The following is a 57,671-nucleotide window of genomic DNA, read 5'->3' on the forward strand; positions in this document are numbered from 1 at the left end:
TCGTATGGGTCGTATGGGTCGTATGGGTCGTATGGGTCGTATGGGTCGTATGGGTTGGGCAAACTTCCAGTTTGCCAAATCAACCTTCTTTTTTGCGTTGCTCCAAGCGGGCTCGCTTCATGCGTTCACGGATACCGCCTTCATTTATGAAGTCGCGCTCCAGTGCCCGCTTCTGTTGATCCAGCAGATAGTTCGCCTGATGAAGCAGGCAGATGGCAATGTTTACGACAACCTCGGGCGGTCGACTCTCGACAAACACTCGAAACAATTCAAAGTTGAAGGGTACTTTCTTTCCGAGCTGGCGAACATATCGGGCCTCCCTGGAATCCTTGGCCCACAGGGGCAGGTCGCGTACGCGCAGAAAGTCTCTGTAGTCGACAAGCAACTCTTCCAGACTGGATCGTGCTACATTGATGAGCCGTATCTCTGTCTCCTTTGAAGTGCCTGACGCCTTCACGCCCTCCGCGATGTTCTGCTTTCCCTACCGAGCGGCCTGCACCATCTGGTCGACCGTACGATCTCCCCTGCCGAGGAAGCGTTGACAGAATCGGAACGTGATGTCAAAGATCACCTCGGTCTTCTGATAGAAGATTAGCGCCTCATAATTTCCGTGAGGTGGGATAAAGCCGCCTTGCGTCATCATGTGCCCTCCGATTTACAGGTCTATCGAGATTCCGATAGACACTATACCACTTTCGCTGCCCAACCCATAAGACCCATAAGCCCCCCCACGGATGCCCCAATTCAAAAAAAACCGGCGTCTCTCAGGGAGACGCCGGTCGTGGAAATGATTCAGCCAACTCAATCTCAGGCCGAAGTTCGCCTTTTCTCGTCGCGCTTGCGCTCTTCGGAATTCAGCACCGCCTTGCGAACCCGCACGAATCGCGGCGTGATTTCCGCCAGCTCGTCGGGGGCGATCCATTCGAGGGCGACGTCGAGGGTCAAAATACGGGGCACGTCGAGGCCGCTGCTGTGGTCTTTGCCGGCGGCGCGGTGATTGGTGAGGGCTTTGCGCTTGGTGGGCTTGCAGGGCATGTCGCCGGGGCGGGAGTATTCGCCGATGATCATACCCTCGTAGACCGGCTCCATCGCGCCGAGGAAGAGGGTCCCACGCTCCTGGAGGTTTTCCAGGCTGTAGGACGTGCTCTGGCCGGTTTCCATGCTGACCATGGAGCCGCGCTTTCGGGTGACGACATCGCCGCACCAGGGGCCGTAGCCCACGAAGCGCGAGGCCATGATGCCGAGGCCGCGGGTGTCGGTGAGGAATTCGCCGCGATAGCCGATCAGGCCGCGGGTGGGGATGTTGAATTCGAGGCGGACCATGCCCGTGGGCTCGACGTGCATGGCGGCCAGTTCGCCTTTGCGGCCCGCGATCTTTTCGATAACCGTGCCCTGGTATTCGCCGGGCACGTCGATGGTCAGCACTTCCATGGGCTCCAGGCGCTTGCCGTCTTCATCGCGGTGGATGATGACTTCGGGCGGGGAAACGCAGAGCTCCATGCCTTCACGGCGCATTTCTTCGAGCAGGATGGCCAGGTGGAGTTCGCCGCGGCCGGAAACCTTGAGGGCGTCGCCGCGCTCGGTCTCTTCGACGCGCAGGGCCACGTTGGTGCGAAGCTCCTTCTCCAGCCGCGCGGAAATCTGGCGCAGCGTAACGGCGTCGCCGTCCTGCCCGGCGAAGGGGCCGCTGTTCATCATGAAATTCATGGAGACCGTCGGCTCTTCGATTTCCAGGGGGTGAAGCACCTTGTCGTAGTCGAGATCCGAGAACGTGTCCCCGATGCTGATGTCGTCGGGTCCGGCGAGGGTCACGATGTCGCCCGCGCTGACTGTGTCGACGAGTTCACTCTCGAGGCCGCGCGTGACCCAGAGGTAGGTGCATTTTTCCTGCCGGTCGCCGGTGATGTCCCACTCCCGCTGGTGGTGGAAATCGTCGTGATGGGCGAGCTTCTCGCCCAGCCACCGGGTGGACACACGGCGAAACTTCTGGCCTTTCTTGAGGCTGCCCTGGAGCACGCGGCCCAGAGCGGTTCGGCCGATGTGGTCTTTCCAGCCGATGGAGCTGACCTGCATGAGGAAGGGTGCCTCCGGATCGCCCTTGGGCGCGGGCACCTCGCTGATGATGGTCTCGAAGAGGGCTTCCATACCTTCGTGGGCGTCGTCTTCCAGATCACGCACGAGCCAGCCGGCCAGGCCGGAGCCATAGAGCACGGGGAAGTCGCACTGTTCATCCGTCGCGCCGAGTTCGACGAAGAGGTCGAAGGTCTTGTCGAGCGCCTTGTCGGGCTGGGCCTGGGGCCGGTCCACCTTGTTCACGACAACGACGGGGCGATAGCCCATGCGAAGGGCGCGGGTAAGCACGTAGCGCGTCTGGGGCATGGGGCCTTCGTTGGCGTCCACCAGCAGCAGCACGGAGTCCACCATGGAGAGGGTACGCTCCACCTCGCCGGAAAAGTCGGCGTGGCCGGGGGTATCGATGATGTTGATCAGGTAATCTTTCCAGGTGACCGTGCAGTGCTTGGCCCGGATGGTGATACCCCGCTCCCGTTCGAGCTCGTTGTTGTCCATGACCCGCGTCGCCACCGCTTCGTTGCTGCGAAAGAGGTGCGTGGCTGCAAAAATACTGTCGATCAGCGTGGTTTTTCCGTGATCGATGTGGGCGATGATGGCCACGTTGCGGATTTTATCAATCGAATGCATGAACGAGAATTCTCCTTGGCTTTAACGATTTGGCTGCCCGGTCAGTTGAGGGATCTAGCGAAAACCGGGTGAACGGAACAGGGCCGGAACCAAAACATCCTGGCGCCCCCCTGACCGAAACGAGGCAGGGATCGGGAGTCGGCGGTTTTCGGGTAGACAATCGACGAGACCCCCGATTATACAAGGCCGGGACGCCGAAAGGCAAGTTTTCGCGGCGCGTTTCATGCGTAAGGGCAAGGAAATGCGCGTGTTAGGGCGGGGTTAGGCTCTCCCGATGCCCGTCAATCCGCCTGGGGCAGTTCATCGAGGTTAAGCAGGATTTCGTCCTCCAACGCGTGGGGGTCGTCCGCAATGCTTAAGAGAAGCCCTTTCAAGTACATATAGGAAACCGTGTCATAACCGGTCAGGCGTACGCCGAAGCTCTCATGGTCTCGGGAGCACACGATGCCGCGCACTTCGATGAGCGTGTGGGTCTCTCCGACGAAACTGCAGACTACGGGAGTCCCCCGCTCCATGGGCTCGCGGTGTTCGACGCGCAGGCCGCCAACGGAGATGTCAACCACCGAAGCTTCGAAAGAAGCGCCGCCCTCGGGAACCACAGTCACAGGAAGATTTACGTCAATACGGGTGTAGGTGCGCTGGTTGTAACTGGACAATCGGGGAACTTTCCTCTCAAAGGGTAGATTCAACACCTCAGAGGCCGATGAGGCAAAAAATATGATCAAAATCCACGGCGTTGGTGGAATTATACCCGATGCCAGCGAATTCTGCGGCAGGCGGCGGGAGTGCGAAGAGCCGTGACCTGCGAAGCCGAAGGTCGATACACTACCGAAGCCCTAATCACGAGGATTCCAACGCCATGCGCTACCCACGAGCCTGTCTGAGCTTTTTCGCTGTCCTTACCGCCGCGCTGCCCGCTTTCGCCCCCGCTGCGCCACCGGATCGAGACACGCGCAATGCTCAGTGCCTGAAGCCCGCCGCGGCGAACCCCTTCTACTGGGAGTACAAGGGCGCGCCCGTGGTGCTGCTGGGCGGCTCGGTGGAGGACAACCTGTTCCAGATTCCCGATCTGGAGGCACATCTCGATTTGTTAAAGGCCTCGGGCGGGAACTACATCCGCAACACCCTCTCCTCTCGGGACGAAGGCAATGTGTGGATGTTTCACCAGAACGCAGACGGTAAATACGACTTGGAGCACCTGAACGAGGAGTACTACGCGCGTCTGCGGCACCTGCTGGATTTTTGCCTGGCGCGGGACATCGTCATCCAGTATGAACTGTGGGATCGATTCGACTATGCGATGCAGTATTGGGAGAAGAATCCCTTCCGGCCAGTAAACAACATCAACTACACCGAAGAGACATCGGGGCTGCTGAACGACTATCCCGACCACCCCGGCGCCAACAAGAATCGCTTTTTTCGCACGGAGCCTGCGGAGGAAAACAATATGCTGCTTCTGAAGTACCAACAGAAGCACATCGACAAAGTGCTGGAGATCTCCCTCCCCTATCCCAACGTGCTCTATTGCATGGACAACGAGACGGGGGCGAATCCCGAGTGGGGCGCCTACTGGTCGGGCTATGTGAAGGCGAAGGCGGCGGAGATGGGGGTGGTGGCGCAGACGACGGAGATGTGGGATGACTGGAACCTTCAGGCCGAGCAGCACCGGAGCACGCTGGACCACCCGGAGATCTACAGCTTCGTAGACATGTCGCAGAACAATCACAATAACGGCGAGAAGCACTGGGGCAATCTCCTCTGGGTACGAGACTACCTGAAAGACGCGCCCCGGCCCATCAACCACGTAAAGTGCTACGGCGCGGACGGCGGGCGCTTCGGGAGCAGCCGGGACGGCGAAGCGCGCTTCTGGCGCAGTTTGCTGGGCGGTGCGGCGTCCATCCGCTTCCACCGACCCGATTCGGGGCTGGGCCTCAGCGAGCGGGCCCAGGCAAACCTGAAGAGTGCGCGGATGTTTGCGGAGGCCTTCGATCTGGTGGGGGCGGAGCCGAAGCCCTTCGGCTACAACCTGGTCGGCACCGACGCCACGCCGGTCTACCTGACTCTCAATCGCGCGGAGCAGCAGGCCTATTACTTTCCCGAAGGTGGGGAGGCCACCTCCATGCTCGCGAACTGCGCTGGCGGCACGGTACTGCGCTGGCTGGATATTGAAAAAAGCCGGTGGCTCGATCCAATTCCGGCAGGGGGACTCTCACAGGCATTGAAGGCTCCGGACACACGCCCGTGGATTGTGATCAAGGAGCCGGAAGGCCTGCACAAGGCTGTAAAATCCGACTGATCGGGCGGATCCGACCGATCGGGGTGTCCTATCTAGTCGCGACGCTGCTGACCCAGACCCCTTCGGGCGAATAATCGTGCCCGCAGCTTGTATGGGACCCAGGGCGCTTTGTATGCTTGCCGTGCGGCGGCAGGATCGGCCCCGCTTCAATGAGTTTACTTCACCCCGAGGGTAGGTGCATGGTTTTAGAAGTCTTTCAGAACAAGTGGGTGCGGGCCGTGGGCCTGCTGGGGGCGATCATTGTCGTTTCCGCCGTGCTCTATCTCCTGAGCGCCGTGCTGGTGCCCCTTTTCTTCGCCTTTATCGTGGCCTATGTTTTTGATCCGGTCATCGACAAGATCGAGACCTACAAGATCAAGGGCCGCCATATCTCGCGGGTGGGCGCGATTGTCACGCTGGTGGGGGGAATTGTTCTGGCTTCCATGCTCCTGCCGTTGTTCGTTTTTTCGAGCGTGATGGAGCAGGCCACTGAAATGATGGAGCCGGCCCGCAGGCAGGCGGCGGACGCGGACAACATGGAGCAGCCCGGCGAGCCATTGGAAGGCGCGGCGAAGGTGGTTGCGCCCGCGCCGACTCCGGAGCTCCCCGCCCCCACTGCCGGTGACGGAGCGACGGGAGTAACGGAGGTCAACGGTACGGAGGTGGGCGAGCGAATCACCGATCTCTTCGACGGGCCAACTCGGTCGGAGGAGGACAAAGTAGCCGCTTCCCAGTTTCAAAAAGTGGTCGCGGCGAAGTTGGAGAAATGGCTGGCTCTGGACAGCCTGGTCCGGGTGATGAAGCTGGCGGGTCCAGAGGTGGAGGATCCCGACGCCATGGCCCTGCTGCGCCAGAAGATCGGCGAGACGGTAACGGAAGACGCGGGCGCCATCTTCAAGTCCCTCTTCCCCCAGTTCAAGGATGCGGGCAGCTCCCTGATTCGACTTCTGGGGCTGATAGGCGATACTTTCCTGCGGTCTTTTCTGTTCATAGGCAACTTTGTGCTGTTTGCCTTCGTGGCCATCTATCTGCTGAAGGACTACGACCACATTGTGGCCGCCTGCGACGACCTGGTGCCCCACCGCTACCGGAAAAAGACGCGCCGGATCATGTCCAGCATTGACCGCCAGTTGCGTTCTTTTCTTCGGGGCCAGGTGACGGTGTGCTTTTGCCTGGGCGCGATGTACGCGATTGGCTTCCTCATCGCGGGAGCGCCTTTCGCCCTGCTGCTGGCGTTCCTTGGGGCGCTGGGGAGCTTCGTCCCTTATCTGGGCCTGATCCTGACCATCGGCCCCGCGGTCATTCTGACCATGCTCCACTACGGCCCGGTGAACTGGCACGTGGGTGCGGTGCTCGCCACGTTTGTCATCTCCCAGTTTCTGGAGGGCAACTTCCTCACGCCGCGCATCGTGGGATCGCAGGTGGGTCTGGGGCCGGTGTGGGTCATCCTGGCGATTATGGTCTTCGGCAGTACGCTGGGGTTCGCCGGGCTGCTGCTGGCGGTGCCGATCGCGGCGACACTCAAAGTTATCCTTGGCGAACTGCTGGAGAACTACCGGGCGTCCGACTTCTTCTCGGGAATCGACGACGACGGGGACGGGCCGGACTCCGAGACCGAAGGTGAAAAAGGCTCCAAAGGCCGCAAGACCGGCCCGACCGCCTCTTCGGCGGGCAAGGGCCGCCGCTTGAAAAAGGTGTAGAAGACGGTATCGGCGAGGCCGTAGAGCACATAGGTCGCCCCCAGGGGGAATAGCACGATTTTGGGGGATTTGCTCACGGCGTAGTGGATCACGACGATAATGACCGCATAGACGGCGAGGGCGATGAGGGCATGGCGCGGTGCGAGCAGGAAGGACTTCATCTTGTTCTTGGGGTAGCGCACGGTGCTGACCATGAGCAGGCCGCAAATCACCGCCATCGGCCCCAGCAGGTAATAGGCGAAGGGCCCCATCTGGTAGTTGTCGAGGCGCGACTCGAAGTAAGCCAGGAAGAGCACAAAAGACGCCAGGGTACCCCCCGCCGCGGGCGACGGTAGCCCCGTGAAGTAATCGGTGCGCTCGGCCTGGAACGTATTGAAGCGGGCGAGGCGCCACGCCGCGCAGATGACGTAGAGAATGGCCATGTAGGAACCGGTGCGCCCGATGATGGATTCGGTATGTTTCGTCATCTCCAGGTGCAACGTGGGCGCGTCGGGCAGATAGGATGTAAATACGAGCACCGCAGGGGCCACGCCAAAGGTCACGATGTCGCAGAGGCTGTCGAGTTCCTTGCCGAAATCGGAGGTGCTCTTGGTGAGGCGGGCTACGGTCCCATCCAGCGCGTCGAAAATGATTCCAACGAGAATGAAGATGGCCGCCTGCTCGAATTCATTGCCGATACTGGCGAAAATACTTGCGATTCCGCAGTAGAGATTCAGGACGGTCATGAAGCTCGCCAGCGCGTTGATGGGCTTGCGCCGGACGAGATGGCGTCGCTTGTGGGTGCGGAATCGGGCAATTTTCATCAGAATCGAGCCATCACGGTTAAGCCGGCGTAGACGGTCTGGTTCAGCGTCACGGTGACTTCCGTACCGGCCGGCAGATAGAGTTCAGTGCGGGAACCAAAGCGTATCATACCAAATTTCTCGCCCTTTGTGAGGGTTGTTCCCACGCCGACGGGGCAGACGATGCGGCGGGCCACTGCGCCGGAGATCTGCCGGATGGTCATGGGGCCCTTTTCCGTTTCCATCCAGACGGCGTTGGACTCGTTCACCTGGGAGGTCTCGGGCAGCCGGGCGTCCTTGAAGGCGCCGGGGGCGTACTTGACCGCCGTCACGGTGCCGGGATAGGGTGCGCGGTTCAGGTGGGCGTTGAAGACGGAGAGGAATATGGAAACGCGACGGGTGGGGCCGTCGTAGTGGGGGGATTCGTCCAGATCCTCAATCGCGACCACGGTGCCGTCCGCCGGGGAGACGACTTCGTGGCCCGCCGCGCTGACGGTTCGCGGGAAATCGCGGAAGAAGAGCGCCATACACACACCGAGAAGGGCGACGAGCGGGGCGAACCAGCCGATGACGGGGAAGAAGCCCAGAAGCACGGCGGCCGCGAGCACGGGGCCATAGAAGGGTAAACCCTCTTTCCAACCATTGAACGGTTTATTCACATCAATTGCCTTTCTTTCAAACTTACAAATTTCATATCGCCGAAGACCACATGGTCCAGGAGGGATACCCCGAGTATCTTGCCCGCCTCGACCAGTTGCTGCGTCAGCCGAAGATCGGCCTGGCTCGGTTCGGGGTTCCCACTGGGGTGGTTATGGCATATAATAATTCCGGCGGCCGCATCGCGCACGGCCTCGCGAAACACATCGCCGGGGGCGGCCAGTGTTTCCGCGATGGAACCGCTGGACACCGTCACGACCCGGAGCACTTCGTTTTTCGTGTTCAGGAGCACGCTCTTGAAGCGCTCCGTCTCGTACTCTTTGAAATCGTACTTCAGCAGGTCGAAAACGTCCCGCGCACTGGAGATCTTGGGCCGCCCCAGGGACTGGTGCCGCGCGAGGCGCATTCCCAGTTCCAGGGCCGCTTTCAACTCGATCGCCTTCACGCGCCCGACGCCGGGCACCTGCTGCAATTCCTGAAGACTTGCGCGCCCCAGACGACGCAAATCGCCGAAGCGCCGAATCAGCTCTTCGGCCAGTCCGACCGCGCCCTGCTTGCGGGTGCCGGTACGAAACAACACGGCGATCAACTCGGCATCGCGCAGGGCCTCCGCACCCACCTGCTCCAGGCGTTCCCGAGGGCGATCCGTCTCCGGCATCTCCCGCACGGCCATGCTGCGAAACTGAGGTAACTCGCTCATCCCGACCCCTCCGCGTTCAAGAAAATATCTCAAGACTGCCGATCCGACTGCGAAGGGGGAATTCTAGCACCTGGACGCCCCGCGAGTCGATGAAAAGAGACCAGACGCTTGACTGCCTATCGAGAAGAGCGCAGATGAGGTCAAATGTGGTTTGAACCGCGAATGGAAGCGAATTCTGGTGCAAATAAGAGAGGCGAGCCAGGCTCAAACTCTTGTGAGCGCGACCGTTGGACAAATTCGCGTCCATTCGCGTTCATTCGCGGTTCAGAATACTCCCCCTTCGCCCGCTGGCGATTCTATTGTGCCCCGCGAGGTCTTCCGCAATCTTTATCTCCTCGTAGCACGCACCGGCGAGGAGTGTGCGGAGTGCGGGGCCCTGGGCCTCCCCCATCTCCAGCGCGAGAAGTCCGCCGGGCACGAGCCAGTCTTGCGCCTGTGCGACGATGCGGCGGATGCAGTCCAGCCCGTCACTTCCGGAGAGGAGCGCGCGGGGATCTTCGTAGTTCCGGATATCCGGTGCGAGTCCCTCCCACTCGTCATCCTGCACGTAGGGTGGATTCGATACGATCACATCGAAGGGGCCAGCATCCGCTGGCAGGGGCGCGAAGAGATCGCCTTCGACAACGTTGAGCGTGACCCCATGGCGGGCGGCGTTGGCGCGGGCGGCGTCCACCGCGATTGGATTGAGATCGCCGGCCCACCATTCCCCGCCTCGGGCGTTCTTTGCAATGCTTAGGATCACGCAGCCGGTGCCGGTGCAGAGATCCAGCACGCGCCCTTCCGAGTCGCCCAGATGGTCAAGGGCAACCTCGACGAGATGCTCGGTCTCGGGCCGTGGCACGAGCAGGGGCGGCGGCGTGTCGAATTCGAGAGAGAAGAATTCCCAGTTGCCCAGGATATGGGCCACGGGCTCGTGGGCGAGCCTCCGAAGCACCAGTGGCTCCAGGAGGTCAGCGTCCGCCGCGGAAGCGGCATTCATAATCAGTCGGGCACGGTCCCAACCCCAGGCGTGGCCGGCGAGAAGGTTGGCTTCGAACTCGGGGGTTTCCGTGACGCCCGCGAGGCGTTTTGCCGTCTCCGCCAGAACCTCGCGGACCGTGGCCATTACTCTTCCGTGAGTTTCGCGGCGCGGTCGGCGGCGATGAGGGAGTTCACCACTTCATCCAGCTCGCCGCCGCTCATGACGCGGTCGAGGGAATTGATCGATAGCTTGATGCGGTGATCGGTAAGGCGATTCTGGGGGAAGTTGTAGGTGCGGATGCGCTCGCTGCGATCGCCGCTCCCCACCTGAGACTTGCGGTCTTTCGAACGGCTGTCGGCCTCTTCCTGCATCTTAATATCGAGGAGGCGCGCGCGAAGCACCTTCAGGGCCTTGGCCTTGTTCTTGTGCTGAGACTTTTCGTCCTGGCAGGTGACGATCATACCCGTGGGCTTATAGGTGACGCGGACGGCGGAGTCGGTGGTGTTCACGCTCTGGCCACCGGGCCCGGAACTGCGGTATACGTCGAACTGGAGATCGTTCATGTCGAGCTCCAGTTCCACTTCTTCCGCTTCGGGCATTACGGCCACGGTAACGGCCGAGGTGTGTACGCGGCCCTGGGTCTCGGTATCGGGCACACGCTGGACGCGGTGCACTCCGCCTTCGAACTTCATTTGACTGAAGACCTGATCGCCCGTGATCTGGAAAGAGATTTCCTTGTAGCCGCCCAGCTCCGTGACGTGTGAATTCATGACGTCGATCTTCCAGCCCTTGCGCTCCACAAATCGGGAGTACATGCGGAAGAGATCGGCCACGAAGAGCGCGGCTTCGTCGCCGCCCGTGCCCGCCCGGATTTCGACGATGGTGTTCTTGTCGTCGTTGGGATCCTTGGGCACGAGGAGCATGCGCAACTCCTGCTCAAGGGACTCGAGCGAGACACGCAACGTGTCCCGCTCTTCCTCGGCGAGGGCGAGCATTTCGGGGTCGTTTTCCTCGCGGATAACGGCCTCGGCTTCCCGGAGGCCGTTTTCCTGTTCCTCGTAGCGGCGAAAACAGCGCACGAGATCGTTCATCTCGGCGTGGGCCTTGGCATGCTTGCGATAGGCTTCGGGATCGGCCGCCACTTCCTGCGTGGACATGGCCGCGCTCAACCGGTCGGACTCAGCCGCGACGGCGAGGAGCTTTTCGCGCATGTTTCTATCCATGTTGAAAGGCGCTTAGTCCTTTTTCAACGTGCGGGCGTACTTCTTCTGGAAGCGTTCTACGCGACCTTCGGTGTCGATGAACTTCTGCTTGCCCGTGTAGAAGGGATGGGAACGGCTTGAGATTTCCAGCGTGAAGAGGGGATATTCCTTGCCGTCTTCCCAGGTGATGGTGCGATCGGTCTTCACGGTGGAGCGGGTAATCCAGGCTTCGTCCGCGCCTACATCCTTAAATACCACATCCCGGTAGTTCTTCGGGTGAATGCCTTCTTTCATGATGATTCTCCTTGATCGGGCTTTGGAGCCGCGCCATGTATTGCCGCCCGCCTTGAAATCCGCAAGGGCCTGGGGGCTCACTTAACCTGTAATAACCTAACGACAGCCAAGGTTGGAAGCGGGTGCCGTTGGGCCTGAAAATTCGGGCAGAACGCAACCGCAGGTGTTCCTGCCCGGCAAAACGCGATACTATACCATTCGTTGGGGTTGGGAAGCAACTTTCAGACGCTGGCCGCAACATCTACGGGCCGGATCGGCACCTCGCTGCTGGAGAGCGCCAGGTATTTGTTCATGGCGTTCAGGTAGGCCGTAACGGCGGCTTCGATAATGTCCGTGCTCGCGCCGTTGCCCTTGTAGGTCTTTCCACTGAAAGAAACCGTTACATAAGCCTCGCCCAGGGCGTCTTTACCCGGAGTGGTGGCGCGGACATCGAACTGTTCCAGGCGACCGGAGACGCCGATGATGCGTTCGATGGCCATGCACGCGGCGTGAACCGGGCCGTCGCCCGTGGCCGTATCGGTGTAGGTCTCCTCGCCTTTGGAAAGGGTCACCAGGGCCATGGACGGGTCATTGCCGGAGGTTCGTAGCTGCTTGAGGTGATATACCTCGAAGCTTTCGTTATTCAGCGACACGATCAGCATGCGCAAATCGTCGTCGTAGACTTCCTTTTTCTTGTCGGCCAGGGCGATAAACTTCTCGTAGAGCTGGCTGATGGCGGCGTCGTCCAGCTTGTAGCCCAGGTGCTCGCTTCGATTGGCCAGCCCCGCGCGCCCGGAATGCTTACCCAGGACCAGCTCGCTCCGGTTACGCCCCACGGATTCGGGGGTCATGATTTCATAGGTCTGGCGGTTCGCAATCATGCCGTGCTGGTGAATGCCGGACTCGTGGGCGAAGGCGTTGCGGCCGACAATGGGCTTGTTGTAGGGGATGGCGAGGCCGGTAATCTTGCTGAGGAGACTGCTGGAGGGCACCAGCTCGACGGAATCGATGCCGCAGTCGAAGGGATAGATGTCGTGACGGGTGCGCATGGCCATGACGACTTCTTCGAGGGCGGTGTTGCCCGCGCGCTCGCCAATGCCGCTCACGGTACACTCGACCTGGCGCGCGCCACCGAGCACCGCGGCCAGCGCGTTGGCCACGGCGAGACCGAGATCATTGTGGTTGTGAGAGGAGAAAACGATCTTGTCGGAACCCGGCACGTTCTTGATCACGTGCTCGAACATGCCCCGAATTTCGCCGGGAGTGGTGTAGCCCACGGTGTCGGGGAGATTGATGACATCCGCGCCCGCCTGAACGGCGACCTTGGTGACCTCCACCAGGAAGTCCCAGTCGGAGCGGGTGGCGTCTTCGGCGGAGTATTCCACGCGCGGCACGAGGCTCTTGGCCAGGGTCACCGCTTTCCCCACGTGGTCGAGCACTTCCTGACGCGACATGCGCAGCTTGTGTTCGAGGTGGATATCGGAGGTGGCGAGAAAGGTGTGCAGCACGGGGCGCTTCGCTTTTTCCAGCGCGCTGGCCGCGCGCTCGATGTCTTTGGGCAGGGCGCGGGCGAGGGCGGCCACCCGGGCGCGCTCCACGGCCTGGCCCACCTTGCGGACCGCCTCATACTCCTGGTTGGACGCAATGGGGAAGCCGGCCTCTATAATGTCCACACCAAGCCGATCGAGCTGCTGGGCCATTTGGACCTTTTCGCGCTCATCCATGCTCGCTCCGGGCGACTGTTCGCCGTCCCGCAGGGTGGTGTCAAAAATCTCGATCTGTACTGCCATGACTGCTGGCTCTCCTCTTCGTAGCGGCCGCGGGGCGGTCCCCTGCCCCCTTCGGGGCGATAGTGCCGGGGCGGGGACAGGCGCGATGGGAGCGCGTGGTCCCGCCGGACCCGGCCCTATAGTATAAAGCCCCATCCGGGAATTTCGCAATGCGGCGGCTTGCGGCATGGCGGGGCCGGGTTGCTATACTCGGCCCATGCGTATTGAAGACCATAAAGCCTTGCGGCGGATGATCCTGGAATTGTTGTACCAGTCCTATCTGGACGATCCCCTCCGCATGGTCGAGCCGGAGGTATTTTTCGCCCATCCCCCGCTTGACCGCCACAATATCGTGCCCAACATGCACTATCTGTCGGACCGGAAACTGGTGGAGATGATGATGGGTTACACACCGCCCATGTTCTCCGCCGTGCGAATCACGGCCGCGGGCATCGATCTGGTGGAGCACCGATTCGCTTTCGACCTCCAGTTCCCCCCGCTGAGCGGGGGGCCCGAAACAGAGATTCCCGCATTGCTGGAACGCTTGATCGAGGAATGTGATTTCCTGCCCCTGGAAGGCGTGGCGCGGCACCAGCTTCTGGGCGATGCGCTGCACCTGCGGGAAGAACTGAATCGCCCCGTGGCGCGGTGGCGCCCCGCCCTTGTACGCGTCCTGCTGGACGTGATCGAGGAACACCGCGCGGCAGCCGACACCCCGCTGGCGGTGCTGGATCGTCTCCGGGCCGCGCTTGACGCCGTACTTAAGGCGCAGGCGCGTCCCTCCTGATCAGGCGGCGCGCCCGGTCAGGCTGCCAACCATCTGCTCGATCTTGGCCGCGTTCTCGACCAGTTCGGCCACCACGGTTGCGCAATGGGCTTCGGTGAGTCCAAGACGCGCCATGATCTCCGGGGACAACTCCGGCGCGCACCCACCGCTCGCTTCGCCCAATCCCGCCTTGTAGGTCAAAATGTTGGCCGCCGCGATGATGTAGACCTGCTCTGGATCCAGCGTGGCGGCGGCGGGGTCGTGATGAAACCTGATCGTTTCCACGACGCTCTCCGGGAGATTCCAATATTCGCCCAGGAGCCCGCCCACGGTGGCGTGGGTCATGCCAAAAATGGGAAGCTCCGCATCGGCAATGGAGCAGGGCTTTGCGTTGGCGTCGGCGACGGCGTCGCGGAAGAATTCCGGATAAAGCCAGTCGAGTACGACTTTGCCGATGTCGTGAAGCAGCCCGGACTCAAAGCAGCCCTCGGTATTTCGCTTCAGCAATTTGGCAATGCGATCCGCCGCGATGGCGACGGCGAGGGAATGACGCCAGAGCTGGGGGCGGTCGTACTTGGAGGGCACCGAATCGAAAGCCTGAAAGGCGGTCGCGGTCAGGGTCAGATTTCGCACTTCGAGAAAGCCCAGCACAACGATGGCCTGGGTAACGGTTTTGATTTGCCTGTAGAAACCGTAGTAGGACGAGTTCACAAGCTTGAGGAGCGTCGCCGAAAGACTCTGATCGGCGGCGATGAGCCGACCGAGATCAATGGCGGAGGCATCGGGGTCCGCTGCCGTACTAAGGATCTTGCCCAATACGGCGGGCAGGGTGGGCAGTTCCCGGATGTTGAGCAGTGCTTCTTCTATATTGGGAGTTTTCACCAATGTGAATCCTTCTGGTGTTTCAATCGAGCGTTTCGCTATAGTCATAATACGTCATGGAAGAGATCGAAGCAAGCCTCTTTCACATGGTTGAAGTGTACCGCGTCGGGAGCGCGGTATGCCCCGGTGCGCGTGTGGGACGCGGGCAGCACCCCACACCGGCGGCGGGGCATTCTGACCGACCCGGACGACCTGGCCGTTGGCCACGGTCGATTGTTGTGCCACACCAAGGAGTACCCCGGACATGCCCACTGATGCCACTGTCCCCCCCGTCGGCAAGAAAGCCCCCACCTTCACCGCGACCAGCCATACCGGCGAGAAGGTGAGGTTGAGTCAATTCAAAGGCCGGTACGTTGTGTTGTATTTCTACCCGAAGGACAACACGCCCGGGTGCACGGTAGAGGCCCGTGAGTTTCGGGACGCCCACGAGGACTTCCTGGCGGCCAATGCCGTGGTACTCGGGGTGAGTCCGGATTCCGCCGCATCGCACTGCAAGTTCATGGAGCGCTTCGAGCTCAACTTCACCCTGCTGGCGGACGAGAGCCACGCGCTGGCCGAGGCCTACGGTGTCTGGGTGGAAAAGAGCATGTACGGCAAGACCTTTGAGGGCATCCAGCGCTCCACCTTCCTCATCGGGCCGGACGGCACCCTGATCCAGGCGTGGCCCAAGGTGAAAGCCGAGGGGCACGCCGGCCAGGTACTCAAATACCTGTCCGGCCTCCAGCATTAACAGGAGCGCCCTCCGCGCGGTGCGGAGGGCGAATCTGGATTGGCGTGGGCGCTATGGCGTCACGGCTTGATTCGTCACCCCCCGGAATCACGGGGATTCAGTTTCGGGCGCGTGCTGCTGGCCGCTTTTCATGAGGGGTACGCGCGCCTGAAAAAAGGTTTCCTGGATGGCGGAAAGGGACGCGGGCGGCCAGTTGTTGGCCTTTAAGAGGCCTTCGTAGATGGTCCAGCGATTGTTGTTTTCGCTCATGACCACGAGGGCTTCCCGATCACGCTGAGCGCTGGTGGTCGCCTTCTTGTAGGCGCTGCTGCGCTGCACCGCGATCAGGCCGTTGTCTTCTTCGATTCCGAAGCCGCTGTCGAGAAACTCGGACACGAGGGTGTGGCGAATGGCGCGGGTGCGCACCGCCTGTTTGATCTCCGGTGTATCGACCACGATACCGCCGACGGAATCGAGGGCAAACTCTTCCCGGCCCTCCGCGACAATGGCTTCGATGGACGCGGCGACCGCCTTGAGGTCATCGGCGGGCAGGGCCGAGTAATCGGGCTTCATGCTGATAAACGCGTTGGTGGTGCTGCAACCCGCGAGAGCCACGAGAGCGACAACGAATACGACTGCTTTTTTCATTTGCTTCCTTTTTCCGGTGCCAGCACCACTTGATTCTTGCCATTGCGCTTGGCCTGGTACAGCGCCTGATCGGCGGCGCGGAGCAGGTCTTCGGCATTCAGCATCACATCATGCTCCAGTATACTTACCCCGGCGCTGATCGTCACGCGGCGATCTTCGGGAACCTCGCGAAAGGGCGTGTTCGCAATGATGGCGCGAATACGTTCGCCCTCGACCTCGGCCCCCTCCCGCCCGGTCTGGGGCATGATGACGACAAATTCCTCGCCGCCGTAACGGGCGATAAGATCGCTCTTTCGAACGCACTTGAGGGTGCGCTCCGCGATTTCCTTGAGCACCAGATCGCCCGTCAAGTGGCCGTAGGTGTCGTTGAGCTTCTTGAAGTCATCCACGTCAAAGATCATGCACGCCAGGGGGAGGCGATAGCGGCTCGCCCGGTCGAATTCCTTCTGCATATGGTCGCGGAAGTGCCGATGATTGTAAAGTCCGGTCAGACCGTCCGTAATGGCGAGGCGTTCGAGGCGCTCGTTCGCCACCTGGATACTTTCAAAAAGCTGGGCGCGTTCCAGCGCATTGGAGGCGGCCTCGGCGACGATCTCGAAGAAGCTGATTTCCCGCGGGGTGAAGTTTCCTTCGAAGCGGGCGGCCCGCAACAGCAACGAGCCCACGTGCTGATCAAAGAGCACGATGGGGATGACGACGAGGCTGTTGATATTGGCCTGTTTAAGCTCTTGAACGAAGGGCTCGGAGGCCTGAGAGGTGCGGGCGTCGTTGACCAGGACCTTCTGATGGGTGTTCATGCTGTGATGCAGTTCGGGATACTTGAAGAGCTCGATGGTCTTGTCCACTACGGTCGCATCTTCATGGGAAGCCATGACGTGGCCGTGGGGATCCCCACCCCAGATGCGGACGATGGAGCAGCGGTCCGAACGAACCACCTTGGAAATGTGCTCGACGAATACGAAGAGAATGTCGTGTGCTCTGCGCTTGGCCGAGATGGCCTTCAGGATTGCAAGCACGGAGAAGAGGTCCGCCTTGTCTTTGGCGATACTCTCGTGCTGCACCGCCTGAACCCGCGCGTGTGTCGCCATCAAGTCCATGGCCAGCAAGGACATTTCCTTGTCGCTCGGTTCGGGGATTTCGGCGACCGCGGCGGCGTGCGCCCCATCCCAGCTACCGATGGCGGCGAGGCAATCGAGGAGGGCGTCGGCATTGACGCGTTTGAGCGACCAGCCGCCGGTAAATCGGCCTTCACCCAGGTGAGAGCCGAGGAGGGTGAGGGTGATGTGGTTCGATATGCAGACGAAGAGACGATCCGAGGGCAGGAGAACCGAAGCGCGAATACTGGCCAGGGTCCCTCCCGGAATGGAGGCGGCGAGGATGGTGGTCCCCACCCACTCGGGAATGGCAGCGCCGCTATCGGCGACCAAGGCCAGGGTGGCTTCATCGGCCACGACCACCGCCCCGCCGTCCGCGCCGGTTTCCAGACGCTTGAGACACTCCTGAAGCAGGGTGAGATAAACGGCGTGATCATGGAGGGGGATGAAGGTGGAGAAGGAGGTGTTGTGGGCGACAAGGAGGCGGTCTAATAGAGGAGATTCCATACGCGCTTTGGAAGTACTTTCTTTTGATCGGGCGGCCCTGTTCCCGCCGACGCCACAGCGTGGCGGTCTCCGGCGGAGGTCCGAGACAACGAAAACGGACCGGGATGCCTATGGTCGTAAAGTAAGATCAAGCTGGACGCCATCGATAACGAAACCCGACCGGGGTATCGACCGCTCAAGTCCAGCCAAAACGCCCACACCAACCATCGATGGCGACTCGCATAATTATCGTTTCCCCCGCCCCGATTGTCAAGGAAAGGTTCAGGCCGCCGTCCCTTTGGCGTGAATCGACCAGTCGATTTTCTCGACTACTTCAACCGGAGTGGAGCGTACGATGAGGTCGAAGAGTTCTTCCGCCGCTTCGTTTCGAAGTCGCGGGCACCCGTGGGACTTGTAGTAGCCGATGGTTTCCGGAGCAATTGTGCCGTGAATTCCCAGGTCGGTGGGCAGGCCCTCCTCGGCCGGCACCATAGGCATCCACCGTGTCCCGAGTTCATTGGCGGGGTCGTTGGGCGGAACCGGCGTTCCATTGGGGCGAAACCAGGTCGGGTCTTTCTGTTTGTTGCCGATGGTGTACTTCCCGAGGGTGGTCTCGTATCCCGGCATTCCCAATCCGGTGGGATAGAGCTTAAAAGGCCCCTGGTTGTCCATCAGGTAGAGCCTGCAGGTACTGCGCTCCACGATAATGCGGAAGTCCTTGGGGGTATGTTTCAGGCGCTGGCCGGGATGAAGGTTGCCCGCGTCCGAGATTCCATTCGCGCGTAAGAGCAGGCCCTGGGTGGTGTTAAGTTTGATGCCGATGCTGGTCATGGTATCGCCGGACTCGACGGTGTAGTACTTACTCTCGGGCGTTTCGAGCTGGCCGAATATGAGAGATATGTTGAGCCGACCCATTTCTTCCAGGGCGTGCATCCAGGTTTCCGATTCAATCGGGGCGTCGTTCAGGGCATCGCGGTAATAGTCCCGCGCGACGACGGGTCCTTGCTTCTTTTCGGCCAGGCGCCCCAGCCCGATCAAGGCGGGCGCCTTCAGGCCTTTAGGCGAGGCCTTGATAATTTCTTCGTACTGTTTCCGCGCTTCCTCCACGCGATCCTGTCGTTCGAGGGCTTCTCCAAAGGAAGCGGCAAGCACGGGATAGTCGGGACTGTTGGGGTAGTCGGAAAGGGCGGACTGCAAGAGTTCGCCGGCGAGGGGCCAGGCGCCCGCTTCCCGGGCGAGGTCGATACGCATGCGCAGCAGGTCGTAGCGCCGTTCGGGATTGCTCTCCGAGGCGAGCCCTTCATCCAGGAGGGCGGCGGCGGCGGCGGCGTCCCCGCCCTCGCGCTGCTGCCGGGCTTCGGCGAGAATATCCCGGGGCGCCGCGCCGGGCACCCAACTCTGCCAGAGCCCCTTGACATGGGGATAGGCCTGGACTACGGCCACGAGCGCCACACAAGCGATTGCCGCCCGAAAAAAATAGCGAAACATGCCCGGCTTGCTGGGCCGGTTTGGCGTGTATTGAGATACCATTTGAACTACCAGGCGGTCAGATTCTGGACTCGGCCATTCTAGAGAGGTCCATCAGCATTTCGGTGACGGATTGATAGCGGCGATCGAGCGGGCGACGGAGTGCTTTGAGAATGATGCGGTCCAAGAGCGGGGAAACTTCTTTATTGTACGTGGACGGCGGCTCGAATTTGTACTTACGGTCGCAGATCTGTTTCTGGATAGCCCGTGTGTCGTTGCCGTCACAGGGGTGGCGGCCGGTAAAGAGTTCGTACATGGTGATACCGAAGGAGAAGATGTCCGAACGCGCGTCGAGTTTCTGCTTGGTCAACTGCTCGGGCGACATGTAAAGTCGCGTGCCGCCGCTTTCCTTCATCCACCGCGTGCGCCAGTTGGCATTGGACTTCGAAAGACCAAAGTCCACGATCTTTACCTGGGAGCCATCGCGCGAGAAAAGGAAGTTGGCGGGCTTGATATCGCGGTGCACGACATTATTCTGGTGGAGGAAATCGAGCCCCTGACAAAGACGGATGCAGAGGTCGATCATCTGCGCCATGCTCAGGTCGCGATCATGGATGTGTTTTTTCAAGTCGTAGCCGTCGATATACTCCATGAGCAGACAGCGGCGCTTGTTCCCGGCGCGATCCTCCTGGATTACGATTTCCTTGTGCATCTTGATGATCGTCGGGTGATTCAACTCGGCGGCGATGAGAATTTCGCGGCCGAGATAGTCGCGCTTCTTCTTGCGCTTGTCCAGATCGTAGCGACGGTCCAGCACCTTGATGGCGATAGTGCGGTCATTGGCGCGGTCGATGGCCTTGTACACGGTTCCCATACCGCCGCTGCCAATGGGCGCGATAATCTCATAGGGTCCAACGTGCGTCAGTTCGAACTGGGACTCGTCCCCGGTTTCGAAGCCCGGTTTCCCGTCTTCACCCGAGGAGGGGTTGTTCGCTGCTGCAAGTGCCTTCTTTCTTCTGCCAAACCATCTCATAGGATGCTCCCGATTAAGTACGCTCCGATCATAGGGACATTCAGCACCCTAATTCAATGTCATGGTGCCCCCCCCTTCCACGAGGCGACGCCGGCGGGCACGGCAACCTCTTTCATGAGGTCGTTCAACACCAGATCGGTGGTAACGCGGCGCAACCGGCTCTCGGGATTGAGGATGAGCCGATGTTGCAAAACGGGCACGACCAGGACCTTGATATCGTCCGGAATGACGTAGCTCCGCCCCTGCACCGCGGCCAGGGCCTGTGCCGCGCGAAAGAGCATGATAGAGGCCCGGGGGCTTCCCCCGAGCGTCAGGTGGGTCGAGTCCCGGGTGCGATTGACCAGGCGAACGATGTAGTCGCGCACTTTCTCGTGGACGAATATTTCTTTGATGGACTGCTGCATCCGCTGGATCGTCTCGGCGTCTGTAACCGCCTGGAGCGAATCGATGGGGTGCGCAATGCGTGTATTCTCAAGGATTTTCAGCTCCGCCATCATGTTGGGATAGCCGACGGAGAGGCGCATCATGAAACGATCCAACTGGGCTTCGGGAAGGGGAAAAGTGCCCTCGTGCTCCACGGGGTTCTGCGTGGCGAAGACGGTGAAGGGCTGGGCCAGCTTGTAGGTGCGACCGTCCACGGAGACCTGACCTTCGGCCATGGCTTCCAACAAAGCCGACTGGGTCCGGGGCGTCGCCCGGTTTATTTCGTCCGCCACCAGCACCTGGGAAAAAATGGGCCCCCGGCGGAACTCGAAATCCTGTCGTTGCTGGTTGTAGATGGACACACCGCTTATGTCGCTGGGGAGCAAATCGGGCGTGCACTGGATGCGATTGAAGGAGCAGCCGCTGGACACGGCGAAGGCCCGGGCCAACATGGTCTTGGCAACGCCGGGCACGTCTTCGAGCAGGACGTGGCCTCCCGCCAGGTAGGCGGCCAGCGCACTCTTGACCACCTGGGGCTTGTCCAGGATGACGCGCTCCACGTTGGCAATGAGATCTTTGATAATCTGTCGAAATCCGGCCACAATCAAACCCTTCCTGTGAAACAGTTTGGGAGGATAATACATGGGTTGAGCGGGAGAAGCAACCCGCAAGTTTTCACGGTTCGACGTATTTTGACCGGGTTGACAGGTCCCGCCAGGGCTGCTATGCTGAACTTGTGTCGTTCAGATGAAATCGTGAACCCAACCCGAGGGGATCATCCCATGTTTAGCCCTCCCACTGGCTGGAAATACCTCACAGCCGTCACCCTTGTTGCCGCGCTGCCAACATTCAGCCCCGCCGATGAAATTACCGTAGACGGTGTCCACCACAAAGACGTGTACGTCCGATCGACGGCGCGCATGTATTACATCCAGACGCCGGACGATGGCAAGGTGCTCTCCGTCCTGCGCGAGGACGTGGCGCCAGAGTCTGTCGTCATCACGGCGGACGAAGGCGAACGGGCGGCCCTGCTCGCGCGGTGGAAATCGAACAATTCGGGCGAGAAGCAGGCGGCGAAAGTGCGCGACGCGATGGCCGATGCGGCCTCTTCCGAAGCTCAGGCGGCCTCATCCCCCACGACCCTCCAGGGCCGGGGCACGGGCGTGGGCGCGGAAATGCGGGCCATGCGTTCCAATGGGTATATCCCCTACATCAAGCTCAAAGATGTGCCCCTGGGTCAGGCGCTGGACGCTCTTCTGCGTCCCCTTGGTCTGGACTACAAGGTCTATGGCGACATTGTTTACATCAGTTCGCCGGAGTTGCTCCAGCGTGAAGCGCCGGGCGGCATGGTGACCCGCAGCTATGCCTACAACGGAAACGACACACTGCACAAGATTGTGCTCCGCAATCAGTTTGGTGTGTCATCCATCCCGCAGATGGGTGGCCTGGGCGGTGGCTTCGGCGGCCAGCAGGGCTTTGGCGGTGGCTTCGGCACGCCGGGGGCGGCCGGTGGTCAAGGCGGCTTTGGTGGTCAGGGCGCCGGCGGGTTTGGCGGAGGTGGGGGCGGTGGATTTGGCGGGGGCGGGGGTGGCGGATTTGGTGGGGGTGGCGGCGGCGGCGATGTAACCGGAACCAGCAACATCAGTGATCTGTTTTCCACCATCGATGATCGCTTGGTGGGCGAAGCCCCTGCGCAGATTGGCAGCGGATACTACTTCCAGGATTAAGCCCGGCCTAACCGGATGAGGCGCGGCCCCCAAGGTGGGGAACCGCGCCTCACGTTTTTGGGGGAACCTACCAGCCCCGCTGCTTCATAGCGTTCATGGATTCGCGGTCGGTGGCGCGGGGCGGGTCGACCGAGAGTGCGGTCACTTCTTGACGCGCTTCCAGGCTCAAGCGGTGATCCAGACAGGTCAGTGTATTTTCGAATTGTTCCAGGGTCCGGGCGCCGAAAAGGGCTGAAGTTACGAGGGGGTGGCTCATGACCCAGGCCAGCGCCAGGGCGGCGGGTGACACGCCTTTTTCTTTCGCATAGGCCACGAAGCGCTGGGTGATTTCAACGTATTGGGGGTTGTCATAGCGCTGACGATACATCTCGGCCTCCTTCAGTCGGCCCGAGCCTCCTTCGAGGTACTTTCCGGTGAGGAGTCCCGCGCCCAGGGCGTTGTACGGCACCACGGCAAAGCCTTCGTACTCCGCCATGGGCAGGATTTCCACTTCGACCTGGCGCTTCACGAGGCTGTACATGGGTTGAACCACGGAAATCGGCGCGAAGCCACGGGCTTCGGCGGTGGCTTGCGCGCGCAGGGTCTGCCACGCGGAAAAATTGGACACTCCGGCGTAGTGGACCTTGCCCTGCTCGATCAGGGTGTTCAGCGCGCCCATGGATTGCTCGATGGAGACGTTTTCGTCCCAGTGGTGCAGGTAGACAATATCGATGTAGTCGGTCTGAAGCCGTTTCAGGGATTTCTCAACCGAGCGAATGATATTGCGCCGGGAAATGCCCTGATCGTTCATGCCGCCGCCGCTGGGAAAGAAAACTTTGGAGGTGAGTATGATCTGATCGCGATGGGGCCCAATCCAACGCCCCACGATCTCCTCGGTCTTTCCCAGATTGTAGTTGTGCGCGGCATCGAAGAAATTGATGCCCGCTTCGAGGGCCCGCTCCATGAGGGCTTGCGAGGTCTTTTCGTCCGCCTCATTGCCGAAGGTCATGGTGCCCAGGCACAGCTCGGAAACCAGCAATCCGGTTTTTCCCAATCGATTGTATTCCATGGTGGGTTCCTTTCATCACGGGCGCGACGAGATATGTGGGTCGTATGGGTCTTATGGTGTGTGGGTATGTCTGCTCAACGGGGCGGCTATTTCAGGTTGTCCGCCGAGGCGCGCTATAGTACCATGGTCCTGGCGGGCGCATCACCCGTCGGCGGCTTTGGTCAGTGATCGCGGCAATGGGCGGGACATGGACAAACAATTTCTGGCAGATGGCTACCTGGAGGCCCTGGCCTGGCGCGACGGCCTCACCCCGCGTGCGGCCGAGGCGGTACCGGAACGCGTGGTGCAGCAGTTGTGGTACGACCGAACGCGGAACGCGGGCCTGCTGAGCACCCTGGAAGGGCACCAGCTTGAGGTGGTCTCGCCGGGCTGGTGGAATTTCTGCGCGGGTCCGGACTTTCAAGGGGCGCAATTGCGCTTCAACGGAACCCTTTTCAAGGGCGATGTGGAAGTCCACCTGGACCAGGCCGCCTGGCGACATCACGGCCATGATCGGGACCCGCGCTACAACAACGTTCTGCTTCACGTCCTGCTGAATTCGCCACCGAATCCCATGCCGGTGTTGACCCATTCCGGTCGCGCCCTCCCCCACTTCGTCCTGAAATCATTGCCGAGCGTGGAAGAGAGCGTGGGACAACTCTTCGACGTGGAGGAGCACCCGGAGCTCGCGCCGCGCGCGCACGGAAGCTGCAATCGATTTTTTGCGCAGGGCGCGCCGGAAGCCCTGACGGGTTTCCTGCCGCTGGCCGGCGACTGGCGCATGCTGAACAAGGCGCGGCGCATGGAGGAGCAGATCGCGGCGGTGGGTCCGGACCAGGCGGCCTACGAGGCCATTTTCGGCGCGCTGGGTTATCGCAACTTTACGGTGCCCTTCCAGCGACTGGCCCGCGCCCTGCCCTATGAACGGGCCGCCCAGTTGAGTCGACAGGAACCTCACCTGCTGGAGGCGGCCTTGCTCCACCTGTCGGGGCTGCTGCCCGACCAGTCGACCGGCGAGGCCAAGGCAGTGCCGCATCTGGAGCGCCTCCACGCGCTTCGCGCGGAGCACCTGACCACGCTTCGTTCGCTGCCCCTGGAATGGCCACTGGCCGGGGTGCGCCCGAACAATTATCCGAGCCGCCGTATCGCGGGAGCGGCGGGCCTGATCGGGCGCGTAGCCCGGGATGGCCTCGTTTCCTCGCTGGAGCGGCTGTGGCGTGAGCATGCCGGGCCGACGGCGTTGCGAAAGGCCTTTGAAGGGATCTTTCCCCGCCCGCTGGGTTTCTGGTCGCGCCACTATCGCTTCGACGGCCCGACGCTGGCGAAAGCGACGGCGGTGGTGGGTACGGGGCGGGTGCGCTCAATTATCGGCAACATTTTCGTGCCCCTGGCGCTGGCGCGGGCGCGGATGGCGGGCGATCAGAGTTGGGAAGAGCAGATCTTCACCTTCTATCGAGCGTTGCCGCTGGAGCCGGACAACCATGTCTATCAACGCATGGCCCCGCGCGTACTGGGCGATACGAAGCTCCGGCTTAACTTCCGCCTGCAGCAGGGCCTGCTCCAGATGCACGAGGACTGGTGCCGGAACAATCCGAGCTGTCGCGATTGCGCGCTGCTGGCCTATCTGGAGCGAGGCGCGCGCGCCTCAATCACATAGTCGAGGGCGTGGACGATCATGGCGAACTGAAGGGCTACCTGCGAACCCAGAGACAGGGTGCGCAGCTTGAAGTCCGCCGCGAGTTTGACCAGCGCCTCCGGTGTACCCACCGCGCGGGCCACGTTGAGGGCGTCCCGAAAACGATAGAGCACGGGATCGTCCAGGGCGGGAGGAACATCGAGCAGGAAAAGGGGCAATTCCGAAACCATGCAGAGGGGGTCGTCCCCGGTTTTCATGGCCATTTCCATGGAGCTGGGAAGAAATCTTGCCGCCATGTCGGTATCGCCCAGCCCGAGGAAATGCTCTTTCATGGCCGTGCTGGTGGGGGTGGTGGAGAATCCCTGCCCGATGCGGGAGAAGCCTTTCTCGCCGTTGCGCTCCAGCTCCATCAGGGGCAGGCCCCCGTCGCGGCACAGCCTTGTCAGGGAGTCCATTAAAGCCTGGCATCGCGTAGCCCAGGGCGCGTTGATCAGAAACCACATGCCTTCGGCCCACGCCATGCCGTGGAGCGAGAAATGGGCAACCACCGGGCCGTGGCGCCAGAGGAAAGGGATGGCGGCGCGACACTCCGGGCGGGCCTCGGCGTCTTCAGAGAATCCGAACTCCACATCATCGCCCGGCAATTCGCGAACGGTATGGGCGAGGTAGGTCTGGAAGTCCGGGCAGGTGGAAAACCAGGCGCGGTTCAGGTCCGCGCCATCGGGGTTCATCTGGGGAGCGACCCGAAAGGTAAAGGCCTCAAGCAGGTGCGGCGCGTGGGTCCGAAGAAGTCGTGGAAGGGCTTGCGCGGTCATGGGGCCGACGGGTTCGTCGGCGTGGCAGCCCGCCGTGATGGAGACGAGCAGGGGGCCGGAACCCGCCACGTAGCCAAAGAGCGGCTGGCCTTTCCGGGACTCGCCGATCAAGCTGACACACAGTCCGGGCTGCGCGTCGAGGCATTCGCCCACCGCAACAGCGTCGCGAAAGGCGATGTCTTCCGGGCTTATCACGATACCCGTCGGGTGGATCAGACTCGGCATGTCGCGACCTCTCATTCCGCCGGATCAGGTGGCGGGCCTGGGTGCGGGGAGTTCAACATTCATGGACGTGCCGCCGCCAACGCGTGGCTCCATCCAGATCTTGCCCTTGTGTTCGTGGGCAATGCCGTAGGCCACGCTGAGCCCGAGTCCCATGCCCTCGCCAAAAGGTCGGGTTGAAAAGAAGGGGTCAAAGATTTTGTAACGCACGGTCTCCGGAATTCCGGGGCCGTTATCCGCCACTTGAATGTGAATACTGCCCTCGGTCATCGCGGTCATCACCCAGACGTTGCGGCGGGACTCGGGCACTTCCAGAAGGGCCTGATGGGCATTGTGCACGAGATTCAGGAAGAGGCGGCGTATGGCGTCCGGCTGAGCCAGAATGAGGGGCACGGCGCTGTCGTAGTAGGCGTGGATTTTCACGTGGTCGACCCGCATCTGGTAGGCGCGCAGAGAGACGACTTCCTCCACCAGGCTGTTCAGATTGACGGTCTCCAGTTTCTTACCGTAGCTGCGGGTGAACGTCAGCATGTTGGCGATGATCTTGGCGCAGCGATCCGCCTCCTCGGCAATCAGGGCGGCGCGCTGCTTGCGCCTGGGTTCCATTTCGGAGGACAGGAGCAATTCGGCATAGCCCAGGATGGCCGTCATGGGGTTGTTGAGTTCATGGGCGATACCGGCCACGACGTTGTCCATCGCGGCCAGTTTTTCCGCCTGAAGGCATTCGCGTTCGAGGTTGACGCGCACGGTCAGATCGGTGATGAGCGCAAGCCAGCAGGCGCCGACGTCGTCCGGCTCGGGGAGGGGCAGGAAAACGATTTCTACGGGTAGCTCCGCGCCAAAGGGGGTACTTGCCGAATAGGTTCCATCGATGGGATCGCCCACATCCGAGGAAACAAAGCGCGGATCGAGGCGAATCCCGTCTTCGCCTTCCGCGGCACGGAGTGCGAGTCCAATCAGATCCTCGGGCTTTCGCGCACCGAACAAGGTGGCGGCTCTCCGATTGGATTGGAGCACCCGATAGGATTGATCGAGCTGGAGCAGCCCCTGGGAACAGTTCTCTACGAGTAAATCGGTATACCTGGCGGCCCAATGCGTCAACCCGTGTACTCCCTAAACCTGTATGGTCATTTCAAGACGAACCCTGGCGCCGCAAGCGCATGCGACACCACCCCGTTCCGGCTGGTTGCCGGCCCCAGATCGTCCATTCTATCCCCCGGACACGGGCGCTTCAATCCTTTCCTGTTACCACTCGGATTTCCATTCCCGCCAGAGCAGCAGGAGGAACTTCGAATCACGTATAAGATAGCGATGGGCCATGCGCGAGGGCTCCTGGAGGATACGCCAGACCCACTCCAGGCCGAGGTTCTGCATCCACACGGGGGCGCGCTGGATGGTGCCCGCTACAAAATCGAAGGAGGCGCCAACGCCGAGAAACAGCTTCGCACCGGCCTCTTTGTGGTGGCGCCAACTCCAGAGATCCTGCTTCGGAGCGCCCAGGGCCACGAAGCAGATATCGGCGCCGGACTCGCGCACAAGATCGATGGCTTTCTGATTCTCCACGGGGTTCTTTTCAAAACCCAGGGGGGGCGAATAGCTGCCGGCGACTTTGAGCCCAGGGTATTTCTCCGCGAGCTTCTTACCGGCCATTTCCGCCACACCCTCTTTCGCGCCGAGAAGGTAGATGGAATAGCCTTTCTCCGCCGCGTATTCGCTTAGCCAGTAGATCAGGTCGGATCCGCTGATCTTGGCCTTGATCGGCTTCCCGAAAAGTCGGCCCGCCCATACCAGGTACATGCCGTCGACCAGGACCATTGCCGCGTCGTAGTAGGCCTGTCGAAAATCCGGGTTCTCGTCGAACTCGACGGCGTGGTCCACATTGGGCGTGACCACGAAACCTTGTTCGTTCGCGTCGACGTGCCGACCTATGGCCTCCAGCGTTTCCTGGAGGTTGAGGTTGTTCATCGGCATGTTGAACAAGGTCACCGTTTCGAGACCGCGCTGCGCGCATCGGGGCGTGCCCGGACCATGGCTTGGGGAATTGCTCATGAAATTTGTTCTCATTTCTTACGGCCGGACCACACCGGCCTGGGTTCAGGAGCGCGCGGTGCTGCCCACCTCGCGGATAATATCTACGGTCTGCTTCACGTTGTCACGCCAGTTGTATAGTTTCGCGCGCTGGAGGCCCCGCTCCACGCAGCGGGCACGGAGGACATCATCCGTCAGCACCCGCTCCATGGCGCGGGCCATCGAATTCACGTCGTACGGATCGAAGAGCTCCGCAGCGTCGCCGGCAATCTCGGGCAAACAGGAAATGTCGGCACAGGCCACCGGTATGCCGCAATTCATGGCTTCTACAATGGGAATGCCGAATCCCTCGAAGAGGGAGGGAAACACAAACAGGTCGGCCCCACGATACAGGGCGGGAAGATCCGCCGACGGGGCAAAACCGGTAAAGACGATGCTCGACGCGCTCGGGGAGTTCTCCGCCGCCTTGTGGACTTCGTCGGCCCGGCTCCAGTCGCTTCCGGCAAGCACGAGCTTGTGGGGCAGGCCGGTTTCCTGTTTGAGCTGGTTGAAGGCCTCGATGAGGCGAATGTGATTCTTGCCGGGGTGGTCGATGCGGGAAATATAGAGCAGGTAGGGCGCGTCAACCCCGTAGTTCCTCTCCACGATGGCTCGCGCCTCCGCCTTGTCACCCGGCTGGTAGGTCTCGTGATCCACGCCGTTGTAGGTGACCGATACCCGTTCCTCGGGGATGCCGGTGTAGGACACGATATCTTTCTTGCTGGTCTCGCTGACGGTCAGGAGATGGGTCTGACGGCGCAATAACCTGGGCAGCACGCGAAGATTGTAGAAGGCGTGGAGGGCGTCGTACTTATCTGGAACGTGGAGAATGCCCAGATCGTGGCAGGTGGCCACCGTCGGGCAGGGCAGGTTCCAGGGAAGGCGGCGGTTGCCGCCGGGGATAAACACGACATCGTAGCCATTGGCGCGACACAGACCGGGAAAACCGACCTGATGCCAGAGAATGTTGATGGTCGCCTTGCGCAGCTTTTCGGACTGGACGATGCTCTTCAGTCCGGGGTCGTGATCGGTATAGACCTTTTTTTCGTCTTCATACAGAATCACGTCAAACTGCATGTCGGGGCCAAATTCACGGCAGTAGCGTAGAAATTGGATGATGTATTGACTTACACCGGACTTCCCGCCGTCACCGCCGAAGGTCGTCACAAGGACTTTCATGCAAAATAACTCCAAGGTATAGAGGCGACCCATCCCCCGATGATGGTGCCGCGCGCCGTATTTCGTGATCGTAAAGATTTGGTTAGGAGAATTCAATCAGTAAATTGTTGACAGTTTACCATATTCGGTCCCCGCCCGGTGGATACCTGCCCCAATCGGAGGCGGCGCTTGTCGCCCACAGGATTGGTATGTTAGGCTTTCCACTCACTTCTTACGGGTGGATACCCCTCTCGAAACCTTCCAGGGAAAGCCATGAACTACCTGAAATCATTTGATTTGACGGGCAAGAACGCCGTCATCACCGGCGGCGGCGGCGTGCTGGGCGGCGCCATTGCCGAGGGCCTCGCCGGGGCGGGCGCCCGGGTGGCGGTGACGAGTCGAAACGTGGAAAATGCGCAACGGGTTGTGGACCGGATCACCGCCCGGGGCGGCGAAGCCAGGGCCTACGCGCTGGACGTGCATTGCGCGGTGGTGACCGAGGACTGCAAGAGCGCCATTCTAAATGACTTCAACCGGATTGATATCCTGGTCAATGGCGTGGGTGGCAACTTGAAAGAAGCCACCACTTCGGCGGAGCAGAGCTTTTTTCAGTTGCCCAACGATGCCTTCAACCGCGTGATGGACCTGAATCTGGCGGGGGGCGTCATCATCCCCACGCAAATCTTTGTGAAAGCCATGCTGGGCAATGAGAACGGCGGCAGCATCATCAACGTCACCTCCATGAACGCCCTGCGCCCGCTGACCCGCATTCCCGGCTACAGCGCGGCCAAAGCCGCCGTCAGCAACTTCACCCAGTGGTTCGCAGTGCACATGGCGCAGGAGTACAGTCCCAAGTTCCGCGTCAACGCCATCGCACCAGGCTTTTTCCTCACCGAGCAGAATCGATTTCTCCTGACCGACGAGAAAACCGGCGCGCCGACGCCGCGCGGGAAGACGATCATCGATCACACCCCCATGGGCCGCTACGGCGAGGCCGACGAGTTGGCCGGCGTGGCCGTGTGGCTCGCCAGCGACGCGTCGCGCTTCGTGACGGGTACGATTATCCCGGTGGATGGCGGCTTTTCGGCCTTTTCGGGCGTGTAGCTGGCCCAAGACCCCATTTGAAAATTACAGGGACTTCAGCGACGGCAGGGACAACAGGTCTTAATTGCCTGATTTCCCTGATGTCCCTGCAACAAAACAACACGACACTACTCGAGTAAGAGCATCGCGAAAGGCCAAGACCATGAGTGACCCCACCGCTCCCTTAAAAGAGCACAAGCCGCAGCACGACTTTCTCATTTGCATCGACTCCGATGGCTGCGCCTTCGATACGATGGAGCTGAAGCACAAGGAGTGCTTCATCCCGAACATCATCAAATTCTGGGGGCTGCAGGCGGTCTCCAAATATGCGCGCGAAGCCGCCGAATTTGTAAACCTCTACTCAAAATGGCGCGGCATCAATCGCTTTCCCGCGCTCATCGACACCTTCAACCTCCTGGCCGAGCGGGAGGAAGTCAAAGCCCGCGGCGTAACCATGCCCGCCGCGCCCAACCTGCGCCACTGGGCCGCCACGGAGACCAAGCTGGGCAATCCGGCGCTGGAAGCTTACTGCAAAGAACATGATCACGAAGACATGCATATCGCCCTGGCGTGGAGTAAGGCCGTGAATGTCACGGTCGCGGATGTGGTGGGCAAGGGCCTTCCTCCCTTCCCGTGGGTGCGCGAGTCCCTGCTAAAGGCGGGCGCCAAGGCCGACCTCATGGTGTGCTCCGCCACGCCGGTGGGTGCGCTTCGCGAAGAGTGGGAAGGCCAGGATCTGGCCCATCTGGTCTTCACCATTGCGGGGCAAGAGCAGGGCAAGAAATCCGAGCACATCGCCTTCGCCTCCGAAGGGCGCTATGAAAAGAGCCATATTCTCATGGTGGGCGACGCCCCCGGCGACCAGAAGGCCGCCGAAGCGAACGGCGCGCTTTTCTACCCCATCAATCCCGGCCACGAAGACGCGAGCTGGAAACGCTTCCATGATGAGGCCCTGGATAAGTTTTTCGCGGGTACCTTTGCCGGGGACTACCAGGCGAAGATTATCGCGGAGTTTGAGCAGTACCTGCCCGCGACGCCGCCCTGGAAATAAGACGGATAGGACCTATAGGACGGATAGGACCGATAATATTTGCCAAATCGGTCCTATCTGTCGAATTCGTCCTATGAAAGCCCCCCATGAAGATCATCGTTGACGAAAACATTCCCTACGGCCGCGAGGCTTTCTCCACCCTCGGCGAAGTCGTCACGCGCCCCGGTCGTGCGATTTCGCCCGACGACGTACGGGGTGCCGAACTCTTGCTGGTACGCTCCATCACCAAGGTAAACGCCGGGCTGCTGGAGGGCTCGGCGGTGCGATTTGTGGCTACGGCAACTATCGGCGAGGACCATATCGATAAAGCATGGCTCGCCGCGCAGGGCATTGGCTTCTCCAGCGCCCCCGGCTGCAACGCCAACAGCGTGGGCGAGTACATTGTGGCCGCGCTGTTGCACCTGGCGGCAAAGCACGACCTCACCCTGGCGGGCATGTCCCTCGGCGTGGTGGGTGTGGGCAATGTGGGCTCAAATGTGGCCCGCAAGGCCGTCGCGCTCGGCATGACCGTAGTGCTGAACGATCCGCCCCTGGCCGAAACGACGGGAGATACGAAGTATCGTCCGCTGGAAGAGATCCTCGCCTGCGACTTCATTACGACGCACGTGCCCCTGACCAAAGAGGGCCCGCACCGCACGGTGTATCTGGTGGACGGGGAATTTCTTTCGCGGATGAAGCCCGAAAGTTTCTTCTTGAACACGGCGCGGGGGCCGGTCTGCGACAATGGCGCGCTGCTGGAATGCTTACGGCGCGGTCACCTGCGCGGGGCGATTCTGGACGTATGGGAAGGCGAGCCGGAAGTCCGTCTCGATGTGCTGGATGCCGTGGACATCGCCACGCCCCACATCGCGGGCTATTCTTTTGACGGCAAGGTTAACGGGACCCGCCAGATCTATGAAGCGGCTTGCAAACACCTGGGCGTTCCAGCGGACTGGTCGGTGGATGCCCTGCTGCCCGAACCGGAGCATCCCGCGTTGCACCTCGAAGGTGCGCCCGGTGATTTGAAGCGCGCGGTCGATACGGTCTATCCGCTATTGGAAGACGACGCGCGAATGCGCGTAATCAAACAGCAACCGTCGGAAGGTCGGGCAGCTTATTTCGACATGTTGCGAAAAACCTATCCCCGGCGGCGAGAATTTCAGAATACGGTTGTGACATTGGCAAAGTCGGATGCGGAGCTGATTTCACAGTTACAGGGAATTGGATTTCGCGTAGAATAGCGGGAGCACGGACTTTCCTGTCCGTGTGTTGTGCAACAAAGTTGCACGAAATACGCGGGTAAGAAAACCCGCGCTCCCGGTGCGCAAACCATCTGAAAAAACACACTGAGCTTACGAGACACACCATGTTAATTCAGAAAATCGCCGAAAACGATTTCCTCAACGAAGATGAAATTCGAGCCACGGTCACCGAGGCCTGCGCCTCCATGGACGTGGACAACAAGCGGGTGCTTTTCATCATCCCCGACAGCACGCGGAGCATGCCGCTGCCGCTGCTGTTCCGCGTGCTCTTTGATGCGCTGCACGACCGCGTGGCGAAGATGGACTACCTCATCGCGCTGGGCACCCACCCCCCCATGCCGGAATCGGCGATCAATCATATGCTCGGCGTGACGGCGGAAGAGCGGTCCGGGCAATTCGCCGGCGTGGGCATCTTCAACCATGCGTGGCGCGATCCAGCGTCGCTCACCACCATCGGCCGCCTCACCGAGGACGACATAGAAGAGATTTCGGGCGGGCTGCTACGGGAGTCGGTCGAGGTCACCATCAATAAGCGTGTGCTGGACTATGACCTGATCTGCATCGTCGGACCGGTATTCCCCCATGAGGTGGTGGGCTTCAGCGGCGGTTACAAGTACTTTTTCCCGGGTGTGGCGGGCGAAGCCATTCTGGATGTGTTCCACTGGCTCGGCGCGCTGATCACGAACTACAAGATCAACGGCACCAAGGACACGCCGGTTCGGGCCGTCATCAACCGGGCCGCCAGCCTGGTGCCCACGAAAACGATGTGCTTCTGCCTCACGGTGGTACGCAAGGACACGAAGGCCGTCTTTTTCGGCGAGCCTCTGGAAGCCTGGAGCGCGGCGGCGGATCTGTCTTCGCAGACCCATATCATCTACAAGAAGAAGCCCTTCAAGACGGTGCTGGCCATCGCCCCGCCCATGTACGACGAGATCTGGGTCGCGGGAAAATGCATGTACAAGCTGGAGCCCGTGGTGGCGGATGGCGGCGAGCTGATCATTTACGGCGGTCACATTCACGAGGTGAGCGTAACCCACGACGTGATGATCAAGAAGGTAGGCTACCACGTGCGCGACTATTTCACGAAGCAGGCCGAGCGCTTTGCGGATATTCCCGGTACGATCAAGGCTCATTCAACCCACGTGCGCGGGAACGGCACCTTTGAAGACGGTGTGGAAAAGCCCCGCGTCGATGTGACGCTGGCCACTTCGATACCGGAGGAAATCTGCAAGCAGATCAACCTGGGCTACCGCGATATCAACACGATTGACGTGTCGGCGTACGAGGGCCGGGAGGACGAGGGGATTCTGGTGGTGCACAACGCCGGGGAAATCCTTTATCGGATCGAGGGCGAGTAGTTGCTACCACGGATGGCGCGAACTTCCCACTCGTTACCACGGTCCTCCGTGGTAATGCATATCGTTCCGCTCCAGCGGGACAGGGCGGGGAGTAGCTTCTCGAACCATCGAAAGACCACCGGCATAGGAACGCTACGGGCTGAACTGGCCACAAGACCAGTTGCCCTTTGTGCGTCCAAGCGACCCACGCTCAACTTGTTCCGCAGAAGCGGAACGGTAGGCATTACCACGGTGGACCGTGGTAACGAGACTTTTTCTCTTTCGTTCTTGCGCTCTTTGTGGTTAATCCCTCTCCTCTTCTCCCTTTGCGGTTGCTACGAGGATCCCCGCGAGACCACATACACGCCCAAGACCCAGGCCGTGACGGCGTATGAAGCCGCCCAAACCGCCCTAAAATCGGGCGCCACCGACGAGGCCCTCGCGCAGGCTCGAGCGGCCCATGAGGCGGATCCCGCCTTTGACGCGGCGTCCTTCCTCCTCGCGAGTCTACTCGGGCGTGCCGGACAATTCGAGGAAGCCATAGAGATCAGCGCCACCCTGACCGCCCGTTCGCCGAATTTTGTACAGGCCCATCTGCTCCAAGGTATACTATGGGACCGATCGGGAAATTCGGACGCGGCCAACACCAGCTATGACGCGGCCCTGCGCTGTTTTGCGGCACTGCCGGAGTCGGATCGCGCCCGCCCGGAAACTGGACTGTACGAGGCCCTGACCACCTTTCTCCGTCATGGGAAACTGGAGGGCGTCAAGGCTGCAAACCGGCTGCTGGCAATATATCCGGACTATGAACCGGCCTTGTATGTGAAGTCCTGCATGCTGGACAAGGATCGCGGCTTCCTGCTGCGCTGGTTCTCCGAACACAACGGAGACAGGCCACGGGAAGACGGCTGAATACCATATCGATTGCGGAAACAGGAGAAGTACCATGGGAAAGAATGTCATCGTCGCACAGTCCGGCGGCCCCAGCCCGGTGATCAACAGTTCGCTGCGCGGCGTCATCGACGGCTGCAAGGCCTTCCCCAATGCCTTCGGGACGATCTACGGCGGCTGGCACGGCATCGAGGGTGTGCTTAAGGAGGAACTGCTCGACCTCTCGGCACAGTCCGAAGACGAAGTGGCCCTGCTTCGTTACACCCCGGCTGCGGGCGCCATCGGCACGTGCCGCTACAAACTCAAAGACAAGCAGACCGAAGATTTTGATCGCATCATTGCCGTGATGAAGGCCCACGACATCGGCTACTTCTTCTACAACGGCGGCAACGACTCGATGGACACGGCCAACAAGGTGGCGAAGCTGGCCCACGAACGCGGGCTGGACCTGATTGCCGTTGGCGTGCCCAAGACCATCGATAATGATGTAGGCGACTCCGAATTCAAGCTCATCGACCACACGCCCGGCTACGGCAGCGTGGCGCGCTACTGGATGGGCATCGTTCAGAACGCAAACGAAGAAAACGCCGGATCCTCCCCCGCCGACCCCGTGCTGGTGATCCAGGCGATGGGCCGCCAAATCGGCTACATCCCGGCTGCGGCGCGTCTGGCCGATCCGAAGCGCGAGCTGCCCCTCCAGATTTACATGCGCGAGTCCGCCGTGAGCGCCGAGGAAATGTGCGACAACATCAATGACCAGCTCCGCAAGGATGGCCGTTGCGTGGTGGTGGTGAGCGAAGGCTTCGACGTGGGCGACCTCGGCGAAGTGAAGGACTCCTTCGGCCACGCCCAGTTCGGCGCGTCCAAGCTGACGGTGGCGCAGAAGGTGGTAAATCTGTTGAATGATCGTGGCCTCGCCACGCGCGGCGCGGCCCGGGGTCAGGTGCCCGGCTGCGATCAACGCGACACCTGCACATACGCTTCCGTGGTGGACCTGGACGAGGCCTACCGCGTGGGACAGAAGGCTGCGGAAATCGCGGCGAGCGGCGAGAACGGCTGGATGTCCACCATCCTGCGCAAGCCGGGCCTCATTTACAACGTCGAATACGACAAAGTGCCGTTGGAGCTCGTGGCCAACTCCGAGCGCACCTTCCCGGAAGCGTGGATTGCGCCGAACAAGATCGACGTCACCGACGAGTTCCTGAAGTATGCCACGCCGCTCATCGGCGAGGACTGGGCGAGCGTGCCGGTCATCAATGGCCGCCAGCGCTTCACCCGCTTCGTACCGAAGTTTGCCGAGAAGAAACTTCCCGCGTATCAGCTTCAGGCGGCGCGGGACTAAGAAAGGCCAAGTGGTACCCGATGGTTTTGTAGTGCGGGCCCCCTATTACGTCGAAATACGTTTTGCGGATATCAATCTCTTTACCATGAAGGAATCACGCGATGGCAGACGGTTGGGAATACAAGACACTCTCGGTGAATGTAATCCACGGGCACGTTCAAGAGAGCTGCGATCTCGATACGCAACTCTCGGCGCTCGGCAGCGAAGGCTGGGAGCTGGTGGCGGTGACGCCCCTGCAAATTGAAGATAAGACCGCCTGCCTTATCCATCACTTCCGCAGACCGGAAGAGCGCACGCGCAAGGCAGGCTTTGCGCCCTGAGGGAAGGCTGAAGGCTGTAGGCTGTAGGCTGTAGGCTGTAGGCTGAAGGCTTCAGGCTGTAGGCTTTCAGAATGGCCTCGGCCGCAGAAGACCCATAAGACCCATAAGACCCATAAGACCCATAAGACCCATAAGACCCATAAGACCCATAAGACCCATTACCCGCCAACGGTGACCATAGAAACCCAACAAAGGAATACGCATGAGTACAATGAATATCGGGCTGATTGGCCTCGCCGTCATGGGCGAGAACCTGGTCCTGAATATGGAACGCAACGGCTACGGCGTGGCCGTCTACAATCGCACGATCGAAAAAGTGGACGCCTTCACGGCGGGCCGCGCCAAGGGCAAAAACATCAAGGGCTGTCACAGCATTAAGGAGCTGTGCGAAAGCCTGGAGAAGCCCCGACGCGTGATGATGCTGGTGAAGGCCGGCAGCGCGGTCGATGATTTCATCGAGCAGCTTATTCCCCACCTTGAAAAAGGCGACATCATCATCGACGGCGGCAACACCTATTTCCCCGACACGATCCGCCGCGCGAAATATCTCGAAGAGAAGGGCCTGCTTTTCATCGGCACCGGCGTCTCCGGCGGCGAAGAAGGCGCGCTCATGGGTCCCTCCATCATGCCCGGCGGCTCGAAAGAAGCCTGGGCCCACGTGAAGGGCATTTTCCAGTCCATCTCCGCCAAGGTGGCCGACGGGTCGCCCTGCTGCGAGTTCATCGGCGCGGACGGCGCCGGCCACTACGTGAAGATGGTGCACAACGGCATCGAGTACGGCGATATGCAGATGATCTGCGAGGTGTACTCCATCATGAAAGGCCTGCTCGGCCTCTCCGCGCCGGAGCAGGCGGAGGTTTTCGCGAACTGGAACAAAACCGAGCTGGACAGCTACCTCATCGAGATCACGGCCGAAATCCTCGCGAAGATGGACGACGAAACCGGCAAGCCCATGGTCGATGTGATCCTGGACACGGCCGGCCAGAAGGGGACAGGCAAGTGGACCTCCACCAGCGGCCTGGATCTCGGCGCACCCGTCCCCACGGTGGCCGAGGCCGTGTTTGCGCGCTGCCTCTCGGCGATCAAGGGCGAACGCGTGGCCGCTTCCAAAATTCTCACCGGCCCCTCCGCCTCCCCCATCGACATCGACAAGGCCGAAGCGCTGGAAAACCTGCGCCAGGCCCTCTACATGTCGAAAATCTGCTCCTACGCCCAGGGCTTCCAGCTCATCCAGTATGCGGCGAAGGAATACAAGTGGGATCTCAACTACGGCGATATCGCCCTCATGTGGCGCGGTGGTTGCATCATACGCGCCCAGTTCCTGGACGAGATCAAGAAGGCCTTCGACGCGGACCCCAACTGCGTGAACCTGCTCCTCGTGCCCTATTTCAAGGCGGCGGTGGACAAGGCACAGCCGGCATTGCGCTGGGCGGTTTCCGAGGCGGTAAAGCACGGCATCCCCACGCCGACCCTCTCCTCCGCCATCGCCTACTACGACAGCTACCGCGCGGAAGTGCTGCCCGCCAACCTGCTCCAGGCCCAGCGCGATTACTTCGGCGCCCACACCTACGAGCGCACGGATAAGCCGCGCGGCGAGTTCTTCCACACCAACTGGACTGGTCGCGGCGGCGATACAGCCTCGACGACCTACAACGTGTAAGCCTGTGTAATGTTTCGGCCTCCGGGATAGCCCGGAGGCCGTTTTTTATGACCGATACGACGGATAGGACTGATAAAGCCGATCACATCGGTCGTATCTGTCCTATCGGTCCTATGAATCGCCCACGGAATTCAGCCATGCCCGATATCACCGCCCGATTCACCCTCACCGGCGAGGACTACGAGTCCTACCTTCGCTACTACTACGCCCACACGAAAAAAGGGCGTCGCCAGATGCGGCGCATGTATTTCGTGGGGCTGATTCTCTATGTGTGGTTCATGATCATGGAATACGACCACCCGAAGTTTGGCATCGCCCAACCGGGTTATTACGCCGCCTACGCGGTCGTCACCGCCGGGCTCCTCGGCGGCGGCTTCTGGTTTTTCCTCAACCGCGTCTGGCCCACCCTCGCCCAGGGCGCGATAAAGCGTTCGGCGCAGAAGGGGATGTTCACCGAAACTTTCATCACCCTGAGAGACGACGCCCTCTATGTAAAAACCAAAGACGGCGAAGGGCGAATGGCCTGGAAAAGCGTGGAGCGCGCCGAGGAAGACGAAGGGTACATCTACCTGTTCATGGGCGGGCTGAACGCCTTCATCATCCCGAAGCGCGGCTTTGAAGGGGATGGGGCGGACGCAACAAAGAAGATTCAAGAACTCACGAAAAAGTAGACGTTACAGTTGTGCCACACGAATGCTCGTACCTCGCTTTCGTGTGGCACATCACTCAACCGGGTAACCCCATCACTCCCGCAGCTTGAGGTAAAGATTTCCGTCTTCCAGTTTGATGGCTTCCACGCCCCGGGAGAGTCCGTCCCAGAAGCCGCCCTGGCCGCCGAATTCCTGAACCAGATCCTTGTTCTTCAGGTCGCCCATCCAGGCCGAGGGCAGGGGTACACCACCAATGCTGATGCCGCGCACGATAACGACGGGCTTGTCGTTTTCAAAGCGGAGGGTTGCCCCGGCCGTGATTCGGGCCGTGGTCCCGCCGATGACCGGAAACTCGGGGTCCACCGGAACGAGCAATACAACGCTCAACAAATCACGAGAGATGTCGATGGCCACGCGATCCGCCCACTCCGGGTTCTTGTCGATAATCGCGTTGAGCTCTCTCTCCGTGATGCGGATTTCCCGCTTGGCGTCATCTTCCGAGTAGGGCTCCGGCTCGGCCACGTTGCTGCCAGGGGGGGCTGCGGATGCGCCCGCCGCTTCCAGCCTGGCCAGTTTCTCGGCGAAGGCCGCCTCTTCTTCCTCCGAAAGGGTCGTGGTCTTGAAAGCCGAGGCGTAGACGTTGTACTTGACCCAGACGCCCGCAGCGATGGCGGAAAGCAGCGCGGCGGCGAGGATGATCCCCAGAATTTGCATGCAGCCGAAGCGGCGTTTCGGTGCGGAGGCGGGTGCCGTTGGGGGTGGGGTCGGACTTTGATCTGTCATGGGGGAACTCCTCCGGGTGCCGAGTATACATCGCCGTAAGGCAGTTTATTCGATCTGGCATGGTACCATGTCGGACGGATCCGACGGATTGCACCGATCAGACTAAATAGACGCCGTTGCATGCCCTGATTCGCGACTCACGCGGAAACTATACACCGTCCGCCCTCGTCACCCGCAAGAGCCCGCGCTCGCCCGCGTAGTTCCGGGCGCTGGAATAGCGCCAGTGCTCGGGCCTGTCCACGTACCCCCGCTTAACCGGGTTCTCGTGGATGTAACGAATCTTCTCCGCCATCATCGTATCGTTCAGGATCAACTCGGGATGTACGCTTTCCTGCCAAAACTGCACATCCCGCTCGTCCTTGCGGTAACGCGGATAGAAATCGAAGTGGTCCAGCATCACGCGGACGTTGTGGTCGTTGAGAAATTTCAACAACTGCCGTCCTGTGTTGTATTTGAGGCGCGTGATGGTCTTTTCCAGATTTGGGCTCCGGGCGATAAAGTGAACGTGGTTATCCAGGACGACATAGGCATACACCACGAGGCCTTCGCCCATGAGGTAGTCGAAGCCGTCGAGGAGAATTGCCACGGTGTCGGGCCGCGTGAACACGGGCGCCCAGTGATAGACCGTGCACGTCATGAAATGGGGCTGGGTGGGATCGAGGAAGCGATTGGCGGAGTCCACCCGCTACTCCCCCACCGCCTTCAGCGCCGAGACGACGCAATCGTTGATTCCCACGCCGCGATAGGCGTTGCCCGCGAAGCGCAGGCCGCGGTGACGCTCTTCGGCGGTCTCGATGGCGCGCACGCGGGACTGATGGCCGAAGGTGTATTGGGGTATCGCTCTTTCCCAGCGAAAGATGCGATGGAGGACGGGGTCCGACTTGATGTCGAGAATGGGAAAGAGTTCCTGCCGGATCACATCGAGCATGGCGCCGTCGTCCAGCTTAACGGCATCGGGGTCGCTCGCGCCGCCGATCATGGTGCGCAGCAGGATCTTGCCTTCGGGCGCGCGGCCCGGAAAGAGTGTGGAGGTCCAGATACAGCCCAGGATGCGCTTGCCCTGGGTGCGGGGGATCAGAAAACCGAACCCGTTGAGGTTGTGGCCCACGGCGGCGCGCTCGTAAACCGTACAGATTACGCTCATGCTGGCATAGGGGATCGCGGCCAGGGCATCGGCCAGGGGCGCGTCGAAATCGCTCACCATCCCCGCGGCGGCGTGCGCCGGGGCGGCCACAATGACGGACTCCGTCAGGAAGCGCTCACCGTTGGCGCAATGCACTTCGTAACCACATTCGTGCTTCTGAATAAGCGAGACCGGTATCGAGAGGCGCGCGCGGTCGCCGAGTTGCTCCGCCGCACGGTTCACCAGCGTGGCCATGCCGCCCTTGAAACTCGTGAGGGTGCCGCCGGGCCCCATGGCGGTGCCGCCCCCCGAACCCTTGGCCTTCTTTTTCGCCAGCATGGCGCGGCACAAGCCGCCGTGCTCCGCTTCCATTGCCGCCATTTTCGGAAAGCACGAGGCGAGGTCGAGCTTGCGGGCATCGCCGCCGTAGATGCCGCTGACCATGGGCGCAACGAGGGTATCGGCAGCCTCGGCCCCGATACGGCGCGCGGCGAAATCCCAAATGGATTCCTCTTCCTCGGAAACACGCTGGGGAATGAAGGGCTCGCCCATGAGACGCAGACGTCCCTGCAGAGACAGCACCTTGGAGAATAGGAATGCCGGCGGTGGCTGGAGCTCGTGCAACGCGCCATTGCGAAAGATGAAGCGCTTCGCGGCGAGGGTATTGGCCCGGATGAGCTCGCTGTCGAGCCCGAGGTCGGTAACCCACTGGAGTGTCTTAGGCTCCTTGTCGAGAAAGCCATTCGGGCCTTTCTCAAAGGTAAAGCCATCGGTGGATTCGGTAGAGGCGGTGCCGCCGAGGCTGTCCCCCGCTTCGAGTAGGAGCGTCTTGTCCGCGCCATTGCGCTTCATGGCATAGAAGGCGGCACAGAGGCCGCTGATACCGCCGCCGATGATGAGGGTCTTGAGGGGCTCGGTCATGGGGATCCTTGGGGATATGGTCGTATGGGTCGTATGGGTCGTATGGGACCAATGGGTCTACTGAAACTACTGCGCGTTCGGGGCCATAATGATGGGCATTTTCTAAAGACCCATAAGACGCATACGACCCATAGGACCTATAAGACCCATCCCCCTAAATCGTTCTCGAAAAATTCTTAAAATGCGCTGGCTTCTTCAGGTGCGCATCGAAAACCATAGCCACATTGCGCACGAAAGCCTGGCCCAGGGGCAACACCGTCAAACCACTGGCATCCCGCACCATGAACTGTTCCTGGTAGAACTCCTGGAGCCGCGACTCTTCATCGGCAAAATAGGCATCATAGTCCACGCCGAAACGGCTTTTGAGCACGGCAAAATCGAGGTAGAAATTACACATGAGCTGGCGAATGGTCCAGCGGCGTATGGCGTCGTCTTCCGTGAGCCAGGCGCCGCAGAGCGTTGGGAAAACCCCTTCGTCCAGGGCCTTGTAGTACATTGCGGGACGTTTCTCATTCTGGGCATAGGCCCCGCCCACTTCACCAATCCCGGATACGCCAAAGGCGACCATATCCTCGGCAGGCACAACCGTATAACCCATGAAATTGCGGTGCAGGCGTCGCTCATTCAGCGCTACCGCAAGTTCATCCGTCGGCAGCGCGAAATGGTCCATGCCGATGATGCGATAGCCCGCGGCCACAAAAAGTCGCCGGGCGATGGCGAAGAGATCATATTTCTCCGCGCCCGTGGGGCGCGGACGTTCGTCCATCTTCCGCTGGTGCTTGATCTGTTCGGGCAGGTGGGCGTAGCTGTATACCGCGAGGCGGTCGGGCCGGATGTCGATGACCGTTTCGATGGTCTTCGCCCAGGTTTCCGGCGTCTGGTCGGGCAGACCATAAATGAGGTCGATGTTGATGCCGGAGAAACCGAGATCGCGGCATCGATTGAACAGGGTGCGGGTCTGTTCTTCCGTCTGATTGCGATTGATGGTGGCCTGAACAGCGGGATCCAGGTCCTGAACGCCCATGCTGATTCGATTGAATCCCAGAGCGCGCAGGGTCTGGAGTTGCTCAAGCGAAGTGACCCGTGGATCGACCTCCAGCGCGACCTCCGCATCGGGCGCGAAGTCGAACTCGCGCGTCAGCACACCATGAAGGGCCTTTATCTGCTCCACGGACTGATAGGTCGGTGTGCCGCCGCCCCAGTGGAGTTGTTTGATGGTCTTGCGGTTGCCCAGGCGCTTCGAGGCCATGCCGATTTCCTGATAAACGTACTGGAGGTATTTCTCGGAGACCTCCGGATGCTTGGAAATGACCACATTGCAGCCGCAGAAGTGGCAACGCTCCCAGCAGAAGGGCAGATGCACATAGAGGGAGAGGGGCTCGGCGCTGTTTTCGGCGGCGCGGTCGAGCGCACGACCGTAATCCGCAGCGCCAAAGTCGTGGCTCCATTCCGGAGCCGTCGGATAACTCGTATAGCGAGGCCCCGGCCGATCATAGCGGTCCAACAGTTCTCGGGTGACCTCCAGGCTTTCCTGGGTGGCGGATGGTGCGGTGGTTGGGCTCACAGAAATACCTCGACGCTCTCACAGTTTCTCAAGGACTTAAGTATAGCGCATCGGGGCGCACGGCTGATAGTCACGAGGTAATGGTCAATGGACAATTAACAATGGACAACGGAGAGGAGGAAATAGATCTATCATCGACCGGACAAGTCGTGTGGTTCGAGGTTTCTCCATCCTTCATCCTCCCACTATTCTCCGGACTCCTGCCCGCCGTTGACCCACCCGCTTCCAAACCAGTAAGATACGAATCAGTCCCGGGCGCAGTCATTGAATCCCAGCAGGGGTGCTGCATGCCCTCATAAAGAACCCAACGCAAAAGGAAGAATCCCCCCATGAAGAGCAAGCTGTTCTTTGCCGGCGCGCTGGCCCTGTGCCTCTTGAGCGCGGCCACCTACAACTGGTCCACGGTTTCCGCCCACGACGAGGCGGGCAAATTTGAGGGTGCGGACATCGATCTGCACTCCGCAACGCACGTCATTGAAGCCGCCATCAAGAAGGCCGAAGAGCTCGACACCAAGATGGATATCGCCATCGTGGACGCGGGCGCCAACTTGAAGGCCTTCGTGCGCATGGACGGCGCCTGGCTGGGCAGCATCGACATCGCCCAGAAGAAAGCACGCACAGCCCGCTACTTCGACATGAACACCGGCGTCATCGGCGAGCTGAGCCAGCCCGGCGGCGCGCTTTACAACATCGAGCACTCCAACGGCGGCCTGATCACCTTCCCCGGTGGCGTGCCGCTTAAGAACAAAGACGGCGTCATCATCGGCGCCATCGGCGTATCCGGATCCACGGTCGAAAACGACCACGCCGTCGCCGAAGCCGGCGCGGCCGCCCTGTAATCCATTTCCCAAGCCATGGCCCCTTCGGTTCGCCGGAGGGGCTTTTTTTTACAATGGACAATTGACAATGAACAATTGTCAATGACAATGAAATAGGACGAATTGGACCGATACGACGGATTTGATCAGCCAGTTGATCGGCCTAAGCCGTCCTGATTTACTTTTTCATTGTCAATTGTCAATTGTCCATTGTCAATTGCTGCCCGAACTGTCAACCGCCCCCTTCGCTGTGCTACCCTATAGGGATGCTCCTTTCAAGCAATCAGCACATTATAAAAAGGAAATACCGTGTTTAATTTTGGCGATATTGGGAAAATGGGCAGCATGCTCAAGCAGGCGATGGAGGTGAAGGCGAAGATGGAGGAACTGAAGGAATCGCTGGGCAGCGAACGTATCGAAGCGGCCTCGGGCGCCGGCATGGTTCAAGTCGTTCTGACGGGCAAGATGGAGCTCGTTTCCATCAAGATCGACCCCGAGATCATCAATCCTGCCGAACCCGAAGTGCTGGAAACCATGATCCAGGCCGCCTTCAACGAGGGTATCTTCAAGGCCCAGGAACTGGTGAAATCCAAGATGACCGAAATGACCGGCGGCATCGATATTCCCGGATTGACGAGCTAGTGCGAACCGTATTCTTCGGCACACCGGACATTGCGGTCCCGTCGCTCCAGGCGATCGAAGCGCTCCACGAGGTGACTGCGGTGGTATGCCAGCCCGACCGGCCTCAGGGGCGCAGCAGCAAGCTGGTGCCGCCCCCCGTCAAGGTGGCGGCGGAGAAGCTGGGAATCCCCGTGCACCAGCCAGAGAAACTGAACGACGGAACGTTTGAGGCCTGGTTGAAAGCCCAGGCGCCGGAAGTTTGCATGATCGCCGCCTATGGCCGACTGTTGAAGCAGCCCCTGCTCGACATTCCCACCCACGGCTGGCTCAACATGCACCCGAGCCTCCTGCCCAAATACCGGGGGCCCTCCCCCATTCAGTCCGCCATCCTGAATGGCGACACCGTGACCGGGGTCAGCATCATGCGTCTGGTGCTCGAAATGGATGCGGGCGACCTGTTGCTTCAGGAGCGTGTCGAGATCGGTGAAAATGAAACCGCCGTGGAACTCGCCCAGCGTCTGGGCATCCTGGGAGCGGAATTGATGTTCAAGGGCCTGCGCCTGATCGAGGAGGGCAACGCCGTCTTCACGCCCCAGGATCCGGCGGGCGTGGTGGAATGCAAAATGTTTGAAAAAAATGACGGGCAAATCCGGTGGGGAGCATCCGCCCGCGAAATTCACAACCTGGTGCGCGCCGCCCAGCCCTGGCCCATCGCCCACTGCGAACTCGGTGGCGAGGTCTACCGCATCCACGAAACACGCCTGACGGACGGCACCGCCGCGTCCGCGCCCGGCACGGTTGAAGAAGTACTCAAGGATCGCCTGGTGGTTTCCACGGGTGAAGGCCGCATCGCCATCACTCAGATTCAGGGCCCCGGCAAACGGGTCATGAACACGGGCGACTTCCTGCGGGGCCACAAACTGGACGCAGGCGCGACCTTCACGGACCTTCACTGATGCCCGCCGAACCGGTACGCGACGCCGCCCTGGATGTACTTCTCCGTGTGTTCGATGAACGCGCGGTCTACCTGGATGTTTCCCTGGACAAGACCCAGCGGCGCAAGAAGCTCTCCGAACGGGGACGGCGCTTTCTCGGTATGCTCGTCTATGGGACGGTTCGCCACAAAACGCTTTGCGATTTTGTGCTTCAGCAGTACTGCCACCAGCCCCTGGACGAGCTGCCGCTGGTCATCCGGACGATTCTCCAGATGGCGGTGTTCCAATCGCTCTTCTGCGATCAGGTGACCCACCCCGCCATGGTCCATACCTCGGTGGATCTGGCCAAGCATCGCACCCATGCGGGCCTCGCCCGTATGGTTAATGCCGTACTGCGCAAAGTGCCCCAGCGCCTGGACGAGATCACCTTTCCCGACCCGGAAAAGGAACTGGCAAAGTACCTCAAGATCCGGCACTCCATGCCCAAGTGGCTCATCCGAAAGTGGATGGACCAGTTCGGTGACGAGACGGCCCGCGCGCTGTGCGAAGCCTCCTGCGAGACGGCGGACAGCATCCTGCGGGTGAACACCCTCAAGACGACCAAGGCTGAACTCTTGGAACGCCTCGGGAACTCCGGCGTCGTCGCTGCGGACGACGTGCCCCTGCCCGATGCGCTTCGCGTGATTCAGGGCGGAGCCCTGCCCCGTACCAAGTGGTTCCAGCAGGGCCATTTCTTCCTGCAGGACACGGCCTCCATGCTCCCGGCGCTGTTGTTGGAACCCCGGCCGGGCGAGCGGGTATTGGATATGTGTGCCGCGCCGGGTGGCAAGACCACACACCTGGCGGAACTGGCGGAGGGCGGAGCCCATATCATTGCGATGGACGCCAGCCGGACCCGTCTTTGGAAGGTGCTGGAGAATATCGAGCGCCTCGAAACTCCCGGTATCAGCGTGGTTTGCGGTGACGGCATGAACCCGCCTATTCGGGGTGAGTTCGACCGGGTGCTGGTGGATGCGCCGTGCAGCGGACTGGGTACGCTCCGGAGGCACCCCGACCTGAAATGGCGGATGACGCAGGAATCGATAGACGAAATGGCCCGAAACCAGCGGACCCTGTTGCGATCCGCCATTGGCCTCTGCAAAAATAACGGAATTATTGTCTATTCCGTGTGTACTTTTACCCCCGAGGAAACCACTACGGTCATCGAATCCGTGCTGGCCGAGGGCGGCGTCACGCTGGAAAACGGACCGGAGTATCTCAATACGTGGAACATCGCCCAGGGAATGTATCAGAGCCTCCCCTCCAGCGGAGCTTGGGACGGATTCTTCTTGACGCGGTTTCGGAAACAATCCTGAACTTCGTCTTCTTTATCCTGAAATTCGCCGCCTGGGGCATCCAGTGGACGGCGGCCCTCGTCGTGTTCCTGGTGGTTATGGCCGGGGCGGGCTACTATGTTTTCATGGAGACGCTGGACGGCGGCGAGCCCGTGCAGGTGCCGAACATCATGAACCTGCCTCTGGACGAGGCCCAGAACCGTGTCGCGGAACAGGGCCTGGAGATGGGTCGGCCAAACAACGTGTGGCACGAGACCATTCCGAAGTACCACATTATCAGCCAGCGCCCCGCACCGGGCCGGGTGGTGCGCACGGGCCGGAAGGTCTACCCCACCGTCAGTATGGGCCGGGATTTCCTCACCGCCCCCGCTCTTGAAAAGGGGACGCTTGACGAGGCGCGATCCCAACTGGACAGTTCGCAATTCCGGCTGGGCAGCGTGGCGCGAATCCGCCACAAGTCCCCGCGAAACACCGTGCTTTCCCAGTATCCGCCGCCCGGCGCGCCGCTGGAAAAACTGGGCGATCTTCACCTCCTGGTCAGCGAAGGCGACGCCCGTTATGAAGACTACATGCCCGACCTGCGGGAAAAGCCCGTCAGTGAAGTGGCTGCAATCATGGCCCCCTACAAAGTGGTCCTTGTGCCGAAGTATGTGGACATTCCCGATGCCCGCGAGGGCGTAGTGCTCAATCAGGATCCCCAGCCGGCCACGCTTATTACAGAAGGCCAGACGGTTACCTTCGAAGTAAAGTTGTCCAAGGATGAAGAGTTCCAGAAGGGCGTTGTCCGGCACCAAATGGCCATCGACTTCTATGACAAGGAAGTACGCGTGGATCGCATCGACAACTTCGGCAACCGCCAGGTTATCAAGAGCTACCCGCCGGCCTTCGACGAGCAGTCCCGGGCAAGCCGGGTAATCGGCGGCACACTCGCCATCTCTGTAACCTATGTCAAGAACTGCACGGTGGAGATCTACGTCGACAACAATATCATCGCCGCCTATTCCCTGAAGAACGGCGAAGAGCCGGTGAAGTCCTCAGTGCCCTGAGCCCCACCGATCGTTGTCTTACAATTGAATCGTTAAACCACGAATGGACACGAATCCAAACAAATAAAGATTGAAGCGCGCGCAGGAAGCATCAATCTACCGTGTGGCTTTGGTGCTGCGCATTCACTTTTTTCTCCGCGCTATCCGTGGTCGGAAGACGAAATTGCTGACTGCGGAATGCATGGGTTGGCGGCATCTGAACCATTTTGCTTTCGTTGAAATCTACGCGCTCCAGGCACAAGATATTGCTTTTTTCGTCCTCTTATTCGTGTGGATTGGTGTCCATTCGTGCTTAGAAAGATTTGTAACCACTCGCGGATTCACCGTGCCCCCGTGAACCGCGCCTCAACCGGATGAACTGAAAAGGTAGACCCTTCGTGTCTCAGATAAAGATTGCCCCCTCCATTCTCGCCAGCGATTTCAGTAAGCTCGGCGAAGAGATTTCCGATGTTATCACCGCCGGCGCCGACTGGATTCATGTCGATGTGATGGACGGTCACTTTGCCCCGAACATCACCCTCGGCCCCCCTGTTGTCGCGTCCATCCGCAAGCATTGCACCGTGCCCATGGATGTTCACCTGATGATCTCCGACCCCATGGCCTATGTGGCGGACTTTGCCAACGCGGGCGCGGACACGATCTCTTTCCATGTCGAAGCGACCGACCATCCCCTCCGTGTCATAGACAAGATCAAGGAACTGGGCTGTCTCGCGGGAATTGTGGTGAACCCCGGAACCCCGGAAGACGACATCGAGTACATCGTCGAACACGTCGACATGGTGCTCGTGATGACGGTCAACCCCGGATTTGGCGGCCAGGCCTTCATCCCAGACATGCTCCGGAAGATCACCAACGTCCGCGCCATGATGGATGGCCGGGATGTGGAAGTGGACGGCGGGATTGACCCGAGCACGGCCCCTCTGGTCATTGAAGCGGGCGCCAACGTGCTCGTGGCGGGCAACTACATCTTCAAACACGAATCCTACCTCGAGGCGATTGAGTCACTGCGGGGTGGCGTGTAATCGGGACGGACTCGCTTCCACTGCCCTCTTGGGCGCGAGCCAAATCGTTTGTTAAGGGTGCATCCGACATGGACGCAGCGAGTGCAACGTGCGTGCCCGTGGATGTGTGGGAAGACTTCACCTCTTGCGTCCCCGTTGCGAATCGGGCTTCCACGGGACACGCCGCCTCATTGGCGTGGACTCCGCCCGGCTCGGTGGCGCACCTTGCACGCACTCACCTTGCTCAATTCAGTCGGCCGTGCGGCGGTACGTCCCCCGGATTACTCCTCCGGGGACTCGCCCTCGGACGACGCGGCTACGCCCGTCATGTTTTCAAGGCCTTTCCATTGGGCGACACCGTCGCGAATGGACAGATACCACCCATCCGATTCGACTTCATCGGAAACCAGCAGCGGGACGGTCGTGAGGGTGGTGTTGTTCAACGACACGGTTAACTCGCCCACCACCGACATGGGGCTCAGGGGAGCCTCCAGCTTTTCCGGATGTATGGCGGAGACCTCCACCTCGCTCATGAGGTTGCGCGGCAGAAGGATGGACACATCGCCACCCGCGCAGACCGAGGCCGTCTCCACCTTCCCGTGATAGACGGGAACATCCACACCCAGTGGCGCACCCTTTCCAATGAGGGTTATCTCGGCGTAGTCGTCCAGAAAGCGGTTGAACAGGTCTTCCGCGAGTTGAAAGCGCCCGTACTTGCTCTGAGAGCCCATAATCACACATACGAGCCGCCGCCCATTGCGCTGGGCCGTGGCCGCGACACAGAAGCCCGCCGCATTGATGAAGCCGGTCTTCAGTCCATCGCAATCGGCCATGCGCCAGAGTAACTTGTTGGTATTGGACTTCACGGGCTCGTCCGGCCGAAACTGGAGTTCCTTCTGGCGCACGAGCGCCATAATCTGATCTTTCTGGATGCAGGCGAGGGCGAGCTGGGCCATATCGCGGGCGGTGGTTTCATCAAAGGACTTGCGGTCGGACGGCGGGAGTCCGTGCACGCCCCGGATGACCGTGTGGCTCATGCCGAGGGTCTTCGCCCGTTCATTCGCCACCTTCAGGTACGCCTCCGCGCTGCCCCACAGACCCTCGGCGACCGCCATGGCGGCGTCGTTGGCCGACGCCACCGCGACCGCCTGCATCATCTTGCCCAGAGGCCACTCCTCACCCACCTTTAACTGAACCTGCGTGCCCCCCATGCCCTGAGCGCGTTCCGTCACGGGGATCATGGTTTCGGGGACCCAGTCTCCCCGCTCGTAGCCCTCGGTTACGAGCAGCATGAGCATGAGCTTGATCATGCTCGCCGGTGGTCGCACCACATCGGCGTTTTCCTCGTACAGCACCAGCCCGCGATCCATCTCCATGCAGATGATGCTGTGGTTCTCGGGGTTGGCGGGTGCCGCAACGGTGGCGGAAACGCCGGCCAGGACGGCGGCGGCGCAGCAGAGCGGGTAAAGGAGGATTCTGGTCATTGCATGCTCCATATTTCAGGGACTTTTCTCGTTCAACCTATGCCGATGGGCGTCTGCTCGCTTTCGGCGGGCGATTCATCTATTTCCAGGTGCTTCCGAACCAACGCCATCAGGTCGTCGGTGGTAAATGGTTTGCGTATGCACCCCGCCACACCCTGCGGAATGCGACTACGCTGGGGCAGTCCGGTCATTACGTAAAGGGGAACGCCACGGCTCTGGGCCTGGGGCAGTATCTCGCCCAACTGCTCCGTCACACTGGCGCCCGGCACATCCACATCCACCAGGATCAGACCGGGCCGCTCGATCTGCAACAGCTCCAGCGCCTGGGCGGGAGCGGCCGCGCAGTAGGCCAGCACATGACGACGCGCCATGGCCGTGTCCACCCACTCCAGAAGGCCAGGATCATTGTCCACCACCAGAATTCGGGCGAGAACGCCCTCGCCCTCCGAATCGCGCACGCGCCGTCCCTTCTCCATACCGCTTTCATCTTCATTGCAGACGGCATGAAGGGCGTCGGCCAGATCCTGGGCGCTGAAGGGCTTGGAAACGAAATAGATATCGCCCCAGAGATCGCCCGCCTCTCGCAGGCGTTCTCCCGACGCGCCGGTGAAGGCGATCACGGGCAGGGTGTCGGAGGTGAGGTTCTGTCGCAGCAGCGTCAACGTGCTCAGCCCCGCGATATCGTTCACCGTGTCGTTCAGCAGAATCAGCGCGGGCTGCTTTCGCTCGAGTTCGCGCAGGCATTGATAGCCGTTTGTGGCCCGCCGGAATTCGATGCCGATGGGCTCGAGCACATAGGCCAGCGCGCGGGGAAAGGCTTCTCCTTCGTCCACCACCAGGACGTCAAGCCCGGCGAGATGGTCCAGCGAGTCCCGTTTCCACTCAGGGTCGAAGACCGCTGCCGGAAGGACCACCGTGAAGGTGCACCCCTTGCCCTCCTCGCTCTCCACCGCAATGGTTCCCCCGTGGGCCTCAACGATGCTCTTGGCGATCGACAGGCCGATACCGGTGCCTTCGTAGCGTCGGGTCTTGGAGCTGTCCACCTGGAAGAATTTGTCGAAGACCTTCTGCTGATGTTCTCGGCGGATGCCGATACCGGTATCTGTAACCGTCATCTTGAAGGTACGCCCTTCGAGGCACGCCGCGCGAACCGAAATGCTGCCGCCTTCTGGTGTGAACTTGAGGGCGTTGTTGAAGAGAATTCCCAGCACCTGATCCATTTTCGTCCGGTCACACCAGATGGGCGGGAGGCCTTCCGGCACATCGGACGTCAGCTCGATGTCCCGGGCCAGGGCTCCCGGATGGAAAGAGGAAACCGCCTCCTGAATCAGGGCCGAAGGCGTACAGAGCCGACGCGAAATCTGGACGCCGCGAATCTCCATCCGGCTGAACTCTATAATCTCGTTCAGGTGCCCCACCAGACGACGAACGTTTCTATCCATGACGCGCACGGCGGCGATCTGCGGCCCGGCCATTTCGCCCAGGCTGCCCGACTCCAGCATTTCCACATAGCCCTGGATCGTGCTCAAGGGCGTACGAAGTTCATGGCTCACATTGGAGAGAAAGCTGTCTTTGGCCCGATCATGCATGAGAAGCTCTTCATTCAACTCTTCCAGCTTCTGGGCGCGCTGTTCGAGCTGGAGCTGCATCTGCTTCAACTCGCTCACTCCGGTAACCACCAGGGAGTAGACGGGCTCCATGGCGCTGCCCTGGGCGAGATAGGTCACCGCGAGCATGGCGGGAACGACGGCGCCGCTGGTGTCCACAAAGTTGAGTTCGAGACGGGCCTCTTCGTCGGGCAGCGACTCTCGCTTCACGAGCAGATTCAGCAAGCGTACCCTGCCCGCCGCATCCACAAATTCCAGGACGTCCCTTCCGAGTATATGGTCCTTATCGGTCTTGAGAAGGTCGCAGACGCGCCGATTTACGAACTGGATACGGTTGCTGGTGTCGATCGTCAGGAAGCCTTCATTCATGGAGAGCAGCAGGGTGCGAAATCGTTCTTCCGATTCCTGGAGCTTCTGGGTCTGTTCTTCCACGAGCGTCTGGAGGCCCTGGGCATAGCGTTCAACCCGCTTGGCCAGTCGCTTCTGCTCTGTGATTTCGCGCACGGTCGCAAGATTCGCGTAGTGGCGCCCGAATCGATTCAGCACGGGGGTGCCGCTGAACCAGAAGTATCGCTCTTCGTCGCCCACGTTCCAGGTAACTTCGTATTCCGACGCGACCCGGTTTTTCCGCTGCTCGATGTGTTCGGAGATGCCTTGAATCTGGAAGCGCTCCGCCAGGGCGAGGGTGTCCTGGCCCAGCACCTCCCCCTCGTCAATGTGAAACATCTCCAGGAAACGCTTGTTCACCATCAACACCGGGCCGTCCACACGACTCAGGATAAAGCCCTCGTGCATATGGTTCGCCAGGTACATGAATCGCTCGGCCATCCCTTCGACGTCTTCCCCGGTCCGGGCCACCATATACAAGACCACAATCAGGCCGAGCATGAGACTGCCGATTCCGATGACCCGCGAATACAGGGCGATCTGCTGGCTCATGACCGTCGCATCGTTGGAGGGGTCGGCGAAGCCGGTAACGCTCAATCCCGCGCCCAGGAGCAGCATGACCACGCCGAGGAGCAGGAAGAGGCGCTCCACGAGACTGATCTGGAAGCGGGCCAGCAGGTTGCCACAGGAAATGAGGGGAATCGCCACGGAAAGCAGTGCGACCACGCTTCGCAGGGCCACACTGTCCAGTTGCAAGGAGAATAGAATCCCACCGAGTCCCATGAGGATGGGAATCAAGTAGAGAATCAATCTTTTTCTTGGATAGCGACTTTTCATAGGGGTCGGACCACACACGGCTCTAACTGGAGCCAGTATACCAGATATTGTGTGTGCAATACCCAATCAACCACTACCCATTCTCTCCCGGGCAATGGCCTCGCTGGCGAGCACGTCACAGCGCTCGTTGTAGTGAACCCCGGCGTGCCCTTTGACCCAACGCCACTGGATATCATGCTGGCTCGCAGCGGCGTCGAGGGCCTTCCAAAGATCCACATTCTTTATTTCGCCGCCCTTTCGCGTCCAGTTCTTCCGCTTCCAGCCCGGCAGCCATTCCGTGATGCCTTTCTTGAGGTATTCCGAGTCGGTGTGGATCGCCACCTTGCAGGGCCGCTTCAGGGCATTCAGACTCGAGATGGCCGCGGTCATCTCCATGCGGTTGTTCGTCGTATCGGGGTGGCTGCCGGACAATTCCCTGATTTTTCCCTTGTAAATGAGGATGGCGCCCCATCCACCGATGCCGGGATTGGGCACGCAGCCGCCATCGGTATAGATGACGACCCGATCTTCGGATTCAGACACGATTAGCGCTCCTTACGCGTTCTTATTGTTGTGCCGCAGGCTATTTCGACACCAGAAGAATACACCATAGAGGCCCGCGCCGATCAGCCCCATGGATACGAGCAGGTTCCAGGTCAGCGCTTCGCCCAGCACCGCCGACGCAAGCAGGGCGGCCACCGGCGGTTTAAGCAGGATAATACTGGCGGCGCGGGTGGCGTCCACGTGGGCAAGCCCCTTGAAGTACAGCCAATAGGCCAGACCCGTGCCGCCGACGGAAAGGTAGAGAATGGACCCGGCATGGCGCTGGAGTACGGCCCAGTCGATGCCCTCGCTTTCCAGGAGGGCGAAGGGCGTCATGAACAGGACGCCAAAGGCAAAGCATAGTACCGTCACGGGAAGGCCCGTGAAAGCGCCCGCCGACTTCTTGACCAGCACGGTCCAAAGGGAGAAGGTACCCGCGGCACATAGCGCCAGGAGCAGTCCAGCGAGGGAAAAGGCGGGCGAGGGCTTTCCCAGGGAGAGCACCGCTATTCCCGCGAGACCGAAGCACAAGCCCGCCACCCGGGCAAAATCCATGGGTTCCCGCAACAGGAGACGCGACAGGGCCAGCACGAAAAGGGGCGAGGCGCCATAGACCGTGGCCACGACGGCCGCGCCGGTCAATTGCAGACTGTATTGCAAGGCAATATTGGAGACGACCACGCCGGGCACGGATACCCAAAGGCAGAACCAGAGAATGCGGCGGTCGATGCGGAGTCCCCGTCGCTTCAAGTCGTGGGAAAGGAGCGTAGAGAGAAAAACACCGCCGACAAAGAACCGTATCCAGGCCAACTGGATCGGTGGCACCTCGGTCAGGATGGTCCGGGTCACTACTTCGACCGTGCTCCAGAGACCAATGGCGGTCAAGAGACAAAAATAGCCAAGCCGTTCTTGCTTTCGTGGAATCATGGGCTGGGTGGGGCTCGGTTGGTGGGGAAATGAGGCGATGGTCATTTTAGCGTTGCGGAATATGCGGACGCAAACAACGCAGAAATACCCGCCCGACTGGCGTGGAAAAGAGGGATCAGGATGTCTTGCTCGCGATTAGCTTCTCGATGAACTGCGCCGCCCGATCCTTACGATGCTTCCGGGCGAGATCCAGGGGCGTCATGCCGGCGTCATTCTTGTCGGCCAGGGAGTCCCCCGCTTCAAAGAGTATCTTCAGGACACCACCCTGGCCGTGGATCGCGGCGGTATGGCTCGGCAGATCTCCGAAATGATCGCGCTTGTTCATGTCCGCACCGTGGGCCAGGAGCCAGCGGGCGCCGTCCTGCCAGCCGAGGAGTGCGGCCGCGTGGAGTGCTGTCATGCCGGTGAAATCCGCCGCGTTCACGTCGGCACCCGCTTCCAGCAGGGCCTCCATAGCGTCGATCTGGCGATAGCTCACGGCATACTGAAGCGGCTGCTTACCCAGTTCATTTTCGTCGGCCGCCAGACCGGGGTCGGCCTCCAGCATGGCCCGGGCCTCTTCCAGGTCGCCCCGTCCGATGACATCATGAAGCGATGGCGTACAACCCGCGAGAAAAACCGCGCAGAGGGCGCACACCGCGCGTGCGTCGCGGGCGAAGCGAAGTATGAGGCGGCAATTCATGGAGCGTTACTGCGCCCCGGCGGGTGCGGGAAGCCACTCGCCCCCGCCTTCGATGTTCTCCGGCGTAAAGAAACGAGAGGGCAGCACGATGGTCTTGGGGACGCTCTCGCCCGCGAGGAGTTTCAGGGCCGTTTCGATGGCCTGTCCCCCGCCGGTGGGATATTCGAAACAGACGTCGAGGATGCCCTCGCGGACATACTGCAAGCCTTCATGGGGCAACCCATCAATCCCCACAAATCGCATTTCATTTTCCCGGCCCGCAGCCTTCGCCGCCAGCCATGCGCCGTGGGCGGCCGGATCGTTGTGGGCGTAGACGAGATCGATCTTGTCGAAGCGCGCCAGCGCGGATTCCATCTCCTTTCGAGCTTCGGGCTCCAGCCATTGCATGTCGGCCTCAAAAACGACTTCGAGCGGGCTGCCCTCGATGCCCTTGCGGAATCCGCTGTTCCGATCCTGGCCGGGCGTGCTGGTCATCAGACCTTTCAGTTCCACGACCTTTCCGCCTGCTTTCAGGGCCTCCGCAACCCAGCGGCCCGCCGCCTCGCCGATGATCTTGTTGTCCGCGCCGATAAACTGTGTGTAGCTGTCGCCCTGAACGGCGCGATCCAGGATAATCACGGGAATCCCCGCGTCAAAGGCTTTCTTCAGCGGCTCGGTGAGGGGACCGGCTTCTTTGGGGCTGCAAATCAACACGTCCACGCCCTGATTCACAAACTCTTCGATGTGGGCGCGCTGCACGAGGGTATCGTTCTGGGCGTCCTTGAACTGGACATCGAGTTCCGGGTGCATGGCCGCGGCCGCCGCAATATCGCTGTTCATCTGCACGCGCCAGGGCTCGGCAAGATTGCACTGGCTCATGCCGATGACTTTGGCGGTCTGTTCCGATGCGGGCTGGGCCACTTGCGGCCCCCCATCGGGCGCGCCGCTTCCGCCGCAGCCCGACACCATCACCGCCGCCAGCAGCAGCCACGCCACGGAATGCTGAATCGATTTGCCCATGTGCATTTCTCTCTCCCGATACCCCGCTCAGGGGCTTCTCCGCCGCTGCAGAAGCACGGCCGCCACAATGATGGCGCCGGTCAGCATGAGCCGACTGGCTTCGCCCACGGCGTTCAAACTCAGAATCTTCTCAAGATACCCTATTGTGAGCGCTCCCAGCAATGTCAGGAGCACGCTGCCGCGCCCGCCCATTAGATTGGTGCCGCCGATAACCACGATCGCAATGGCGCTGAGCTCGTAGGCCGATCCCGCTTCGGGATCGCCCTGAGTTTCCTGAGCCGCCTGGCATATGCCGGCGATAGCCGCGAACACGCCACTCGCCCCGTAGGCCAGAAGCTTCACCCGTGTGACCGATATGCCTGAAAGATGGGCGGCGGTTTCATTGCCACCCACGGCGTAGAGCTGGCGACCGGCGCGGGTGCGGGCCAATACAAACCAGGCCAGGGCAACACAGACTAGGAAGATGATGGTCACAACGGCCAGGTTTCCACCCAACACCCGGGTGTCAATAGCTGAAAAAACGGCGGGAAGTTCCCGGTTTTCGAAGCCGCCGCCGGGCAGCTCGACGTAGGTGGAGATCTTTTTCCCGCCGGAAATATGCTTGGCGAGCCCCCGCGCGAACACCATCATGGCCAGGGTGACAATGAAGGGCTGAAGGGTATAGCGCGCGATCAGCGTCCCCGAGAGCAGTCCACAGCCGGCGCCTGCGGCAAGACACAGGGGCGTGGCCAGCCAGGCGCTCCATCCCCAGTGGATGGTGAGTATGGAAAACAGCACGGCGACGAGCCCGAGGACGCTGCCCACCGAGAGATCGATTCCGGCGGCGATGATAACGAGGGTCATACCGCAGGCCAGAATCCCGTAGACCGAAACCTGGCGCAGCATGTCGCGATGGGTGTGCCAGGCATAGAAAGCGCCGTCCGCGTGGAAGAGGGCCCCAATCATAATCACGGCGGCCAGTGCCAGCACCGCGCGGGAAACGGGGCTTCCCAGCAGCCCCGCCAACGGGGAAGTGGACCGGGCCTTCATGGCAGTTCCTCTACGAAAATCTCGTCGCCAATGGGCTCCTTATGAACCGCAATGGCAGCGGGCGGGCCAATGGTCCAATGCTCTATCACCACGAGGGGCGCACCCACGTTCACGCCCGATTGCGCCCCTTCCAGGGCGGATTCATAGATGTGCGTGTCGTCATCCAGCAGGGCCATCATCCCCATGCGATTCTCGCTTTCGGGCTCTTCCAGTGCACTCTGAATTTCGAGTCGCCGGGTCCACACGCCAAACTCCGTGTTCATCGTCAGCTCGCTCGCAGGCGAGGCCAATACAGCC

Annotated in this window: 52 protein-coding genes and 1 pseudogene (1 of these 53 running past the window's edge); 21 read left to right on the plus strand and 32 right to left on the minus strand. The window is 60.7% G+C overall.

Annotated features, from left to right (window positions below; genetic code table 11):
• Positions 1-79: 79 nt before the first annotated feature.
• The 3 genes and pseudogenes from JNK74_09335 to JNK74_09345 all read right to left on the minus strand — a co-directional run bounded on the left by JNK74_09335 (position 80) and on the right by JNK74_09345 (position 3,356).
• Positions 80-643, minus strand: a pseudogene (locus tag JNK74_09335) (four helix bundle protein).
• 164 nt (positions 644-807) lie between these two features.
• A complete protein-coding gene (gene typA, locus JNK74_09340) occupies positions 808-2,700 on the minus strand; it encodes a translational GTPase TypA (protein MBL7646375.1) in 1,893 nt (630 codons plus the stop codon).
• A 281-nt stretch (positions 2,701-2,981) separates the two neighbouring features.
• The gene (locus tag JNK74_09345; GenBank protein MBL7646376.1) at positions 2,982-3,356 is read right to left on the minus strand and encodes a PilZ domain-containing protein; all 375 of its coding nucleotides are present in this window, start codon (positions 3,354-3,356) and stop codon (positions 2,982-2,984) included.
• Positions 3,357-3,559: 203 nt separating this feature from the next.
• Here JNK74_09345 and JNK74_09350 point away from each other — a divergent pair, with 203 nt between their 5' ends.
• On the plus strand, positions 3,560-4,996 hold the full coding sequence (locus tag JNK74_09350; protein ID MBL7646377.1) for a hypothetical protein: 1,437 nt from the start codon (positions 3,560-3,562) through the stop codon (positions 4,994-4,996).
• A gap of 179 nt (positions 4,997-5,175) precedes the next feature.
• Positions 5,176-6,675 carry an AI-2E family transporter gene (locus JNK74_09355; GenBank protein MBL7646378.1) on the plus strand — a complete coding sequence of 500 codons (1,500 nt, stop codon included), beginning with the start codon at positions 5,176-5,178 and terminating at the stop codon, positions 6,673-6,675.
• An 802-nt stretch (positions 6,676-7,477) separates the two neighbouring features.
• Here the strand turns inward: JNK74_09355 and JNK74_09360 are convergent.
• The 6 genes from JNK74_09360 to JNK74_09385 all read right to left on the minus strand — a co-directional run bounded on the left by JNK74_09360 (position 7,478) and on the right by JNK74_09385 (position 13,040).
• Positions 7,478-8,116, minus strand: coding sequence for a phosphatidylserine decarboxylase family protein (locus tag JNK74_09360; protein ID MBL7646379.1), 639 nt, complete (start codon positions 8,114-8,116; stop codon positions 7,478-7,480).
• Positions 8,113-8,787, minus strand: coding sequence for a DNA repair protein RadC (gene radC, locus JNK74_09365; protein MBL7646380.1), 675 nt, complete (start codon positions 8,785-8,787; stop codon positions 8,113-8,115). Before radC ends, JNK74_09360 begins: the two co-directional genes overlap by 4 nt.
• A gap of 280 nt (positions 8,788-9,067) precedes the next feature.
• Positions 9,068-9,919 carry a peptide chain release factor N(5)-glutamine methyltransferase gene (gene prmC / locus JNK74_09370; GenBank protein MBL7646381.1) on the minus strand — a complete coding sequence of 284 codons (852 nt, stop codon included), beginning with the start codon at positions 9,917-9,919 and terminating at the stop codon, positions 9,068-9,070.
• The gene (gene prfA / locus JNK74_09375) at positions 9,919-10,986 is read right to left on the minus strand and encodes a peptide chain release factor 1 (protein MBL7646382.1); all 1,068 of its coding nucleotides are present in this window, start codon (positions 10,984-10,986) and stop codon (positions 9,919-9,921) included. The genes prmC and prfA overlap by 1 nt, the downstream gene beginning before the upstream one ends.
• 24 nt (positions 10,987-11,010) lie before the next feature.
• Complete coding sequence (locus JNK74_09380) at positions 11,011-11,271, minus strand: type B 50S ribosomal protein L31 (protein ID MBL7646383.1); 261 nt, start codon at positions 11,269-11,271, stop codon at positions 11,011-11,013.
• 221 nt (positions 11,272-11,492) lie between these two features.
• Positions 11,493-13,040: a 2-isopropylmalate synthase gene (locus JNK74_09385; protein MBL7646384.1), complete on the minus strand. Its 1,548-nt coding sequence runs from the start codon at positions 13,038-13,040 to the stop codon at positions 11,493-11,495.
• A 196-nt stretch (positions 13,041-13,236) separates the two neighbouring features.
• On the opposite strand from JNK74_09385, the gene JNK74_09390 reads away from it, so the two are divergent.
• A complete protein-coding gene (locus JNK74_09390) occupies positions 13,237-13,806 on the plus strand; it encodes a hypothetical protein (protein ID MBL7646385.1) in 570 nt (189 codons plus the stop codon).
• Here the strand turns inward: JNK74_09390 and JNK74_09395 are convergent, their stop codons facing one another.
• Positions 13,807-14,667 (minus strand): HDOD domain-containing protein, encoded by an 861-nt coding sequence (locus tag JNK74_09395; protein MBL7646386.1) that lies wholly within the window; start codon positions 14,665-14,667, stop codon positions 13,807-13,809.
• Positions 14,668-14,911: 244 nt separating this feature from the next.
• Here JNK74_09395 and bcp point away from each other — a divergent pair, with 244 nt between their 5' ends.
• Positions 14,912-15,397 (plus strand): thioredoxin-dependent thiol peroxidase, encoded by a 486-nt coding sequence (gene bcp / locus JNK74_09400; GenBank protein MBL7646387.1) that lies wholly within the window; start codon positions 14,912-14,914, stop codon positions 15,395-15,397.
• 87 nt (positions 15,398-15,484) lie between these two features.
• On the opposite strand, the gene JNK74_09405 is transcribed toward bcp, so the two are convergent.
• From JNK74_09405 to JNK74_09425, 5 genes are all read right to left on the minus strand, one after another.
• Complete coding sequence (locus JNK74_09405; GenBank protein MBL7646388.1) at positions 15,485-16,024, minus strand: hypothetical protein; 540 nt, start codon at positions 16,022-16,024, stop codon at positions 15,485-15,487.
• Positions 16,021-17,625, minus strand: a complete 1,605-nt coding sequence (locus JNK74_09410; GenBank protein ID MBL7646389.1) for a sensor domain-containing diguanylate cyclase — start codon at positions 17,623-17,625, stop codon at positions 16,021-16,023. The genes JNK74_09405 and JNK74_09410 overlap by 4 nt, the downstream gene beginning before the upstream one ends.
• Before the next feature lie 261 nt (positions 17,626-17,886).
• Positions 17,887-19,092 carry a L,D-transpeptidase family protein gene (locus JNK74_09415; GenBank protein MBL7646390.1) on the minus strand — a complete coding sequence of 402 codons (1,206 nt, stop codon included), beginning with the start codon at positions 19,090-19,092 and terminating at the stop codon, positions 17,887-17,889.
• Positions 19,093-19,150: 58 nt separating this feature from the next.
• Positions 19,151-20,104, minus strand: coding sequence for a serine/threonine protein kinase (locus tag JNK74_09420; GenBank protein MBL7646391.1), 954 nt, complete (start codon positions 20,102-20,104; stop codon positions 19,151-19,153).
• Between the two features lie 59 nt (positions 20,105-20,163).
• Positions 20,164-21,171, minus strand: coding sequence for a MoxR family ATPase (locus tag JNK74_09425; GenBank protein ID MBL7646392.1), 1,008 nt, complete (start codon positions 21,169-21,171; stop codon positions 20,164-20,166).
• A 138-nt stretch (positions 21,172-21,309) separates the two neighbouring features.
• Here JNK74_09425 and JNK74_09430 point away from each other — a divergent pair, with 138 nt between their 5' ends.
• Positions 21,310-22,254 carry a hypothetical protein gene (locus JNK74_09430; protein MBL7646393.1) on the plus strand — a complete coding sequence of 315 codons (945 nt, stop codon included), beginning with the start codon at positions 21,310-21,312 and terminating at the stop codon, positions 22,252-22,254.
• 67 nt (positions 22,255-22,321) lie between these two features.
• Here JNK74_09430 and JNK74_09435 read toward each other — a convergent pair whose 3' ends face one another.
• Positions 22,322-23,302, minus strand: a complete 981-nt coding sequence (locus JNK74_09435; GenBank protein MBL7646394.1) for an aldo/keto reductase — start codon at positions 23,300-23,302, stop codon at positions 22,322-22,324.
• A 187-nt stretch (positions 23,303-23,489) separates the two neighbouring features.
• Between JNK74_09435 and JNK74_09440 the strand changes: the two genes are divergently transcribed.
• Positions 23,490-24,938 (plus strand): DUF2851 family protein, encoded by a 1,449-nt coding sequence (locus JNK74_09440; GenBank protein ID MBL7646395.1) that lies wholly within the window; start codon positions 23,490-23,492, stop codon positions 24,936-24,938.
• Here the strand turns inward: JNK74_09440 and JNK74_09445 are convergent.
• The 4 genes from JNK74_09445 to JNK74_09460 form a co-directional block, all read right to left on the minus strand.
• Positions 24,902-25,957, minus strand: coding sequence for a peptidase M14 (locus JNK74_09445; protein MBL7646396.1), 1,056 nt, complete (start codon positions 25,955-25,957; stop codon positions 24,902-24,904). The two genes, JNK74_09440 and JNK74_09445, sit on opposite strands and share 37 nt — an antisense overlap.
• A gap of 24 nt (positions 25,958-25,981) precedes the next feature.
• On the minus strand, positions 25,982-27,055 hold the full coding sequence (locus JNK74_09450; protein MBL7646397.1) for a hypothetical protein: 1,074 nt from the start codon (positions 27,053-27,055) through the stop codon (positions 25,982-25,984).
• 144 nt (positions 27,056-27,199) lie between these two features.
• On the minus strand, positions 27,200-28,003 hold the full coding sequence (locus tag JNK74_09455; GenBank protein MBL7646398.1) for a WecB/TagA/CpsF family glycosyltransferase: 804 nt from the start codon (positions 28,001-28,003) through the stop codon (positions 27,200-27,202).
• Positions 28,004-28,048: 45 nt separating this feature from the next.
• Entirely contained in the window at positions 28,049-29,200 is a 1,152-nt protein-coding gene (locus tag JNK74_09460) for a glycosyltransferase family 4 protein (GenBank protein MBL7646399.1), read from the minus strand.
• A gap of 252 nt (positions 29,201-29,452) precedes the next feature.
• Between JNK74_09460 and JNK74_09465 the strand changes: the two genes are divergently transcribed.
• From JNK74_09465 to JNK74_09505, 9 genes are all read left to right on the plus strand, one after another.
• Positions 29,453-30,283 (plus strand): SDR family oxidoreductase, encoded by an 831-nt coding sequence (locus JNK74_09465; GenBank protein ID MBL7646400.1) that lies wholly within the window; start codon positions 29,453-29,455, stop codon positions 30,281-30,283.
• Positions 30,284-30,425: 142 nt separating this feature from the next.
• Positions 30,426-31,313 carry an HAD family hydrolase gene (locus JNK74_09470; protein ID MBL7646401.1) on the plus strand — a complete coding sequence of 296 codons (888 nt, stop codon included), beginning with the start codon at positions 30,426-30,428 and terminating at the stop codon, positions 31,311-31,313.
• Between the two features lie 86 nt (positions 31,314-31,399).
• Positions 31,400-32,533 (plus strand): 4-phosphoerythronate dehydrogenase, encoded by a 1,134-nt coding sequence (locus JNK74_09475; protein ID MBL7646402.1) that lies wholly within the window; start codon positions 31,400-31,402, stop codon positions 32,531-32,533.
• Positions 32,534-32,658: 125 nt separating this feature from the next.
• Complete coding sequence (locus JNK74_09480; protein MBL7646403.1) at positions 32,659-33,912, plus strand: DUF2088 domain-containing protein; 1,254 nt, start codon at positions 32,659-32,661, stop codon at positions 33,910-33,912.
• Positions 33,913-34,143: 231 nt separating this feature from the next.
• Positions 34,144-34,803 (plus strand): tetratricopeptide repeat protein, encoded by a 660-nt coding sequence (locus tag JNK74_09485; protein ID MBL7646404.1) that lies wholly within the window; start codon positions 34,144-34,146, stop codon positions 34,801-34,803.
• A 34-nt stretch (positions 34,804-34,837) separates the two neighbouring features.
• On the plus strand, positions 34,838-36,124 hold the full coding sequence (locus JNK74_09490) for a diphosphate--fructose-6-phosphate 1-phosphotransferase (GenBank protein MBL7646405.1): 1,287 nt from the start codon (positions 34,838-34,840) through the stop codon (positions 36,122-36,124).
• Positions 36,125-36,225: 101 nt separating this feature from the next.
• Positions 36,226-36,444: a DUF4177 domain-containing protein gene (locus JNK74_09495; protein MBL7646406.1), complete on the plus strand. Its 219-nt coding sequence runs from the start codon at positions 36,226-36,228 to the stop codon at positions 36,442-36,444.
• A 202-nt stretch (positions 36,445-36,646) separates the two neighbouring features.
• A complete protein-coding gene (gene gnd, locus JNK74_09500) occupies positions 36,647-38,104 on the plus strand; it encodes a decarboxylating NADP(+)-dependent phosphogluconate dehydrogenase (GenBank protein MBL7646407.1) in 1,458 nt (485 codons plus the stop codon).
• Positions 38,105-38,241: 137 nt separating this feature from the next.
• Positions 38,242-38,775: a YcxB family protein gene (locus JNK74_09505; GenBank protein MBL7646408.1), complete on the plus strand. Its 534-nt coding sequence runs from the start codon at positions 38,242-38,244 to the stop codon at positions 38,773-38,775.
• 72 nt (positions 38,776-38,847) lie between these two features.
• Here JNK74_09505 and JNK74_09510 read toward each other — a convergent pair whose 3' ends face one another.
• The 4 genes from JNK74_09510 to hemN form a co-directional block, all read right to left on the minus strand.
• Entirely contained in the window at positions 38,848-39,537 is a 690-nt protein-coding gene (locus JNK74_09510; protein MBL7646409.1) for an arginine N-succinyltransferase, read from the minus strand.
• Between the two features lie 148 nt (positions 39,538-39,685).
• Complete coding sequence (locus tag JNK74_09515; GenBank protein ID MBL7646410.1) at positions 39,686-40,174, minus strand: transposase; 489 nt, start codon at positions 40,172-40,174, stop codon at positions 39,686-39,688.
• A 48-nt stretch (positions 40,175-40,222) separates the two neighbouring features.
• Positions 40,223-41,581 (minus strand): protoporphyrinogen oxidase, encoded by a 1,359-nt coding sequence (hemG, locus tag JNK74_09520; protein ID MBL7646411.1) that lies wholly within the window; start codon positions 41,579-41,581, stop codon positions 40,223-40,225.
• Positions 41,582-41,735: 154 nt separating this feature from the next.
• Positions 41,736-43,106, minus strand: coding sequence for an oxygen-independent coproporphyrinogen III oxidase (gene hemN / locus JNK74_09525; GenBank protein MBL7646412.1), 1,371 nt, complete (start codon positions 43,104-43,106; stop codon positions 41,736-41,738).
• A gap of 368 nt (positions 43,107-43,474) precedes the next feature.
• On the opposite strand from hemN, the gene JNK74_09530 reads away from it, so the two are divergent.
• The 6 genes from JNK74_09530 (at position 43,475) to JNK74_09555 (ending at position 48,921) form a co-directional block, all read left to right on the plus strand.
• Complete coding sequence (locus JNK74_09530; protein ID MBL7646413.1) at positions 43,475-43,984, plus strand: heme-binding protein; 510 nt, start codon at positions 43,475-43,477, stop codon at positions 43,982-43,984.
• A gap of 315 nt (positions 43,985-44,299) precedes the next feature.
• The gene (locus tag JNK74_09535) at positions 44,300-44,605 is read left to right on the plus strand and encodes a YbaB/EbfC family nucleoid-associated protein (GenBank protein MBL7646414.1); all 306 of its coding nucleotides are present in this window, start codon (positions 44,300-44,302) and stop codon (positions 44,603-44,605) included.
• On the plus strand, positions 44,605-45,540 hold the full coding sequence (locus JNK74_09540; protein ID MBL7646415.1) for a methionyl-tRNA formyltransferase: 936 nt from the start codon (positions 44,605-44,607) through the stop codon (positions 45,538-45,540). The genes JNK74_09535 and JNK74_09540 overlap by 1 nt, the downstream gene beginning before the upstream one ends.
• On the plus strand, positions 45,540-46,874 hold the full coding sequence (gene rsmB / locus JNK74_09545; protein MBL7646416.1) for a 16S rRNA (cytosine(967)-C(5))-methyltransferase RsmB: 1,335 nt from the start codon (positions 45,540-45,542) through the stop codon (positions 46,872-46,874). The genes JNK74_09540 and rsmB overlap by 1 nt, the downstream gene beginning before the upstream one ends.
• The gene (locus JNK74_09550; protein ID MBL7646417.1) at positions 46,832-47,899 is read left to right on the plus strand and encodes a PASTA domain-containing protein; all 1,068 of its coding nucleotides are present in this window, start codon (positions 46,832-46,834) and stop codon (positions 47,897-47,899) included. Before rsmB ends, JNK74_09550 begins: the two co-directional genes overlap by 43 nt.
• Positions 47,900-48,276: 377 nt before the next feature.
• The gene (locus tag JNK74_09555) at positions 48,277-48,921 is read left to right on the plus strand and encodes a ribulose-phosphate 3-epimerase (GenBank protein ID MBL7646418.1); all 645 of its coding nucleotides are present in this window, start codon (positions 48,277-48,279) and stop codon (positions 48,919-48,921) included.
• Between the two features lie 260 nt (positions 48,922-49,181).
• Here JNK74_09555 and JNK74_09560 read toward each other — a convergent pair whose 3' ends face one another.
• The 8 genes from JNK74_09560 to JNK74_09595 all read right to left on the minus strand — a co-directional run.
• A complete protein-coding gene (locus tag JNK74_09560) occupies positions 49,182-50,384 on the minus strand; it encodes a D-alanyl-D-alanine carboxypeptidase (protein ID MBL7646419.1) in 1,203 nt (400 codons plus the stop codon).
• Between the two features lie 32 nt (positions 50,385-50,416).
• Entirely contained in the window at positions 50,417-53,188 is a 2,772-nt protein-coding gene (locus JNK74_09565) for a response regulator (GenBank protein ID MBL7646420.1), read from the minus strand.
• Positions 53,189-53,281: 93 nt separating this feature from the next.
• Entirely contained in the window at positions 53,282-53,737 is a 456-nt protein-coding gene (gene rnhA, locus JNK74_09570; GenBank protein MBL7646421.1) for a ribonuclease HI, read from the minus strand.
• 12 nt (positions 53,738-53,749) lie between these two features.
• Positions 53,750-54,622 carry an EamA family transporter gene (locus JNK74_09575; GenBank protein ID MBL7646422.1) on the minus strand — a complete coding sequence of 291 codons (873 nt, stop codon included), beginning with the start codon at positions 54,620-54,622 and terminating at the stop codon, positions 53,750-53,752.
• A 157-nt stretch (positions 54,623-54,779) separates the two neighbouring features.
• Positions 54,780-55,346 (minus strand): ankyrin repeat domain-containing protein, encoded by a 567-nt coding sequence (locus tag JNK74_09580; protein ID MBL7646423.1) that lies wholly within the window; start codon positions 55,344-55,346, stop codon positions 54,780-54,782.
• 6 nt (positions 55,347-55,352) lie between these two features.
• Positions 55,353-56,294 carry a substrate-binding domain-containing protein gene (locus JNK74_09585; GenBank protein MBL7646424.1) on the minus strand — a complete coding sequence of 314 codons (942 nt, stop codon included), beginning with the start codon at positions 56,292-56,294 and terminating at the stop codon, positions 55,353-55,355.
• Positions 56,295-56,372: 78 nt separating this feature from the next.
• Positions 56,373-57,374 carry an ABC transporter permease gene (locus JNK74_09590; GenBank protein ID MBL7646425.1) on the minus strand — a complete coding sequence of 334 codons (1,002 nt, stop codon included), beginning with the start codon at positions 57,372-57,374 and terminating at the stop codon, positions 56,373-56,375.
• Positions 57,371-57,671: the final stretch of a hypothetical protein gene (locus JNK74_09595; GenBank protein ID MBL7646426.1), read on the minus strand. It continues 602 nt past the right edge of the window; the window shows 301 of its 903 coding nt (coding positions 603-903); its start codon lies beyond the right edge, outside the window; its stop codon occupies positions 57,371-57,373. The genes JNK74_09590 and JNK74_09595 overlap by 4 nt, the downstream gene beginning before the upstream one ends.

The sequence above is a fragment of the Candidatus Hydrogenedentota bacterium genome (assembly GCA_016791475.1).
GTDB lineage: Bacteria > Hydrogenedentota > Hydrogenedentia > Hydrogenedentales > JAEUWI01 > JAEUWI01.

Excerpts from the sequence above, each read along its gene's own strand:
- typA (MBL7646375.1), bottom strand. The coding sequence starts at position 2,700 with ATGCATTCGATTGATAAAATCCGCAACGTGGCCATCATCGCCCACATC.
- JNK74_09350 (MBL7646377.1), top strand. The coding sequence starts at position 3,560 with ATGCGCTACCCACGAGCCTGTCTGAGCTTTTTCGCTGTCCTTACCGCC.
- JNK74_09355 (MBL7646378.1), top strand. The coding sequence starts at position 5,176 with ATGGTTTTAGAAGTCTTTCAGAACAAGTGGGTGCGGGCCGTGGGCCTG.
- radC (MBL7646380.1), bottom strand. The coding sequence starts at position 8,787 with ATGGCCGTGCGGGAGATGCCGGAGACGGATCGCCCTCGGGAACGCCTG.
- prmC (MBL7646381.1), bottom strand. The coding sequence starts at position 9,919 with ATGGCCACGGTCCGCGAGGTTCTGGCGGAGACGGCAAAACGCCTCGCG.
- prfA (MBL7646382.1), bottom strand. The coding sequence starts at position 10,986 with ATGCGCGAAAAGCTCCTCGCCGTCGCGGCTGAGTCCGACCGGTTGAGC.
- JNK74_09380 (MBL7646383.1), bottom strand. The coding sequence starts at position 11,271 with ATGAAAGAAGGCATTCACCCGAAGAACTACCGGGATGTGGTATTTAAG.
- JNK74_09385 (MBL7646384.1), bottom strand. The coding sequence starts at position 13,040 with ATGGCAGTACAGATCGAGATTTTTGACACCACCCTGCGGGACGGCGAA.
- JNK74_09390 (MBL7646385.1), top strand. The coding sequence starts at position 13,237 with ATGCGTATTGAAGACCATAAAGCCTTGCGGCGGATGATCCTGGAATTG.
- bcp (MBL7646387.1), top strand. The coding sequence starts at position 14,912 with ATGCCCACTGATGCCACTGTCCCCCCCGTCGGCAAGAAAGCCCCCACC.
- JNK74_09405 (MBL7646388.1), bottom strand. The coding sequence starts at position 16,024 with ATGAAAAAAGCAGTCGTATTCGTTGTCGCTCTCGTGGCTCTCGCGGGT.
- JNK74_09410 (MBL7646389.1), bottom strand. The coding sequence starts at position 17,625 with ATGGAATCTCCTCTATTAGACCGCCTCCTTGTCGCCCACAACACCTCC.
- JNK74_09415 (MBL7646390.1), bottom strand. The coding sequence starts at position 19,092 with ATGTTTCGCTATTTTTTTCGGGCGGCAATCGCTTGTGTGGCGCTCGTG.
- JNK74_09420 (MBL7646391.1), bottom strand. The coding sequence starts at position 20,104 with ATGAGATGGTTTGGCAGAAGAAAGAAGGCACTTGCAGCAGCGAACAAC.
- JNK74_09425 (MBL7646392.1), bottom strand. The coding sequence starts at position 21,171 with ATGTATTATCCTCCCAAACTGTTTCACAGGAAGGGTTTGATTGTGGCC.
- JNK74_09430 (MBL7646393.1), top strand. The coding sequence starts at position 21,310 with ATGTTTAGCCCTCCCACTGGCTGGAAATACCTCACAGCCGTCACCCTT.
- JNK74_09435 (MBL7646394.1), bottom strand. The coding sequence starts at position 23,302 with ATGGAATACAATCGATTGGGAAAAACCGGATTGCTGGTTTCCGAGCTG.
- JNK74_09440 (MBL7646395.1), top strand. The coding sequence starts at position 23,490 with ATGGACAAACAATTTCTGGCAGATGGCTACCTGGAGGCCCTGGCCTGG.
- JNK74_09445 (MBL7646396.1), bottom strand. The coding sequence starts at position 25,957 with ATGCCGAGTCTGATCCACCCGACGGGTATCGTGATAAGCCCGGAAGAC.
- JNK74_09455 (MBL7646398.1), bottom strand. The coding sequence starts at position 28,003 with ATGAGCAATTCCCCAAGCCATGGTCCGGGCACGCCCCGATGCGCGCAG.
- JNK74_09460 (MBL7646399.1), bottom strand. The coding sequence starts at position 29,200 with ATGAAAGTCCTTGTGACGACCTTCGGCGGTGACGGCGGGAAGTCCGGT.
- JNK74_09465 (MBL7646400.1), top strand. The coding sequence starts at position 29,453 with ATGAACTACCTGAAATCATTTGATTTGACGGGCAAGAACGCCGTCATC.
- JNK74_09470 (MBL7646401.1), top strand. The coding sequence starts at position 30,426 with ATGAGTGACCCCACCGCTCCCTTAAAAGAGCACAAGCCGCAGCACGAC.
- JNK74_09475 (MBL7646402.1), top strand. The coding sequence starts at position 31,400 with ATGAAGATCATCGTTGACGAAAACATTCCCTACGGCCGCGAGGCTTTC.
- JNK74_09480 (MBL7646403.1), top strand. The coding sequence starts at position 32,659 with ATGTTAATTCAGAAAATCGCCGAAAACGATTTCCTCAACGAAGATGAA.
- JNK74_09490 (MBL7646405.1), top strand. The coding sequence starts at position 34,838 with ATGGGAAAGAATGTCATCGTCGCACAGTCCGGCGGCCCCAGCCCGGTG.
- JNK74_09495 (MBL7646406.1), top strand. The coding sequence starts at position 36,226 with ATGGCAGACGGTTGGGAATACAAGACACTCTCGGTGAATGTAATCCAC.
- gnd (MBL7646407.1), top strand. The coding sequence starts at position 36,647 with ATGAGTACAATGAATATCGGGCTGATTGGCCTCGCCGTCATGGGCGAG.
- JNK74_09505 (MBL7646408.1), top strand. The coding sequence starts at position 38,242 with ATGCCCGATATCACCGCCCGATTCACCCTCACCGGCGAGGACTACGAG.
- JNK74_09510 (MBL7646409.1), bottom strand. The coding sequence starts at position 39,537 with ATGACAGATCAAAGTCCGACCCCACCCCCAACGGCACCCGCCTCCGCA.
- JNK74_09515 (MBL7646410.1), bottom strand. The coding sequence starts at position 40,174 with ATGACGTGCACGGTCTATCACTGGGCGCCCGTGTTCACGCGGCCCGAC.
- hemG (MBL7646411.1), bottom strand. The coding sequence starts at position 41,581 with ATGACCGAGCCCCTCAAGACCCTCATCATCGGCGGCGGTATCAGCGGC.
- JNK74_09530 (MBL7646413.1), top strand. The coding sequence starts at position 43,475 with ATGAAGAGCAAGCTGTTCTTTGCCGGCGCGCTGGCCCTGTGCCTCTTG.
- JNK74_09535 (MBL7646414.1), top strand. The coding sequence starts at position 44,300 with ATGGGCAGCATGCTCAAGCAGGCGATGGAGGTGAAGGCGAAGATGGAG.
- rsmB (MBL7646416.1), top strand. The coding sequence starts at position 45,540 with ATGCCCGCCGAACCGGTACGCGACGCCGCCCTGGATGTACTTCTCCGT.
- JNK74_09560 (MBL7646419.1), bottom strand. The coding sequence starts at position 50,384 with ATGACCAGAATCCTCCTTTACCCGCTCTGCTGCGCCGCCGCCGTCCTG.
- JNK74_09580 (MBL7646423.1), bottom strand. The coding sequence starts at position 55,346 with ATGAATTGCCGCCTCATACTTCGCTTCGCCCGCGACGCACGCGCGGTG.
- JNK74_09585 (MBL7646424.1), bottom strand. The coding sequence starts at position 56,294 with ATGGTGTCGGGCTGCGGCGGAAGCGGCGCGCCCGATGGGGGGCCGCAA.
- JNK74_09590 (MBL7646425.1), bottom strand. The coding sequence starts at position 57,374 with ATGAAGGCCCGGTCCACTTCCCCGTTGGCGGGGCTGCTGGGAAGCCCC.